Annotated in this window: 56 protein-coding genes (1 of these 56 only partly in view); 24 read left to right on the forward strand and 32 right to left on the reverse strand. The window is 72.3% G+C overall.

The annotated features are described in order from the left end of the window. The coding region (locus tag ACIPPM_RS21410) for a hypothetical protein (protein WP_401450169.1) at nucleotides 1-192 on the forward strand (192 nt) is incomplete at its 5' end. Between the two features lie 292 nt (nucleotides 193-484). On the opposite strand, the gene proC is transcribed toward ACIPPM_RS21410, so the two are convergent. The 7 genes from proC to ACIPPM_RS21445 all read right to left on the reverse strand — a co-directional run bounded on the left by proC (nucleotide 485) and on the right by ACIPPM_RS21445 (nucleotide 5112). Then, nucleotides 485-1297 carry a pyrroline-5-carboxylate reductase gene (proC, locus tag ACIPPM_RS21415; protein ID WP_401450172.1) on the reverse strand — a complete coding sequence of 271 codons (813 nt, stop codon included), beginning with the start codon at nucleotides 1295-1297 and terminating at the stop codon, nucleotides 485-487. Nucleotides 1298-1359: 62 nt separating this feature from the next. Then, entirely contained in the window at nucleotides 1360-2133 is a 774-nt protein-coding gene (locus ACIPPM_RS21420; protein WP_401450175.1) for an ABC transporter permease, read from the reverse strand. After that, nucleotides 2130-2918, reverse strand: a complete 789-nt coding sequence (locus ACIPPM_RS21425; RefSeq protein WP_401450178.1) for an ABC transporter ATP-binding protein — start codon at nucleotides 2916-2918, stop codon at nucleotides 2130-2132. The genes ACIPPM_RS21420 and ACIPPM_RS21425 overlap by 4 nt, the downstream gene beginning before the upstream one ends. Nucleotides 2919-3033: 115 nt before the next feature. After that, nucleotides 3034-3840: a class I SAM-dependent methyltransferase gene (locus tag ACIPPM_RS21430; protein WP_401450180.1), complete on the reverse strand. Its 807-nt coding sequence runs from the start codon at nucleotides 3838-3840 to the stop codon at nucleotides 3034-3036. Nucleotides 3841-3921: 81 nt separating this feature from the next. Further along, entirely contained in the window at nucleotides 3922-4434 is a 513-nt protein-coding gene (locus ACIPPM_RS21435) for an EamA/RhaT family transporter (protein WP_401450183.1), read from the reverse strand. Between the two features lie 45 nt (nucleotides 4435-4479). Further along, nucleotides 4480-4782, reverse strand: a complete 303-nt coding sequence (locus tag ACIPPM_RS21440; protein WP_401450185.1) for a peptidase — start codon at nucleotides 4780-4782, stop codon at nucleotides 4480-4482. 84 nt (nucleotides 4783-4866) lie between these two features. Further along, a complete protein-coding gene (locus tag ACIPPM_RS21445; protein ID WP_401450188.1) occupies nucleotides 4867-5112 on the reverse strand; it encodes a peptidase in 246 nt (81 codons plus the stop codon). Between the two features lie 183 nt (nucleotides 5113-5295). On the opposite strand from ACIPPM_RS21445, the gene ACIPPM_RS21450 reads away from it, so the two are divergent. Further along, the gene (locus ACIPPM_RS21450; protein WP_401450190.1) at nucleotides 5296-7395 is read left to right on the forward strand and encodes a serine/threonine-protein kinase; all 2100 of its coding nucleotides are present in this window, start codon (nucleotides 5296-5298) and stop codon (nucleotides 7393-7395) included. Between the two features lie 46 nt (nucleotides 7396-7441). On the opposite strand, the gene ilvD is transcribed toward ACIPPM_RS21450, so the two are convergent. The 4 genes from ilvD to ACIPPM_RS21470 form a co-directional block, all read right to left on the reverse strand. Further along, nucleotides 7442-9295 (reverse strand): dihydroxy-acid dehydratase, encoded by a 1854-nt coding sequence (gene ilvD / locus ACIPPM_RS21455; RefSeq protein WP_401450192.1) that lies wholly within the window; start codon nucleotides 9293-9295, stop codon nucleotides 7442-7444. Between the two features lie 138 nt (nucleotides 9296-9433). Continuing rightward, entirely contained in the window at nucleotides 9434-10039 is a 606-nt protein-coding gene (locus tag ACIPPM_RS21460) for a TetR family transcriptional regulator (protein WP_401450194.1), read from the reverse strand. Next, on the reverse strand, nucleotides 10036-10848 hold the full coding sequence (locus ACIPPM_RS21465; RefSeq protein WP_401450196.1) for a sugar phosphate isomerase/epimerase family protein: 813 nt from the start codon (nucleotides 10846-10848) through the stop codon (nucleotides 10036-10038). The genes ACIPPM_RS21460 and ACIPPM_RS21465 overlap by 4 nt, the downstream gene beginning before the upstream one ends. An 81-nt stretch (nucleotides 10849-10929) precedes the next feature. Then, a complete protein-coding gene (locus ACIPPM_RS21470; protein WP_401450198.1) occupies nucleotides 10930-11862 on the reverse strand; it encodes a Ppx/GppA family phosphatase in 933 nt (310 codons plus the stop codon). Between the two features lie 71 nt (nucleotides 11863-11933). Between ACIPPM_RS21470 and ACIPPM_RS21475 the strand changes: the two genes are divergently transcribed. Beyond that, complete coding sequence (locus ACIPPM_RS21475; RefSeq protein WP_401450201.1) at nucleotides 11934-12764, forward strand: hypothetical protein; 831 nt, start codon at nucleotides 11934-11936, stop codon at nucleotides 12762-12764. Here ACIPPM_RS21475 and ACIPPM_RS21480 read toward each other — a convergent pair. Next, complete coding sequence (locus tag ACIPPM_RS21480; RefSeq protein ID WP_401450204.1) at nucleotides 12761-14461, reverse strand: hypothetical protein; 1701 nt, start codon at nucleotides 14459-14461, stop codon at nucleotides 12761-12763. The genes ACIPPM_RS21475 and ACIPPM_RS21480 overlap by 4 nt on opposite strands. 241 nt (nucleotides 14462-14702) lie before the next feature. Here ACIPPM_RS21480 and radA point away from each other — a divergent pair, with 241 nt between their 5' ends. Both radA and disA read left to right on the forward strand, forming a co-directional pair. Next, a complete protein-coding gene (radA, locus tag ACIPPM_RS21485; protein WP_401450207.1) occupies nucleotides 14703-16112 on the forward strand; it encodes a DNA repair protein RadA in 1410 nt (469 codons plus the stop codon). Between the two features lie 80 nt (nucleotides 16113-16192). After that, on the forward strand, nucleotides 16193-17317 hold the full coding sequence (disA, locus tag ACIPPM_RS21490; RefSeq protein ID WP_393593788.1) for a DNA integrity scanning diadenylate cyclase DisA: 1125 nt from the start codon (nucleotides 16193-16195) through the stop codon (nucleotides 17315-17317). A 91-nt stretch (nucleotides 17318-17408) separates the two neighbouring features. Here the strand turns inward: disA and ACIPPM_RS21495 are convergent, their stop codons facing one another. Further along, the gene (locus ACIPPM_RS21495; protein WP_401450210.1) at nucleotides 17409-18257 is read right to left on the reverse strand and encodes a hypothetical protein; all 849 of its coding nucleotides are present in this window, start codon (nucleotides 18255-18257) and stop codon (nucleotides 17409-17411) included. A 181-nt stretch (nucleotides 18258-18438) separates the two neighbouring features. Between ACIPPM_RS21495 and ACIPPM_RS21500 the strand changes: the two genes are divergently transcribed. From ACIPPM_RS21500 to cseC, 5 genes are all read left to right on the forward strand, one after another. After that, nucleotides 18439-19314 (forward strand): A/G-specific adenine glycosylase, encoded by an 876-nt coding sequence (locus ACIPPM_RS21500; protein ID WP_389004408.1) that lies wholly within the window; start codon nucleotides 18439-18441, stop codon nucleotides 19312-19314. Between the two features lie 270 nt (nucleotides 19315-19584). After that, complete coding sequence (locus ACIPPM_RS21505) at nucleotides 19585-20124, forward strand: SigE family RNA polymerase sigma factor (protein ID WP_393593793.1); 540 nt, start codon at nucleotides 19585-19587, stop codon at nucleotides 20122-20124. Beyond that, complete coding sequence (locus ACIPPM_RS21510) at nucleotides 20112-20765, forward strand: hypothetical protein (RefSeq protein WP_401450213.1); 654 nt, start codon at nucleotides 20112-20114, stop codon at nucleotides 20763-20765. The genes ACIPPM_RS21505 and ACIPPM_RS21510 overlap by 13 nt, the downstream gene beginning before the upstream one ends. A 54-nt stretch (nucleotides 20766-20819) precedes the next feature. Then, nucleotides 20820-21524: a two-component system response regulator CseB gene (cseB, locus tag ACIPPM_RS21515; protein WP_401450216.1), complete on the forward strand. Its 705-nt coding sequence runs from the start codon at nucleotides 20820-20822 to the stop codon at nucleotides 21522-21524. A 3-nt stretch (nucleotides 21525-21527) separates the two neighbouring features. Beyond that, nucleotides 21528-22859, forward strand: coding sequence for a two-component system sensor histidine kinase CseC (cseC, locus tag ACIPPM_RS21520; RefSeq protein ID WP_401450219.1), 1332 nt, complete (start codon nucleotides 21528-21530; stop codon nucleotides 22857-22859). A 257-nt stretch (nucleotides 22860-23116) separates the two neighbouring features. Here the strand turns inward: cseC and ACIPPM_RS21525 are convergent, their stop codons facing one another. Beyond that, nucleotides 23117-24709: an MDR family MFS transporter gene (locus ACIPPM_RS21525; protein WP_401450222.1), complete on the reverse strand. Its 1593-nt coding sequence runs from the start codon at nucleotides 24707-24709 to the stop codon at nucleotides 23117-23119. 122 nt (nucleotides 24710-24831) lie between these two features. Between ACIPPM_RS21525 and ACIPPM_RS21530 the strand changes: the two genes are divergently transcribed. Next, nucleotides 24832-25431, forward strand: a complete 600-nt coding sequence (locus ACIPPM_RS21530; protein WP_401450224.1) for a TetR/AcrR family transcriptional regulator — start codon at nucleotides 24832-24834, stop codon at nucleotides 25429-25431. A gap of 66 nt (nucleotides 25432-25497) precedes the next feature. On the opposite strand, the gene ACIPPM_RS21535 is transcribed toward ACIPPM_RS21530, so the two are convergent. Further along, nucleotides 25498-26043, reverse strand: a complete 546-nt coding sequence (locus ACIPPM_RS21535; RefSeq protein WP_401450226.1) for a M23 family metallopeptidase — start codon at nucleotides 26041-26043, stop codon at nucleotides 25498-25500. A 441-nt stretch (nucleotides 26044-26484) separates the two neighbouring features. Here ACIPPM_RS21535 and ACIPPM_RS21540 point away from each other — a divergent pair, with 441 nt between their 5' ends. Genes ACIPPM_RS21540 through ACIPPM_RS21550 form a run of 3 tightly spaced genes read left to right on the forward strand, consistent with a single transcriptional unit; the run spans nucleotide 26485 to nucleotide 28645 of the window. Next, entirely contained in the window at nucleotides 26485-27078 is a 594-nt protein-coding gene (locus ACIPPM_RS21540; RefSeq protein WP_401450227.1) for an HAD family acid phosphatase, read from the forward strand. Nucleotides 27079-27110: 32 nt separating this feature from the next. After that, nucleotides 27111-28103, forward strand: coding sequence for an NACHT domain-containing protein (locus tag ACIPPM_RS21545; protein WP_401450229.1), 993 nt, complete (start codon nucleotides 27111-27113; stop codon nucleotides 28101-28103). Nucleotides 28104-28114: 11 nt separating this feature from the next. Beyond that, nucleotides 28115-28645: a hypothetical protein gene (locus ACIPPM_RS21550; RefSeq protein ID WP_401450231.1), complete on the forward strand. Its 531-nt coding sequence runs from the start codon at nucleotides 28115-28117 to the stop codon at nucleotides 28643-28645. Between the two features lie 73 nt (nucleotides 28646-28718). Here ACIPPM_RS21550 and ACIPPM_RS21555 read toward each other — a convergent pair whose 3' ends face one another. Continuing rightward, on the reverse strand, nucleotides 28719-31244 hold the full coding sequence (locus ACIPPM_RS21555; protein ID WP_401450232.1) for an ATP-dependent Clp protease ATP-binding subunit: 2526 nt from the start codon (nucleotides 31242-31244) through the stop codon (nucleotides 28719-28721). Between the two features lie 430 nt (nucleotides 31245-31674). Between ACIPPM_RS21555 and ACIPPM_RS21560 the strand changes: the two genes are divergently transcribed. Continuing rightward, nucleotides 31675-32352, forward strand: a complete 678-nt coding sequence (locus ACIPPM_RS21560; RefSeq protein ID WP_401450234.1) for an SCO3374 family protein — start codon at nucleotides 31675-31677, stop codon at nucleotides 32350-32352. Here ACIPPM_RS21560 and ACIPPM_RS21565 read toward each other — a convergent pair. The 10 genes from ACIPPM_RS21565 to ACIPPM_RS21610 form a co-directional block, all read right to left on the reverse strand. Continuing rightward, nucleotides 32331-32666 carry an Lsr2 family protein gene (locus ACIPPM_RS21565; protein WP_401450237.1) on the reverse strand — a complete coding sequence of 112 codons (336 nt, stop codon included), beginning with the start codon at nucleotides 32664-32666 and terminating at the stop codon, nucleotides 32331-32333. The two genes, ACIPPM_RS21560 and ACIPPM_RS21565, sit on opposite strands and share 22 nt — an antisense overlap. Nucleotides 32667-32869: 203 nt before the next feature. Next, the gene (locus ACIPPM_RS21570; protein WP_401450239.1) at nucleotides 32870-33403 is read right to left on the reverse strand and encodes an amino-acid N-acetyltransferase; all 534 of its coding nucleotides are present in this window, start codon (nucleotides 33401-33403) and stop codon (nucleotides 32870-32872) included. Nucleotides 33404-33412: 9 nt separating this feature from the next. Further along, nucleotides 33413-33808 (reverse strand): BlaI/MecI/CopY family transcriptional regulator, encoded by a 396-nt coding sequence (locus ACIPPM_RS21575; protein ID WP_401450242.1) that lies wholly within the window; start codon nucleotides 33806-33808, stop codon nucleotides 33413-33415. 65 nt (nucleotides 33809-33873) lie between these two features. Further along, entirely contained in the window at nucleotides 33874-34050 is a 177-nt protein-coding gene (locus tag ACIPPM_RS21580; protein WP_401450244.1) for a hypothetical protein, read from the reverse strand. 78 nt (nucleotides 34051-34128) lie between these two features. Next, nucleotides 34129-34791, reverse strand: a complete 663-nt coding sequence (locus ACIPPM_RS21585) for a hypothetical protein (RefSeq protein ID WP_401451447.1) — start codon at nucleotides 34789-34791, stop codon at nucleotides 34129-34131. A 139-nt stretch (nucleotides 34792-34930) separates the two neighbouring features. Continuing rightward, the gene (locus tag ACIPPM_RS21590; protein ID WP_030811239.1) at nucleotides 34931-35728 is read right to left on the reverse strand and encodes a type III pantothenate kinase; all 798 of its coding nucleotides are present in this window, start codon (nucleotides 35726-35728) and stop codon (nucleotides 34931-34933) included. 5 nt (nucleotides 35729-35733) lie between these two features. Beyond that, entirely contained in the window at nucleotides 35734-36714 is a 981-nt protein-coding gene (nadC, locus tag ACIPPM_RS21595; protein ID WP_393593817.1) for a carboxylating nicotinate-nucleotide diphosphorylase, read from the reverse strand. Between the two features lie 48 nt (nucleotides 36715-36762). Continuing rightward, on the reverse strand, nucleotides 36763-38496 hold the full coding sequence (locus tag ACIPPM_RS21600) for an L-aspartate oxidase (RefSeq protein WP_401450248.1): 1734 nt from the start codon (nucleotides 38494-38496) through the stop codon (nucleotides 36763-36765). Continuing rightward, the gene (panC, locus tag ACIPPM_RS21605) at nucleotides 38493-39494 is read right to left on the reverse strand and encodes a pantoate--beta-alanine ligase (protein WP_401450251.1); all 1002 of its coding nucleotides are present in this window, start codon (nucleotides 39492-39494) and stop codon (nucleotides 38493-38495) included. Before panC ends, ACIPPM_RS21600 begins: the two co-directional genes overlap by 4 nt. Continuing rightward, nucleotides 39491-40495 carry a Rossmann-like and DUF2520 domain-containing protein gene (locus ACIPPM_RS21610; protein WP_401450254.1) on the reverse strand — a complete coding sequence of 335 codons (1005 nt, stop codon included), beginning with the start codon at nucleotides 40493-40495 and terminating at the stop codon, nucleotides 39491-39493. Before ACIPPM_RS21610 ends, panC begins: the two co-directional genes overlap by 4 nt. Nucleotides 40496-40665: 170 nt before the next feature. Here ACIPPM_RS21610 and ACIPPM_RS21615 point away from each other — a divergent pair, with 170 nt between their 5' ends. Beyond that, nucleotides 40666-41817: a threonine aldolase family protein gene (locus tag ACIPPM_RS21615; protein ID WP_401450257.1), complete on the forward strand. Its 1152-nt coding sequence runs from the start codon at nucleotides 40666-40668 to the stop codon at nucleotides 41815-41817. A 19-nt stretch (nucleotides 41818-41836) separates the two neighbouring features. Here the strand turns inward: ACIPPM_RS21615 and ACIPPM_RS21620 are convergent, their stop codons facing one another. Next, a complete protein-coding gene (locus tag ACIPPM_RS21620; RefSeq protein WP_401450260.1) occupies nucleotides 41837-42019 on the reverse strand; it encodes a hypothetical protein in 183 nt (60 codons plus the stop codon). Between the two features lie 164 nt (nucleotides 42020-42183). Here ACIPPM_RS21620 and ACIPPM_RS21625 point away from each other — a divergent pair, with 164 nt between their 5' ends. Then, complete coding sequence (locus ACIPPM_RS21625; protein ID WP_401450262.1) at nucleotides 42184-43287, forward strand: DUF5937 family protein; 1104 nt, start codon at nucleotides 42184-42186, stop codon at nucleotides 43285-43287. A 3-nt stretch (nucleotides 43288-43290) separates the two neighbouring features. Here ACIPPM_RS21625 and ACIPPM_RS21630 read toward each other — a convergent pair whose 3' ends face one another. After that, complete coding sequence (locus tag ACIPPM_RS21630; protein WP_401450264.1) at nucleotides 43291-43962, reverse strand: response regulator; 672 nt, start codon at nucleotides 43960-43962, stop codon at nucleotides 43291-43293. Nucleotides 43963-44032: 70 nt separating this feature from the next. Continuing rightward, complete coding sequence (locus ACIPPM_RS21635; protein ID WP_401450266.1) at nucleotides 44033-45238, reverse strand: sensor histidine kinase; 1206 nt, start codon at nucleotides 45236-45238, stop codon at nucleotides 44033-44035. Nucleotides 45239-45364: 126 nt separating this feature from the next. On the opposite strand from ACIPPM_RS21635, the gene ACIPPM_RS21640 reads away from it, so the two are divergent. Continuing rightward, a complete protein-coding gene (locus ACIPPM_RS21640; RefSeq protein WP_401451449.1) occupies nucleotides 45365-46351 on the forward strand; it encodes an SAM-dependent methyltransferase in 987 nt (328 codons plus the stop codon). Nucleotides 46352-46362: 11 nt separating this feature from the next. On the opposite strand, the gene ACIPPM_RS21645 is transcribed toward ACIPPM_RS21640, so the two are convergent. The 3 genes from ACIPPM_RS21645 to ACIPPM_RS21655 all read right to left on the reverse strand — a co-directional run bounded on the left by ACIPPM_RS21645 (nucleotide 46363) and on the right by ACIPPM_RS21655 (nucleotide 50155). After that, nucleotides 46363-47511: an NADH-quinone oxidoreductase subunit D gene (locus tag ACIPPM_RS21645; protein WP_393593834.1), complete on the reverse strand. Its 1149-nt coding sequence runs from the start codon at nucleotides 47509-47511 to the stop codon at nucleotides 46363-46365. 52 nt (nucleotides 47512-47563) lie between these two features. Beyond that, complete coding sequence (locus ACIPPM_RS21650) at nucleotides 47564-48919, reverse strand: hypothetical protein (RefSeq protein WP_401450268.1); 1356 nt, start codon at nucleotides 48917-48919, stop codon at nucleotides 47564-47566. Nucleotides 48920-49024: 105 nt separating this feature from the next. Further along, nucleotides 49025-50155: an alpha/beta hydrolase gene (locus ACIPPM_RS21655; protein ID WP_401450271.1), complete on the reverse strand. Its 1131-nt coding sequence runs from the start codon at nucleotides 50153-50155 to the stop codon at nucleotides 49025-49027. Nucleotides 50156-50377: 222 nt separating this feature from the next. Here ACIPPM_RS21655 and ACIPPM_RS21660 point away from each other — a divergent pair, with 222 nt between their 5' ends. From ACIPPM_RS21660 to ACIPPM_RS21685, 6 genes are all read left to right on the forward strand, one after another. After that, nucleotides 50378-52192 (forward strand): phosphatidylglycerol lysyltransferase domain-containing protein, encoded by a 1815-nt coding sequence (locus tag ACIPPM_RS21660; protein WP_401450273.1) that lies wholly within the window; start codon nucleotides 50378-50380, stop codon nucleotides 52190-52192. A 138-nt stretch (nucleotides 52193-52330) separates the two neighbouring features. Further along, entirely contained in the window at nucleotides 52331-53227 is an 897-nt protein-coding gene (folP, locus tag ACIPPM_RS21665; protein ID WP_401450276.1) for a dihydropteroate synthase, read from the forward strand. Continuing rightward, nucleotides 53224-53763 (forward strand): nuclear transport factor 2 family protein, encoded by a 540-nt coding sequence (locus tag ACIPPM_RS21670; RefSeq protein WP_389004346.1) that lies wholly within the window; start codon nucleotides 53224-53226, stop codon nucleotides 53761-53763. The genes folP and ACIPPM_RS21670 overlap by 4 nt, the downstream gene beginning before the upstream one ends. 259 nt (nucleotides 53764-54022) lie before the next feature. Next, complete coding sequence (gene folB / locus ACIPPM_RS21675) at nucleotides 54023-54382, forward strand: dihydroneopterin aldolase (protein ID WP_401450279.1); 360 nt, start codon at nucleotides 54023-54025, stop codon at nucleotides 54380-54382. Beyond that, nucleotides 54379-54990, forward strand: coding sequence for a 2-amino-4-hydroxy-6-hydroxymethyldihydropteridine diphosphokinase (gene folK, locus ACIPPM_RS21680; RefSeq protein WP_401450282.1), 612 nt, complete (start codon nucleotides 54379-54381; stop codon nucleotides 54988-54990). Before folB ends, folK begins: the two co-directional genes overlap by 4 nt. Before the next feature lie 58 nt (nucleotides 54991-55048). Beyond that, nucleotides 55049-55494 carry the 5' portion of a DUF3180 domain-containing protein gene (locus tag ACIPPM_RS21685; RefSeq protein ID WP_401450285.1) on the forward strand. 43 nt of this gene lie beyond the right edge of the window, so only the first 446 of its 489 coding nucleotides appear in the window; the start codon lies at nucleotides 55049-55051; its stop codon lies off the right edge, out of view.

A 55494-nucleotide genomic window follows, 5' to 3' on the forward strand; every position in this document is an offset into this window, starting at 1 on the left:
ACGCTGTTGAGTTCTCAAGGAACGGTCGCTTCCTTTGTACTCACCCTCTCGGGCTTTCCTCCGGGCTTCCCTTCGGTGTTTCCGACTCTATCAGATCGTTTCCGTTCCGATTTCCTCGGTGCTTTCCAGTTCTTCGCTTTCGCGTTTCCCTTTCCGGCGGTTCCGACTCTATCAGATCTTTTCGGCGTCTGATTCCCAGTCAGAGGGGGTTGTCTTCCCGGCCCGCTGGGCCGTTCCGACGAGTGAGACTTTAGCGGATTCCCGGCCCCCGAGCTAATCGGGGGCCGCGTCCTTTCGAACGCGGATTCCTCATTTCGCAAATGCGCACCAGAGCATGCGACAGTTAAGTGTCGATGAGTAGATGGCCTTGCGAGATGGCTGTCCGGGGACCGACCGGAGTCGGCGCTCACGTCGGACAACTCGGAGAACACTACGCATCTGCCGAGGGGGTGTCAACCCCCTCCAGCAAAGATCTTGAGCAGGGTCAGTCCTTCTTGCCGGAGGCCAGCTCACGGCTGCGGTCGCGGGCCGCTTCCAGTGCCGCGATGAGGGCGGCCCGTACCCCGTGGTTCTCCAGCTCGCGGATGGCGTTGATGGTCGTACCGGCGGGCGAGGTGACGTTCTCGCGGAGCTTCACCGGGTGCTCGCCGCTGTCGCGGAGCATCGTGGCGGCGCCGATCGCGGACTGCACGATCAGCTCGTGGGCCTTGTCGCGGGGCAGGCCGAGCAGGATGCCCGCGTCCGTCATGGCCTCGACCAGGTAGAAGAAGTACGCCGGGCCCGATCCGGAGAGCGCGGTGCAGGCGTCCTGCTGACCCTCGGGGACGCGGAGGGTCTGCCCCACCGCGCCGAAGATCTCCTCGGCGGTGGCGACGTGCTCCTCCGTCGCGTGGCTGCCCGGCGAGATGACGGACATGGCCTCGTCGACCAGGGCCGGGGTGTTCGTCATGACGCGGACGACCGGGGTGCCCTCGGCGAGGCGCTCCTCGAAGAACGCGGTGGGGATGCCCGCGGCGCCGCTGATGATCAGGCGGTCGGCGGGGACGTGCGGGGCGAGTTCGTCGAGCAGGGCGCCCATGTCCTGCGGCTTGACCGTGAGGATCAGGGTGTCGGCGCTCTTGGCGGCCTCGGTGTTGCTGACCGGGGTGACTCCGTGCCGGGCGCGGAGCTCCTCGGCCCGTTCCGGACGGCGGGCGGTGACCAGGAGGTCGGCGGGCGCCCAGCCGCCCCGGATCATCCCGCTGAGCAGGGCTTCGCCGATCTTGCCGGTGCCGAGGACTGCGACTTTCTGGCTCATGCGGTTCATCCTCGCACCGGCGATACGGCGGGCGGGGGGATTGTCCGGTGGGCGGACGGCCTTCAGTCGGTGCGGCGGCGCAGGGTGGCCGCGCCGAGGGCGAGGACCAGGAGCGCGCATCCGGCGACGATCAGGACGTCCCGGACGAAGGCCGAGGTCAGGTCGGTGTGGTGGAGGACCTCGTTCATGCCGTCGACGGCGTAGGACATGGGCAGTACGTCGGAGACGGCCTCCAATAGAGGGTGCATGTCCGCGCGGGGCGTGAAGAGGCCGCACAGGAGGAGCTGAGGGAAGATCACCGCCGGCATGAACTGGACCGCCTGGAACTCCGAGGCGGCGAATGCCGAGACGAAGAGACCGAGGGCGGTGCCGAGCAGGGCGTCCAGGAGGGCGACCAGCAGGAGCAGCCAGGGTGAGCCGGTGACGTCCAGGCCGAGGAGCCAGACGGCGAGACCGGTGGCGAGCGCGGACTGGACGACGGCCACGGTGCCGAAGGCGAGGGCGTATCCGGCGATGAGGTCGGCCTTGCCCAGGGGCATGGCGAGGAGGCGTTCGAGGGTGCCGGAGGTGCGTTCGCGCAGGGTGGCGATGGAGGTCACCAGGAACATCGTGATCAGCGGGAAGATGCCGAGCAGTGAGGCGCCGATGTCGTCGAAGGTGCGCGGGCTGGCGTCGAAGACGTAGCGCAGCAGGACGAGCATCAGGCAGGGGACGAGGAGCATCAGCGCGATGGTCCTCGGGTCGTGGCGGAGCTGGCGCAGGACGCGGGCCGCGGTGGCGGTGGTGCGGGCGGTGTTGAACGCGGCGATGGGGGCGGCCGGGGTCGTCGTGCTCATCGGGTCGGCTCCTTGGTGCGGTCGTCCGCTTCGTCGACGAGGCGCAGGAAGGCGGCCTCCACGGTGTCGGTGGAGGTGCGGGTGCGCAGGTTCTCGGGAGTGTCGTCGGCGAGGACGCGTCCTTCGCGCATGAGGAGAAGGCGGTGGCAGCGCTCGGCCTCGTCCATGACGTGGGAGGAGACGAGGAGGGTGGTGCCGCGGTCGGCGAGGTCGTGGAAGAGGTTCCACAGGTCGCGGCGGAGGACGGGGTCGAGGCCGACGGTCGGTTCGTCCAGGACGAGCAGGTCGGGGGTGCCGAGGAGGGCGACGGCCAGGGAGACGCGGCTGCGCTGGCCGCCGGAGAGGGTGCCCGCGAGGGCGTCGGCGTGGGTGGTGAGGTCGACGTCGGCGATGGCGCGGGTGACGTGTGCGCGACGGCGGTCGGCGGCGGCGCGGCCCGGGTCGAGGATCGCGGCGAAGTAGTCGAGGTTCTGCTCGACGGTGAGGTCGTCGTAGACCGAGGGGGCCTGGGTGACGTAGCCGATGCGGCTGCGCAGGGTGGGGTGGCCGGCGGGGCTGCCGAGGACGTCGAGGGTGCCGGTGACCTTGGCCTGGGTGCCGGTGATGGAGCGGATCAGGGTGGACTTGCCGCAGCCGGAGGGGCCGAGCAGACCGGTGATCCGGCCGCGGGGGACGGTGAAGCGGAGGTCGCTCAGGACGGTGCGGGTGCCGCGTACGACGGTGAGGCCGGCGGCGCGGACGGCGTCGGGTGCCGTCGGCTGAGGTGGCTCGGGCACATTATTCATCACGTGATGAATAATGTGCCCGAGCCGGAGCGCCGTCAAGGGGTGCCGTCAACGGGCCGTGTCAGGGTCGGGCCGGTTCGGCTCAGGGGCGGGTCAGGGTCGGCTCCGGGGCTGGTCAGGGGCGGGTCGGGGGTTCCGGGGTGGTGGCGACGAGCAGAACCACTTCGTACGTCTCCTCGACCAGGCCGTCGGGGAAGACCTTGATCAGGTGGGCTCGCTCGGCGTCGAAGAACTCGGCCCGGGCGGCCTCGGGGGCGAGGAGGAAAGCGGAATGACTGCCGATGTTGGCCAGGTGGGTATCGAGCGGTACGCGGCGGCTCCAGTGGACCGAGCGGCGGGTGAAGCGGAGTCGGCCGCTGGGATCGGCGGTGGAGACGCGGTCGGCGGCCTTGTGCTGTTCGGTGTGCACGGGCAGGCCGAAGAAGCGGGCGGTGCGCGCGGCGGCCGCGGCGATCCAGTCGACGTCGGTGGCCTCGGTGTTCCACCACAGCGCGAGCGCGCCACCGGGCCGCAGCACGCGCAGCGCCTCCGGCACCGAGCGGGCCGGATCGGTCCAGTGCCATGCCTGGGCGTAGGTGACGAGGTCGGCGTGGGCGTCGGCCACGGGAAGGGCGTCGCCGCTGCCCCGGACCAGGGGGAGGTGCGGGTTCCGGCGGCGGAACTCGGCGGCCATGCCCGCGCCCGGCTCGACGGCGAGCACCTCGGCGCCCCGCTCGTGCAGCAGCGCGCTGGCGATACCGGTGCCCGCACCCACGTCCACGGCCCGGGTACCGGCGAGGGGGCGCCCGGCGAGTTCCTCGATGGTGTCGAAGAGTGCGGGCGGATAGGAGGGCCGGTTCTCGGCGTACTGGGCCGCGGCCGCGTTGAAGGAGTGGGCGCGAGCGCTGGTGGTCGGCTCGGTGGGGGCCTCGGGTGCGGTCATGCCGACCATGGTGCGCGGCGTGGGGTGGGTGGGGACAGGGGTGTCGTGCCGGAGCCCTCGGTACCGCCGTCGCGGTCGGTCTCAGCGCTTCTTGCGGGCCGCCTTCGCGGGGTTGCCCGTGCGCCGGGAGTGGGTGCGCTCGTACTCCGCGCGGGCGGTGTCGTACTCGGCGCGGTGCAGCTTCTCGCCGGGCGCCTCCGTCAGGGAGCGGGCGGACCAGGCGAGGAGGGTGCCGACGAAGCCGATGGCGAGCAGGCCGCGCAGGCGTGCCTGGCGCTCGGGATCGGTGCGGCGGCCGAAGTTGTCCCAGGTGTTGCGGAAGGCGAGCGCGCTGCACACCGCGAACATGGCGATGACCAGCAAGGTCACGTAGGAACCGGTGCCGGCGATCTGGAGGCCCTGGTAGGCGAGGCGCAGGATCAGGCAGGAGACCGCGGCCGCGACGAGGGCGCCGACGGCGACGGCCGCGCGGCGGGCCGCGTAGCCGCCGGTGTGGTCCACCCAGGACGTGCCGAAGAAGCGGAGGGGTTCGGGGCGGGGGCCGCCGCCCGTGGAGCCCGCCGGGATCGCGTTGGTGCCGGTCTCGTCGCTCACGCGTCGATTATGGCTCCGGCGGCCGACGGGCTCCGGGCCGGGGCGTCAGGCGCAGCGGACGGCCACGTAGCCGTCACTGCCGGTGTGTACATAGGCGTCCGAGACGAACTCGCCGGAGCCGATGTTGTCCCAGATGTTCGAGGTGCCGTAATAGCCGCTCACCGTGGTGCCCGTCGTCTGACAGGAGATCGTCACGGATGAGCCAGCGGGCAGCACGCGGACGACGCCGTAGCCGGTGCCGGGGCCGCTGCGGACGTCCAGGCTGACGCCCGGGGCCACCGGATATCTGCCCGCCGAGGCCGTCGCCGGAGCGGACGGCGCCGCATCCGCCTGGGCCGGAACACCCATCACGAGGAGGAGAGCTCCCGCGGCACCTGCGAACAGGGCGGATCTGCGGCGTGGGGAAGTCATGTCGTTGCCTTTCCGATGGGTTCAGCCGCAGCGGCCGGCCACGTAGCCGTCGCTGCCGGTGTGCACGTAGGCGTCCGAGACGAACTCGCCGGGTGCGATGTTGTCCCAGATGTTCGAGGTGCCGTAGTAGCCGGTGACGGTGGTGCCCGGGGCCTGGCAGTTGATGCTGACCTGGGCGCCCTCGGGGAGGGCGCGGACGAGTGCGTAACCGGTGCCAGGGCCGCTGCGGACGTTCAGCCGGACGCCCGGGGCGACGGAGTAGGACAAGGTCTACCTCCCCCATGGCGCCCTCGGCAGGTGCGGGGCGCCGGTGATTCTTTCAGTAACGACGCTTCTCCGCACAGGAGTTCGGAGAGCATGCGCGGAGGGTAGCAAGCGTCCTGCGGTGTCGTACGGGCGATCGACTAGGCTCCGAGCGACGCGCGCGGACGAACAGCACGGGGGTGGTCCATGGCGCCACGGAGCAGCTCCGGACCCGGTGCGGAACCGGAACTTCCGGAGTACGCCGGTCACTACCGTCTGGAGTCATGGCTCGGGTCGGGCGGCATGGGTGTGGTGCACCTGGCTCGCAGTGGTTCCGGGATGCGGCTGGCAGTGAAGGTGGTGCACGCCGAGTTCGCGCGGGACGACGAGTTCAGGGGGCGGTTCCAGCAGGAGGTGGCGGCGGCCCGGCGGGTCAGCGGTGCTTTCACGGCGCCGGTGGTGGACGCCGATCCGGAGGCCGATCGGCCCTGGATGGCGACGCTGTTCATCCCGGGCCCCACCCTCGCCGAAGAGGTGAAGCGGAACGGCCCGATGGCGCCCGGCGACGTACGACGGCTGATGGCCGGGCTTGCGGAGGCGCTGCGGGACATCCACCGGGTCGGGGTGGTGCACCGTGATCTCAAACCGGGGAACGTGCTGCTCGCCGAGGACGGCCCGAAGGTCATCGACTTCGGTATTTCGCGTCCCAAGGACAGTGAACTGCGGACCGAGACGGGCAAGTTGATCGGGACGCCGCCGTTCATGGCGCCCGAGCAGTTCCGTCGGCCGCGTGAGGTGGGCCCGGCGGCCGACGTGTTCGCCCTCGGTTCGGTGATCGTGCACGCGGCAGCCGGGCGCGGTCCGTTCGACTCCGACAGTCCCTATGTCGTCGCTTATCAAGTGGTGCACGACGAGCCGGACCTGACCGGGGTCCCGGCCGGCCTCGTTCCGCTGGTGCGGCGTTGCCTGGCGAAGGAGCCCGAGGACCGGCCCACACCCGACGAGATCATGAGCGCGCTGCGGTCGGTGGCGGCGTCGTACGACACTCAGGCCTTCATACCGGCTCAGCGGGACGTGTCCCCGGCCGAGGAGGCCGAGGTGCCCGGCGACGGGGCGGCGGGGCGTCCGCGGCGGTGGACGCGCGGCCGGGTCGCGCTCGCGACGGGCGCGCTTGTGCTGACCGGGGGCGCGGGGATCGCCGCGGCGCACTGGCCCGGTGGTGAGCAGGCGGCACCCCGGGTGCGTCCGGTGGCCACCGGGGACCGAGTGACCGAGTGGCGGTCGACGACGCTCACCAGGGGCACCGGCACGCCCCGATGCGTCCACGGCGAGGGCGAGTTGCTGTGCGCCGCGCCGGGGACGGCGGTCGGACTCGATCCGCGTGACGGCACGGTGAGGTGGCGGCGCTCTTTCGCGGGGGCCGTGTGGAGCGATCCGCCGGTCCTGTCGGCCGGGCTGCTTCAACTGCGCGACCAGGAAGGGCGGGTGACGGCACTCGACCCGTCCTCGGGCGAAGTCCGGCTGCACCGGCGGCTGCCGCGGGACACCGGGGCTCTGTACGCGGACGGCACCCAGCTGGTGAGCGACACGGAAGGGCGGATCACCGGGGTGGACAGCGCCTCGGGGCGGACGGTGTGGCAGCACACCCTGCGGGAGAAGGGCTCGCCGCGCCTCGATGCCTTCGGCACGGCCACCGGGGGTGTCACCGCGTATGCGACGGCTGTCTCCGCCGACGGGAGCGGTACGCGGGTCACCGCGCTCGATCCGGCGACAGGGACGGAGCGTTGGAGCGCGCGGATGTCCGGTGCCCTCCAACCGGTGGGCATGGACGGCCGGTTCGTCTATTTCCTTGCCGCCGATCCGGTCGACGGTGACACCGAGGCGGTGGTCCGCTACACGGTGAAGTCCGGTGCGGTACGCCGCGTGCCGCTCCCGGCCGTCTCCCACGGCGCGCAGGCCGTCGTCCGGGACGGGGTGGTGTACCTGCTCGCCACCGGCGGTGGGCTCGACGCCGTGGACACGCTTGCCGGTGAGCGGCTCTGGCACCTGGAGACCTCGGTGAGCTGGGGTTCGCGGCCGGTCACCGACGGCAGACATCTGTACTTCTCCGCCGCCGACGGCCGACTGCTCGCCGTGGATGCCCGCCGTGGCAGCCTCACCGGGCAGACACCGCCGCGCTTCGGGACCCGTACGGACCAGGTGTCGGTGGGGCCTCCGGCGCCGGTGCTCGCGCGGGGCTCGGTGTACGCGGCTGCTCCCGACGGCACGGTGTTCGCCCGGGACACGCGCGATCCGTCCAGCTGGTGAAACACGAAGGGGCCGGGATGTCCCGGCCCCTTCCGCCGCTTGCGGGTCAGCCCAGGAGGGTCACGTCGCGGACGGCGCCCTTGTCGGCGCTGGTGGCCATGGCCGCGTAGGCGCGCAGGGCGGTGGAGACCTTGCGGGTGCGGTCGACGGGGGCGTAGACGCCGTTCAGTTCGCTGTCGCGGCGGGCGAGTTCGGCGTCGTCCACCAGGAGTGCGATGGTGCGGTTCGGGATGTCGATGCGGATGCGGTCGCCGTCCCGGACGAGGGCGATGGTGCCGCCGGAGGCCGCTTCGGGGGAGGCGTGGCCGATGGAGAGGCCGGAGGTGCCGCCGGAGAAGCGGCCGTCGGTGATCAGGGCGCAGGTCTTCCCGAGGCCGCGGCCCTTGAGGTACGAGGTCGGGTAGAGCATCTCCTGCATGCCGGGGCCGCCCTTGGGGCCCTCGTAGCGGATGACGACCACGTCGCCGTCCTTGACCTCCTGGGTCAGGATGCGCTGGACGGCCTCCTCCTGGGACTCGCAGACCACGGCCGGGCCCTCGAAGGTCCACACCGACTCGTCGACGCCCGCGGTCTTCACCACGCAGCCATCGACGGCGAGGTTGCCCTTGAGGACGGCGAGGCCGCCGTCCTTGGAGTAGGCGTGCTCGGCGGAGCGGATGCAGCCGCCCTCGGCGTCGTCGTCGAGGGAGGCCCAGCGCTCGGACTGGGAGAAGGCCTCGGCGGAGCGGACGCAGCCGGGGGCGGCGTGCCACAGTTCGACGGCCTCGGCGGACGGGGAGCCGCCGCGCACGTCCCAGGTCTTGAGCCAGTCGGCGAGGGACGGGCTGTGGACGGAGGTGACGTCCTCGTTGAGCAGGCCCGCGCGGTGCAGTTCGCCGAGGAGGGCGGGGATGCCGCCGGCGCGGTGCACGTCCTCCATGTAGTAGGTGCGGTCCTTCGCCACGTTGGGCGCGACCTTGGCCAGGCACGGGACGCGCCGGGAGACGGCGTCGATCTCGGGCAGGCCGAAGGGGACGCCCGCCTCCTGGGCGGCGGCCAGCAGGTGCAGGATCGTGTTGGTGGAGCCGCCCATGGCGATGTCCAGCGCCATCGCGTTCTCGAAGGCCGCGAAGGAGGCGACGGAGCGGGGCAGGACGGTGTCGTCGTCCTGCTCGTAGTAGCGGCGCGTGATGTCCATGACCGTGCGGGCCGCGTTCTCGTACAGGGCGCGGCGGGCGGTGTGGGTGGCGAGGACGGAGCCGTTGCCGGGGAGGGAGAGGCCCATGGCCTCGGTGAGGCAGTTCATCGAGTTGGCGGTGAACATGCCGGAACAGCTGCCGCAGGTGGGGCAGGCGTTCTCCTCGATGCGGAGGATGTCCTCGTCGGAGATCTTGTCGTTGACGGCGTCGGAGATCGCGTCGACCAGGTCCAGGGTGCGCACGGTGCCGTCGACCAGGGTGGCGCGGCCGGACTCCATGGGCCCGCCGGAGACGAAGACGGTCGGGATGTTCAGGCGCAGCGCGGCCATCAGCATGCCCGGCGTGATCTTGTCGCAGTTGGAGATGCAGACCAGGGCGTCGGCGCAGTGGGCCTCGACCATGTACTCCACGGAGTCCGCGATCAGGTCGCGGGAGGGCAGGGAGTAGAGCATGCCGCCGTGGCCCATGGCGATGCCGTCGTCCACGGCGATGGTGTTGAACTCGCGCGGGATGCCGCCCGCCTCCCGGATCGCCTCGCTGACGATGCGGCCGACCGGCTGCAGGTGGGTGTGGCCGGGGACGAACTCGGTGAAGGAGTTGGCAACCGCGATGACGGGCTTGCGGCCGATGTCCGCGCCGGGTACACCCGAGGCGCGCATAAGGGCGCGGGCGCCCGCCATGTTGCGGCCGTGGGTGACTGTGCGGGACCTCAGCTCGGGCATCGTCGCTCGCTCCTTCTGAGAAGACGGGGTCAGACAGGCTTCTGACTGTTGCCGAGCGTACGCCGGTCATCCACGGGGCGGGACGAACTGTCCGGAATGCGGGACGGACGTCTTACCGAGCCCCCGTCTCCCCCGCTCTCACTCCCCCGTGAGGTGTCCCTGCACCACCGGTGCCAGCCGGGCCACGATCCGCTCCAGGTCGGCCGAGGCCAGCGGCTCCACCTTGATCACGTACCGCAGCATGGCCGTGCCGACCAGCTGCGCGGCGGCCAGCTCGACGCGCAGCTCGGCGTCCGGCACGTCGAGGCGCCCGGCGATGCGGCGCAGCAGCTGGGCGGCGATCAGGCGGCGGAAGACGGCTGCGGCGGTGTCGTTGTTGACGGCGGAGCGGACGATGGCCAGCAGCGGGGTGCGGGTGGCGGGGTTCTCCCAGACGCCCAGCACGAACCGGGTCAGCCGCTCCCCCACGGTCTCCAGCGGCTCCTCGGCGATCGCGTCCGGCGCGGCGAGGGCGGGGGCGAAGGCGACCGAGACGGCGGCTTCGAAGACCTGTTCCTTGGTGCCGAAGTAGTGGTGGACGAGGGCGGAGTCGACGCCCGCGGCCTTGGCGATGCCGCGTACGGAGGTCTTGTCGTAGCCGCGTTCGGAGAACTCCTCGCGGGCGGCGCCGAGGATGCGGTCGCGGGTGTCGCCGGACTCGGCGCGCGGGGGCCGTCCCCGGCGCCGGGGGGTGGGTTCGGTCACGGCCGGGGTACCCCGGCGCCCGCCGCGAGGTGGTGGCGGGTGAAGGCGAGTGCCTCGGCGAGGTCGGCCTCGCGTTCGGCGCTGGACATGGCCCGCCGGGTGTTGACCTCGATGACGACATGGCCGTCGAAGCCGGTGCGGGTGAGGCGGTCCAGCAGTTCGGCGCAGGGCTGCGTGCCGCGGCCGGGGACGAGGTGCTCGTCCTTGGCGGAGCCGCGCCCGTCGGCGAGGTGGACGTGGCCGAGCCGGTCGCCCATGCGGTCGATCATGCCGAGGGCGTCGGTGCGGGCGGTCGCGGTGTGGCTGAGGTCGATCGTGAAGTGCCGGTAGTCGTCCTTGGTGACGTCCCACTCGGGGGCGTAGGCGAGCATCTCGCGGTCGCGGTAGCGCCAGGGGTACATGTTCTCGACGGCGAACCGGACGTCGGTCTCGTCGGCCATGCGCCAGATGCCGTCGACGAACTCGCGGGCGTACTGCCGCTGCCAGCGGAAGGGCGGGTGGACGACGACGGTGGAGGCGCCCAGCTTCTCGGCGGCCGACCGGGCGCGGCGCAGCTTGGTCCAGGGGTCGGTGGACCAGACCCGCTGGGTGATCAGCAGGCAGGGCGCGTGCACGGCGAGGATGGGCACGCCGTGGTGGTCGGAGAGGCGGCGCAGGGCCTCGATGTCCTGGCTGACGGGGTCGGTCCACACCATGACCTCGACGCCGTCGTAGCCGAGGCGCGCGGCGATCTCGAAGGCGGTCGACGTCGACTCCGGGTAGACCGAGGCCGTCGACAGGGCGACCTTCACGTCCCTTGGTTCAGCCACGGAGACACCTTACGGGGTGGGGTACGGGGGACGAGGGGTGTCTCCGGGCCGGTGTGAGCTTCGCCATCGAGGGCCGCGCCCTCACGCCGATCCCATGTGGTCCAGGCGTCGCAGGATGACGCCCTCGCGCAGCGCCCACGGGCAGATCTCCAGGCTCTCCACGCCGAACAGGTCCATCGCGCCCTCGGCGACCAGCGCCCCGGCGAGGATCTGCCCGGCCCGGCCCTCGGAGACGCCGGGGAGTTCGGCGCGCTGCGCCGCGGTCATCGCGGCGAGCCGGGGCACCCATGCCTCCAGCGATTCACGTTTCAGCTCGCGTTGCACGTAGAGACCGTCGGCGTCCCGCGCGGCGCCCGCGATCCGGGCGAGCTGCTTGAAGGTCTTGGAGGTGGCGACGACATGGTCGGGCGCGCCGAAGCGGCTGAACTCGCCGACGGTACGGGCGATCTCCGCGCGCGCGTGGCGGCGCAGCGCGCGTACCTCCTCGGCGGCAGGCGGGTCCTGGCGAAGCCAGCCCGCGGTGAGGCGGCCCGCGCCGAGCGGCAGGGAGGCGGCCGCGTCCGGTTCCTCGTCGATGCCGTAGGCGATCTCCAGCGAGCCGCCGCCGATGTCCAGGACGAGCAGCTTGCCCGCGGACCAGCCGAACCAGCGGCGGACGGCGAGGAAGGTGAGCCGCGCCTCCTCGGCGCCGCTGAGCACCTGGAGGCGGACGCCGGTCTCCTCGGCCACGCGCGCGAGGACGTCGTCGGCGTTGCGGGCCTCGCGCACGGCGGAGGTGGCGAACGGCAGCAGGTCCTCGACGCCCTTGTCCTCGGCGGCCTGGAGCGCGTCCCGTACGACGGCGACGAGGCTTTCGATGCCCTCGTCGCCGATCGCGCCGCTGTCGTCGAGGAGTTGGGCGAGCCGTAGGTCGGCCTTGTGGGAGTGGGCGGGCAGCGGGCGGGCGCCGGGGTGGGCGTCCACCACCAGCAGATGCACCGTGTTCGAGCCCACGTCCAGGACACCGAGTCTCATGGACGAAACGCTACTGCCAGAACCCCGGTGCGCGGTGCCCGGACGACCCGGACGCGACTTACCCTGGACGGGTGCCAAAGACGAAAAAGGCTAAGGCCACCAAGCCTGACAAGCCGACCAAGTCGCGCAAAGCCGACAAGGCCCTCAAGGACGACGAGAAGGGCCTCGACTTCGCGCGCGCGTGGGTGGAGTTCCCCGACCCCGCCGACGACGAGCAGATCTTCCGCTGCGACCTGACCTGGCTGACCTCCCGCTGGACCTGCATCTTCGGCCAGGGCTGCCAGGGCATCCAGGCGGGCCGCGCGGCCGACGGCTGCTGCACGCTGGGCGCGCACTTCTCCGACGAGGACGACGAGAAGCGGGTCGCGGAGCACGTGGCCCGGCTCACCCCGGACATCTGGCAGCACCACGACGAGGGTCTGGAAGGCGGCTGGGTCTCGGAGGACGAGGAGGGCTCACGGCAGACGCGCCCCTTCGAGGGCTCGTGCATCTTCCAGAACCGGCCCGGCTTCGAGGGCGGTGCGGGCTGCTCGCTGCACATCCTGGCGCTCAAGGAGGGCCGGGAGCCGCTGGAGACCAAGCCGGACGTGTGCTGGCAGCTGCCGATCCGGCGCACCTACGACTGGATCGACCGCCCGGACGACACGCGCGTGCTCCAGGTGTCCATCGGCGAGTACGACCGCCGCGGCTGGGGTCCGGGCGGGCACGACCTGCACTGGTGGTGCACCTCGGCCACCTCGGCGCACGGCGCGGGCGACCCGGTCTACGTCTCCTACCGGGCCGAGCTGACCGAGCTGATGGGCAAGGCGGGCTACGACCGGCTGGTCGAGCTGTGCGAGCAGCGGCTGGCGTCCCAGCTGCCGCTGGTGGCCCCGCACCCGGCCGACCCGAGCCGGGATTAGCTGTCGGTAGGACTCGGGGTGTCCTCGTCGCTGGGCGGCGGGGACGACTCCGGCGGGTCGGACGGGGACGGGTCGGTCGGATCGGGGTCGGGGTCCGGGCTCGGGGAGGCACTGGACGGCGGCGGTGACGGGCTGGGCGGCGGGGTCGAGGGCGGCGGTGTCGGCGTCGTCGGGCCGTGGCTCGGGGGTGCGGGCGGCGGGGTCGAGGGGACCGGGCCGTAGCCGTCAATGGTGACGACGGCGCCCGCCGGGGCGATGGCCACGCGGGCCCGCCAGCGGCCGGAGGGCTCGCGCAGATGGTCGACGTACACCTTGACCGTCACCGTGTCGCCGGGGTCGAGGGTGCCGGTGGACCGGCTGAGGTAGAGCCAGGGCGCGGCGGTGGTCGCGGACCAGCGCACCGGGGCGTCGCCGGAGGCCCTGAGGGTGATCAGCGTGGTGTCGCCGTGGTGGGCGGCGGTGACCGCGAGCTGTCCGGCGCCCTTCTCCCCGGCGCCGTTGACGCTGACGACCTCCACGGAGACGTCCGGCTTGCCGTCCTCGGAGTGGCGGATGCCGGGGCGCACGTCGGCGTTGCCCGCGTTCTGGTACCCGCCCGCCGGGTCGCCGCCGAGCGCGCCGGGGCCGTCCGCCTCGCGGGCGGTGGCGGGGCTGTCGTCCCCGCCGATCGCGGGCGCGCCCCGGTAGGCGGCCCACAGGGCGAGCACCGGGGCGGCGACGACGGTGGCGACGACGGTCGTGGTGACGGCACGCGCGCGGAGCTTGTCGCGGCGGGCCGCGCGGTCCTTGGGGTCCATCGGGAAGCCACGCCGGTTGAACCGCGGCACGGCGGCGGACCGGGCGCGCGGCGGGTGCGCGAGCGCGGTGTGCAGGGCGGTGCGGGGCGCCGGGAGGACGGGCAGTTCGGCGGGGGTGACCGCGGCGCCGGGCCAGCGGCCGGGGACCGCGCGCTCGGCGGTGCGGCGGCAGCGCGGGCAGTCGTCGACATGCCGGACCAGCTCGCGGCGCAGGGCCGCGCTGAGCATGAGCTGGCTGTCGCCGGTGAGGTGGGCCACGCTCGGGCAGCCCCCGGTCTCCACCACGGCGAGCGCGGCGCGGGTGCGTTCGACCTCGCAGGCGGCGGAGGCCAGCAGTTCGCGGGCGGCGGCGGGCTCCAGGCCGAGCACCGCGGCGACCTCGGGGGCGGCCAGCTTGTGCCGGACGGCCAGCTCCAGCGCCTCGCGCTGCTCGGGCGTGGTCCCGGCCGCCTCCGGCCAGGCCAGCAGGGCGAGTTCGCGGCGGCGCAGCTCCCGCACCTCGGCGGGCGGCGCGGCTTCGGGCGCCGGGGTGCCGGGGCCGGAGCGGCCCGCGGCGTGGGTGGCCTGGCGGGTGCGGCGGGCCTCGGCGAGGCCGCGCAGACAGGCCCAGCGGGCCAGGGCGTACAGCCAGGCGCGGCGGTCGCCGGGGGTCTGCGGGTCGCGGCGGCCGCGCCGTTCGGCGATGACAAGGACCTCGCCCAGGGCGGCGGTGGCCGCGTCGTGGTCGCAGAGCACCGACAGACAGTAGGTGAACAGGCCGTCCAGATACGCCTCGTGGCGCGTCGACGCCCGCTGGGCGATGTTCCGCGCCGCGGATCGGTCGCGCGCCTCCCGGTGCGCCCGTTGCGCCCGGTGTGCGCCGGTGGTGCGGGTCGTGGTGTCCGGAGTGCTGCTCATCACCCGTGCGACCGTAGGCGTCGACGGAGTGCCCCTTCTTGCACCTTGAGCACTTTTAATCCGTACGGGTGAAACGATCCCTCATAAGGGGACACCGGCCTCCGGGGAGCGGGCGCGAACCCGGTGGGCGGCATCCGGAACCATCCGCTCCGCGTGCGCCCCGATGCCCCGGCGTGCGCCCGGCTCGCACGCCCTCCACGGGTGGGCGGCGGGCGTTGTCAGTGGCGGGGGCTACGGTTTCCGCATGGCCACCCGTACCAAGTCCGCCAAGGAGCGTCCGTCCTACCGCTGCACCGAGTGCGGCTGGCAGGCGGCCAAGTGGCTCGGCCGCTGCCCCGAGTGCCAGGCGTGGGGCACGGTCGAGGAGTACGGCACGCCCGCGGTGCGTACGACCGCGCCGGGCCGCGTCACCAGCTCCGCCCTGCCCATCGGCCAGGTCGACGTCCGCCGGGCCACCGCCCGCGGCACCGGCGTCCCGGAGCTGGACCGGGTGCTCGGCGGCGGACTCGTACCCGGCGCCGTGGTGCTGCTCGCGGGCGAGCCGGGCGTCGGCAAGTCCACGCTGCTCCTGGACGTGGCGGCGAAGTCGGCGAGCGAGGAGCACCCCACGCTCTATGTGACCGGTGAGGAGTCGGCGAGCCAGGTCCGGCTGCGCGCCGACCGCATCGGCGCCCTGCACGAGCACCTCTATCTCGCCGCCGAGACCGATCTGGCCGCCGTCCTCGGCCACTTGGACGCGGTGAAGCCCTCCCTGCTGATCCTGGACTCGGTGCAGACGGTCGCCTCCCCCGAGATCGACGGCGCCCCCGGCGGCATGGCCCAGGTCCGCGAGGTGGCCGGTGCCCTGATCCGCGCCTCCAAGGAGCGCGGCATGGCCACCCTGCTGGTCGGCCACGTCACCAAGGACGGCGCCATCGCGGGCCCCCGCCTGCTGGAGCACCTGGTCGACGTCGTCCTGCACTTCGAGGGCGACCGGCACGCCCGGCTGCGCCTGGTCCGCGGCATGAAGAACCGGTACGGGGCGACGGACGAGGTCGGCTGCTTCGAGCTGCACGACGAGGGCATCACCGGCCTCGCCGACCCCAGCGGCCTCTTCCTCACCCGGCGCGCCGAGCCGGTGCCCGGCACCTGTCTGACCGTGACGTTGGAGGGGCGCCGCCCGCTGGTGGCCGAGGTCCAGGCGCTGACCGTGGACTCCCAGATCCCCTCGCCCCGCCGCACCACCTCCGGCCTGGAGACCTCCCGGGTCTCGATGATGCTGGCGGTGCTGGAGCAGCGCGGCCGGATCAGCGCGCTCGGCAAGCGGGACATCTACTCCGCGACCGTGGGCGGGGTGAAGCTGTCGGAGCCCGCGGCCGACCTGGCCATCGCGCTGGCGCTCGCCTCGGCGGCCAGCGACACCCCGCTGCCGAACAACCTGGTCGCCATCGGTGAGGTGGGTCTCGCGGGTGAGGTCAGACGCGTCACAGGGGTGCAGCGCAGGCTCGCGGAGGCGGCCCGGCTGGGCTTCACGCACGCGCTCGTACCGGCCGATCCGGGCAAGGTCCCGGCCGGGATGAAGGTCGTGGAGGTCGCCGACATGGGCGACGCGCTGCGGGTGCTGCCCCGCTCCCGTCGCCGAGAGGCCCCGCGGGAGACGGAGGACCGCCGGTAGACTTTGCGCAGGTCTCGCCCGTCCGTGCGAAACGCGTGCCGTGACGGAAGCGCGTCAGAACCTGCGACCGGAGGAGTGCAGTGGCAGCCAACGACCGGGCAGCAGCTCCCGGAAAGTCCGGTGGGAGTGCCGGTACCGATGGCCTGATGCGCGCCTCGCTGAGCGCCGTGGCTCCGGGCACACCCCTGCGAGACGGTCTGGAGCGGGTCCTGCGCGGCAACACCGGCGGCCTGATCCTGCTCGGCTGGGACAAGACGGTCGAGGCGATGTGCACCGGCGGTTTCGTGCTGGACGTGGAGTTCACCGCGACCCGGCTGCGCGAGCTGTGCAAGCTCGACGGCGGCATCGTGCTCTCCTCGGACCTGTCGAAGATCCTGCGCGCGGGCGTCCAGCTGGTCCCGGACCCCACGATCCCCACCGAGGAGACCGGCACCCGGCACCGCACCGCCGACCGCGTCTCCAAGCAGGTCGGCTTCCCCGTGGTCTCGGTGTCCCAGTCGATGCGGCTGATCGCGCTGTACGTCGGCGGTCAGCGCCGGGTCCTGGAGGACTCGGCGGCGATCCTGTCCCGCGCGAACCAGGCACTGGCCACGCTGGAGCGGTACAAGCTCCGCCTGGACGAGGTCGCGGGCACGCTGTCGGCGCTGGAGATCGAGGACCTGGTGACGGTCCGGGACGTCTCCGCGGTCGCGCAGCGCCTGGAGATGGTCCGACGCATCGCCACCGAGATCGCGGAGTACGTGGTCGAGCTGGGCACGGACGGGCGGCTGCTGGCTCTCCAGTTGGAGGAGCTGATCGCGGGAGTCGAGCCCGACCGTGAGCTGGTCGTCCGGGACTACGTGCCCGAGCCGACGGCGAAGCGGTCGCGCACGGTGGAGGAGGCGCTGTTCGAGCTGGACGCGCTGAGCCATGCGGAGCTGCTCGAACTGGGCACCGTGGCGCGGGGGATGGGGTACACCGCGTCTCCCGAGTCGCTGGACTCCGCGGTGTCGCCGCGTGGGTTCCGGTTGCTGGCGAAGGTTCCCCGGCTGCCGGGGGCGATCATCGATCGGCTGGTGGAGCACTTCGGCGGGTTGCAGAAGCTGCTCGCCGCCAGCGTGGATGACCTGCAGGCTGTGGACGGGGTCGGAGAGGCTCGGGCCCGCAGTGTGCGGGAGGGGCTCTCGCGGCTGGCCGAGTCCTCCATTTTGGAGCGGTACGTCTAGTTTTCGGGTGCGGGTGCGTTGTGGCTGGTCGCGCAGTTCCCCGCGCCCCTAAAAGCACGACCCCTCGCGCCCGCTGAAGTGCCCGTTGCCTCTAGTCCGCCGACAGGACGAAGGACGTCTGGGTCTTCGTGAAGCCCGGGGCCTTCGCCTCCAGGAGGTAGGTGCCCGGCTTGGCCTTGCCCGCGGGTGGGGTGGCGCACTCGGGGGCGCTCGGGTGGCGGTCCCACTTCACCGTGTAGGTGATGCTCTCGTCGGCCGGGACCCGGAAGACCAGGCTCTTGGTGCCCTTGGGGCAGTCGTCCGACGCCCAGTACGGGTCGTCGCCGTCGGCCGGGGTGATCGCCAGAACCGCGTGCTCGGGGCCGAGGTCGACCTTGCAGTCACCGGACGAGCCGTTGCGCACGACGAGTTCGAAGGTGGGGGTCTCGTCGGGCGAGTAGGAGTTCTGCTTGCTGCGCAGGCTCACCGTGACCTTGCCGGGGGCGCAAGCGGGGAGCGGGGAGGACGCGGCCAGCGCGTCGCCCGCGCCGACACTGCCGCCGCCCGTACCCGACGCCGAGCCCGAACCGCCCGTACCCGAACCGGAGTCACCGCCGGAACCGCCGTCGCCGGAGCCGTCCGAGCCGGAGCCGTCACCGGACCCGTCGCCCGAACCACCGTCTCCCGCACCGCCGTCACCGGAGCCGCCACTGCCCGACTCGTCGCGCCCGCCCGGGTGTTGGCTGATCGCGGGGCCGGACGCGGAGGGGCCCGGTGTGATCGTGGACGCGGGATTCTTGCCGTCGGGACCGTTGGCGCCGTTCTTGCCGCCCCCGCCTCCCGACACGACGATCCAGGTGACCACGAGCGCCAACAGGGCGATCACGGACACGATGACGACCCTCCGTCGCCAGTAGATGGAGGAGGGAAGCGGCCCGACCGGATTGCGCAGAGATCCCACGCGGGAACTCTACGAGAGATCATGCCCACGACTCGCGTCCCCCGCCGCCCTCGCACCAACTTTTCCGGATCATCATCCCGGTAACTTCCCTCGCACACCGGCACCTTGCGCCCAGCGCGACGCTCCGTGTGCGGGCGGTGACCCCTCCGGTCCGTGCCAGGCGTGGCAGGATCGGAAGGCCATGACTGAGAAGCTTCACGCCCCAGTGATCGACTGGTTCGACGCCCACGCCCGCGACCTCCCCTGGCGCCGCCCGGAGGCGGGGCCGTGGGGCGTGATGGTCAGTGAGTTCATGCTCCAGCAGACTCCGGTCAGCCGGGTGCTGCCCGTCTACGAACAGTGGCTCGCCCGCTGGCCCCGCCCGGCCGACCTGGCGAAGGAGCCGCCGGGCGAGGCGGTGCGCGCCTGGGGCCGGCTGGGCTACCCGCGCCGCGCGCTCCGGCTGCACGGCGCGGCCGTCGCCATAACGGAGCGGCACGGCGGTGACGTACCCACCGACCACGCCCAATTGCTGGCGCTGCCCGGCATCGGGGAGTACACCGCCGCCGCCGTGGCCTCCTTCGCCTACGGGCAGCGGCATCCGGTGCTGGACACCAATGTGCGCCGGGTCTTCGCGCGGGCGGTGACGGGGGTGCGCTACCCGCCGAACGCCACCACGGCCGCCGAGCGCAGGCTGGCCCGTGAGCTGCTGCCCGCCGAGGACGGCACGGCCGCTCGCTGGGCGGCCGCCTCCATGGAGCTGGGCGCGCTGGTGTGCACGGCGAAGAACGAGGAGTGCCACCGCTGTCCGATCGCCGCGCAGTGCGCCTGGCGGCTCGCGGGCAAGCCGGAGCACGAGGGTCCGCCCCGGCGCGGTCAGACGTACGCGGGCACCGACCGCCAGGTGCGCGGGAAGCTGCTCGCGGTGCTGCGGGACGCGCATGTGCCGGTGCCGCAGCAGGCGCTGGACCGGGTGTGGCACGAGCCGGTGCAGCGGGCCCGCGCGCTGGACGGGCTCGTCACGGACGGTCTGGTGGAGCCACTGCCGGGCGGCCTGTACCGGCTGCCGCTGAGCTGACCCACAGCGACGTCACAGCGCACGGGCCGACCGTCACGACCCGGCTCGCCCAACAAAACATCCCTTAAGGGGACATGGCGGGCGCGCTCCCGTTCCCCGACCCACCGCTGTTACACAACCGACGGACAGCCGAGGGCCGGCCGCTGGCTGCTTCGGACAGCTCCGTGACAACCGCTCCGTAACTTCGTCCCGTGCCCGGCGGACCACCGGGCCGTGGAAGAGGGCCCCCGGCGTGAGCCGGGGCTACGGGGAGACGGAAGGCGGTCGGTCATGGCGCAGGGCGAGGTGCTCGAGTTCGAGGAGTACGTACGGACCCGGCAGGACGCGCTGCTGCGCAGTGCCCGTCGGCTGGTGCCGGACCCGGTGGACGCGCAGGACCTGCTCCAGACCGCGCTGGCCCGGACGTACGGGCGCTGGGAGGGCATCGCCGACAAGCGGCTCGCCGACGCCTATCTGCGCCGCGTCATGATCAACACCCGGACGGAGTGGTGGCGGGCGCGCAAGCTGGAGGAAGTACCGACCGAGCAGCTCCCGGAGGGCCCGGTGTCGGACTCCACCGAGCAGTACGCCGACCGGGCCCTGCTGATGGACATCCTCAAGGTGCTCGCTCCCAAGCAGCGAAGTGTCGTGGTGCTGCGACACTGGGAGCAGATGTCCACGGAAGAGACGGCCGCGGCCCTCGGCATGTCCGCGGGCACGGTCAAGAGCACGCTGCACCGGGCGCTCGCCCGGCTCCGCGAGGAGCTGGAGTCCCGCGATCTGGAGGCACGCGCGCTGGAGCGTGAGGAGCGGGAGCGTTGCGCGGCCTGAACGGGGGGCCCAGACGTGTCCGAGGCGTACGCGCGGTGAGCCTGGCGGTGGCCGGGATCGCCGCCGTCGGCCTTTCCGCGACCGCCTGCGGCGCCGGTGGCACCGGTGCGCGGGACGAGGGTCCGGCGCACGCCTCCGCCGTGGCCGGTGCCGCGCCCGCCTCCCCCGCCCCGAGCCCGGCGGCGGGCTATCACCGCGTCGACGCGGTGAGCCTGCTGAAGCGGGACCCGGCGGTCTCGGCCGCCGTCAAGCACGAGCTGAAGCCGTGCGGCAGCGGCGACGACTACCCGGTGGACGTCTCCTACGGCGATCTGACCGACGCGGACCGTTCGGACGTCGTGGTCAACGTGCTGACCTGCGCCGACGCGGTGGGGATCGGCGCATACGTCTACCGGGAGACGGACGGCTCGTACCGGAACGTGTTCAAGGCCGAGGAGTCGCCGGTCTACGCGGAGATCGACCAGGGCGTGCTGACCCTGACCAAGCAGGTGTACAGCAAGGGAGACCCCATCTCCAGCCCGTCCGGCGAGGACGTGATCCCGTACAAGTGGAAGACGGGCCGGTTCACGCCCGGCAAGCCCGTGCACACGGACTACAGCGGAGCGGTGGGCCACGAGCCGTCCCCCGTGCCGGGCGACTGACGCGGCGCCGCGGCCGCGAGGACCACGAGGACCACGAGGACTGAGAGCACCCGGATGCCAGAGCACACGCACGTCCTGTTCGTCGAGGACGACGACGTCATCCGCGAGGCCACCCAGCTCGCCCTGGAGCGGGACGGCTTCGCGGTCACCGCCATGCCAGACGGGCTGTCGGGGCTCGCGGCGTTCCGCGCCGACCGCCCGGACATCGCGCTGCTGGACGTGATGGTGCCGGGGCTCGACGGGGTCAGCCTGTGCCGCCGCATCCGGGACGAGTCGACGGTGCCGGTGATCATGCTGTCGGCGCGGGCGGACTCCATCGACGTGGTGCTGGGGCTGGAGGCGGGCGCCGACGACTATGTGACCAAGCCGTTCGACGGGGCGGTGCTGGTGGCCCGTATCCGGGCGGTGCTGCGCCGCTTCGGGCACGCCGGGCACCCGGCGGGGGCCCGGACGGACGCCTCGGCGGCCACCGACGGGGTGCTGACCTTCGGCGAGCTGGAGGTGGACACCGACGGCATGGAGGTACGGCGGGCCGGAGAGCCGGTGGCGCTCACCCCGACCGAGATGCGGCTGCTACTGGAGTTCTCCGGCGCGCCGGGCACCGTGCTCTCCCGCGACAAGCTGCTGGAGCGGGTCTGGGACTACGGCTGGGGCGGGGACACCCGCGTGGTCGACGTGCATGTGCAGCGGCTGCGGCAGAAGATCGGCCAGGACCGGATCGAGACGGTCCGCGGCTTCGGCTACAAGCTGCGGGGCTGAGTCGTGCGCAGCGTTTTCCGACGTCCGGTGCGGCGGGTCGCGGGCGTGGGCCTGCGCACCGGTCTGCGGTGGAAGCTGAGCGCGGCCATCGCGCTGGTCGCGGGGCTGGTGGCGATCGCGCTGAGCCTGGTCGTGCACAACGCGGCCCGGGTCTCGATGCTGGACAACGCCCGTGACCTGGCCAACCAACGGGTCCAGCTCGCCCAGCGCAACTACGAGCTGGCCGGGCGGCCCAACTTCCCCAGCATCAAGATCGACGACCCCACGATGCCGGCCGAGCTGCGGCACAAGGTGGAGGAGGGGCGCCGGGCCAGTTACGTCAGCGACACGGGCAGCGGCGAGCCGGACATCTGGGCCGCGGTACCGGTCAAGAACGGCCATGTGCTCTCCCTCCACGGCGCCTTCCCGGACAAGTCCGCGGATGTGCTGGCCGACCTCGACCGGGCGCTGCTCATCGGCTCCATCGCGGTGGTGCTCGGCGGCAGCGCGCTCGGTGTGGTGATCGGCGGCCAGCTCTCCCGGCGGCTGCGCAAGGCCGCGGTGGCCGCGAACCAGCTCGCGACCGGCGAGACCGACGTACGGGTACGGGAGGCCATCGGCGGAGTCGTACGGGACGAGGCCGACGACCTCGCCCGCGCGGTGGACGCGATGGCGGACGCGCTGCGCCAGCGGCTGGAGGCGGAACGGCGGGTCACCGCGGACATCGCGCACGAGCTGCGCACCCCGGTGACGGGCCTGCTCACGGCGGCCGAGCTGCTGCCGCCCGGCCGTCCCACCGAGCTGGTCCTCGACCGGGCCAAGGCGATGCGCAAGCTGGTGGAGGACGTGCTGGAGGTGGCCCGGCTGGACGGCGCCTCCGAGCGGGCCGAGCTGCAGGACCTCATGCTGGGCGAGTTCGTGGCCCGGCGGGTGGCGGCGAAGGACCCGGACATCACCGTACGGGTGGTGCACGAGTCGGTGGTCACCACCGACCCGCGCAGGCTGGAGCGGGTGCTGCTCAACCTGCTGACCAACGCCGCGCGGCACGGCGAGCCGCCCATCGAGGTGACCGTCGAGGGCCGGGTGATCCGGATACGCGACCACGGCCCCGGCTTCCCCGAGGAACTCCTCGCGGAGGGCCCGCTGCGCTTCCGTACCGGCAGCGAGGACCGCGCCGGTCAGGGCCACGGCCTCGGCCTCACCATCGCCGCCGGACAGGCCCGCGTGCTCGGCGCCCGCCTCACCTTCCGCAACATCCGCCCCCTCGGCGAGGGCGCGGTGGCCGTCCTCTGGCTCCCCGAACACGCCCCCACGGCCACCGGCAGCTACACGGTCCCGCCGACCTTGCGGAGCTGAGGCGCCCCGGCTTTGGTGCGCCACGGAGACACGTGGAGGTCGGCGGTGTCGCGTCCTGGGCAGACCGGGATTCCACCGGCGACGGAGACACGCGAGCGGCCGGAGCCCGCAGATCGGCGGAAGACAGGACGGACTGGGTCCCGAGCAGGCGCCGGATGGCGCCTGTGCCGACCACCGGTCGGGGGCCGCCGACGCCCGCCGGATCGCCGAAGGCCCCCCGACCGGTGGTCGGGGGGCCTTCTGCGGAGCCGGGGTGGTCAGACCGCCTCGATCACCGGCGCCGGGATCGCGTCCGTGGGCTCGGTGGACGGCTTCGCGGGGCCGCCGCGCAGCGGGACCTCCTTGACGAAGACGGCCGCGACGAGGACCACGACGGCGATGGCGGAGCCGAGGAGGAACGCGGAGTGCGTGCCCGCGGACACCGCGTGCTGGTACGCCTCCCGCGCCGCGGCGGGCAGCTTGGCGAGGCTGGCCGCGTCGAGCTGGGCGGACCTCTCGGTGACGCCCTTGCCCAGCGCACCGGCGCGCTCGCTCATGACGTCCTGCACCCGGTTGTTGAACAGGGCGCCCATGACGGCCACACCGAAGGACGAGCCGAGGGTGCGGAACAGGGTGGCGGAGGAGGACGCGACGCCCATGTCCTTCATCTCCACGCTGTTCTGCGCGACCAGCATGGTCACCTGCATCAGGCAGCCCATGCCCGCGCCGACCACGGCCATGTAGATCCCGGAGGTCAGCCGGGTGGTGTCGGTGTCCATCGTGGACATCAGGTACAGCCCGATGATCATCAGCACGCCACCGGCCACGGGGAAGACCTTGTAGCGGCCGCTGTTCGTGGTGACCCGGCCCGCGACCATCGAGGTCACCAGCATCGCGCCGAGCATCGGCAGGAGCAGCAGCCCGGAGTTGGTGGCGGAGGCGCCCTGCACGGCCTGCTGGTACAGCGGCAAGAAGAGCGTCGCGCCGAACATCACGAAGCCGGTGACGAAGCCGATGACGGACATCAGGGTGAAGTTCAGGCTCTGGAAGATGTGCAGCGGCAGCACCGGCTCGGCGGCCTTGGTCTGCCAGAACACGAACCCGACCAGCGAGACCACGCCGAGGGCGGTCAGCTCCATGATCCGCGCGGACGACCAGGCGTACTCGGTGCCGCCCCAGGTGGTGACCAGCACGATCGCGGTGATGCCGACGGTCAGCAGGACCACGCCGAGGTAGTCGATGCCCGCCTTGGCCCGCTTCTTCGGCAGGTGCAGCACGGCCGAGACCAGCGCCAGCGCGACCGCGCCGAGCGGCAGGTTGATGTAGAAGGTCCAGCGCCAGCCCCAGTTGTCGGTGATGGTGCCACCGACCAGCGGGCCGCCGATCATCGCCAGCGCCATGACGCCGGCCATCATGCCCTGGTACTTGCCGCGCTCACGCGGCGGGATCAGGTCGCCGATGATCGCCATGACGCCGACCATCAGACCACCGGCGCCCAGGCCCTGAACGGCCCGGAACGCGATCAGCTCGCCCATGCCCTGGGCCATGCCGCTCAGCGCGGAGCCGATCAGGAAGATCACGATCGAGCCGAGGAAGGCGCCCTTGCGCCCGTACATGTCACCGATCTTGCCCCAGACCGGGGTCGAGGCCGCGGTGGCGAGGGTGTACCCCGTCACGACCCAGGACAGGTGCTCGAGCCCGCCCAGATCGCCCACGATGGTGGGCATCGCGGTGCCCACGATCATGTTGTCGAGCATCGCCAGCATCATGGCGATCATGAGCGCGAGCAGAACCACTCGTACGCTCTTCGGCTGCTTCTCCGGCTGCTCGGGCTCCGCCTGGCCCGCTGCGGCCTTCTGCGTGTCCGCCATCTCTCCCACTCCCCCTGGCGACCGCTACTTACTTGTCGCCCGGCTAGTTCACTACACTGGAAGGTAGCCTGCCACTAGCCGGGCGTCAAGTAAGTTTCCGCGGGAGCAGGGGGAGTACGAGGATGGGCGACACCATGGACGGCACCAAGCAGCAGCGCCGCGGGAACACCCGCCAGCGCATCCAGGACGTCGCGCTCGAACTCTTCGCGGAACAGGGCTACGAGAAGACCTCGCTGCGCGAGATCGCCGAGCACCTCGACGTCACCAAGGCGGCTCTCTACTACCACTTCAAGACGAAGGAGGAGATCATCGTCAGCCTCTTCGAGGATCTGACGCAGCCGATCGAGGAGCTGATCGAGTGGGGCCGCAGCCAGCCGCACACCCTGGAGACCAAGCAGGAGATCGTACGGCGCTACAGCGCGGCGCTGGCCGGGGCGCAGCCGCTCTTCCGGTTCATGCAGGAGAACCAGGCGACGGTGCGGGAACTGCGCATCGGGGACACGTTCAAGGAACGGATGAAGGGTCTCCGGGAGATCATCATCGACCCGGACGCCGAGATGGTGGACCAGGTCCGTTCCATCAGCGCGCTCTTCACCCTGCACGCCGGGATGTTTCTGCTGGTGGACCTGGAAGGCGACCCCGAGAAGAAGCGCGAAGCGGTTCTCGAAGTCGCCGTGGATCTGGTGACGCAGGCGCACGAGGGCGCCCGCGGCAGGAAGTAGTCCGGACATCCGTGGTCCGGACTACCGTCGGTGGCCACTGAGGGCCGGGGGCCGGGGGCCCAGGGCTCAGACGTGGACGCCGTGGGCCTTCAGGAAGTTCACCGGGTTGACGGCCGAGCCGTAGTTCGGCGTCTTGCGGATCTCGAAGTGCAGGTGCGGGCCGGTGGAGTTACCGGTGCTGCCCGACTTGGCTATGTGCTGGCCGGTCTTGACGACCTGGCCGATCTTGACGTCGACGCGCGACAGGTGGGCGTACTGCGAGTACAGACCGTTGCCGTGCTTGATGACGATGGCGTTGCCGTACGCGGGACCGTCACCGGCGCCGTTCGGGCCGGCCTTGACGACGGTGCCGCCGTGGGCCGCGAGGACCTCGGTGCCGGTGGGCACCGCGAAGTCCTGACCGCTGTGCTTGTGGGCCCAGTGGCTGCCGCCCTGGTCGAAGCTGGCGGAGAGGGTGTACTTCTTCACCGGGTCGACCCAGGAGGTCGCGGAGGCGGAGGCGGCGCTGGCAACCCCGCCACCCAGCACGGCCGCGCCACCGACAGCGGCGGCCAGGACGGCCACGCGAGTGCGGAGCGCGGACGTACGGACAGACGTGGAACGCTTGAACATCGATACCTCGTGAACTCGGAGACAGAGAGCCACCCGGCGTACGGATGTTTCACCGTGTGCCGGGCGGGACTCCACATTGGTAACCCACCGCCCCATCCGGGTTCAAAGGGCCCATCTACGGCACGAGGTAGTAGAAGTATCTGAAATCGGTCATCTCTTGACAGGCCGGGCACCCCGACGGGACCAGGCGGTACGGCCTGCCGGTATCACTCTGGGTTTCGACGTGTACGTCTAGGTTTGCCCCGGTTTGGAATACCACTATCCCGGCTAGTACCGGACATTTCGCCTGTGCGGCATGTCACCGGCGGGGGAGATCGCGGGCCCCATAAATGTGACGCCCGCCTCTAGCAACCTACCGTCCGGTAACCCTACGGTTCCCCTCGCGCCACCCGCTCCGCAGAGCATGCACTGCACCGTACGGACGCGAGAGGACCCTCCTTCATGACCAGACGCCCCTGGGCGCGCCGGACCGCCGCCGTCGCCGTCTCCACCGCCGCGCTCACCGCGCTCGCCGCCCCCGCCGAGGCCGCGCCCACGGCCGCCGCCGTCGACTACGCCACCTGGCAGCGGGACTGCGGGCGGGTGATGGACGAGGCGCTCCCCTACATCCAGAGCCGCGCGGCCTCCAGTGCCACCGAGAAGCAGGCCATCGTCCTGGACGTGGACAACACCACCCTGGAGACCGACTTCGGCTTCCACTACCCCCAGCCCGCCAACCGCCCCGTCCTGAAGGTCGCCCAGTACGCCCAGGACCACGGCGTCGCCCTCTTCTTCGTCACGGCCCGGCCCGGCATCCTGCACTGGCCCACGTCCTACAACCTGGAACACGACGGCTACCGCGTCACCGACCTGCGCGTACGCGGCCTCACGGACCTCTTCAAGGACGTCGCCGCCTACAAGACCGCCCAGCGCGCCGACATCGAACGCCAGGGGTACGAAATCATCGCCAACATCGGCAACAGCCCCTCCGACCTGACCGGCGGCCACGCGGAGCGAACCTTCAAACTCCCGGACTACGAGGGCCAGTTGTCCTGACCTGACCGAAATCTCCGGCTAGCCTGAAGAAGGTGTTCCCGACGGACCAGCCCGATGCCGGGCTGGTCCAGCGGCTCGCGGTGTCGGCGGCGACCGGGCGCGTGGCCCATCCGGCGGGCGACATTCCGCTGCGCACCCTCACCCGCCACGGCAAGCAACTCCCCTCTCCCGCCCGCTTCCTGACGGCCGTCGGCTGCCCGCTCGACGGGGCTCAGCCGGAGGGCTGGGAGTACCGGGTGCTGACCTCCGGGCGGGCCTTGGTGCTGATCGACGGCCTGAACGAGGTGCCGGAACGCGAACGGGACATGGCCGTCCCGGAGTTGAGCGAGGAACCCCAACTCCAGCTGTTGCAACGCCTGGCGCACTGGCTGATCCGCAACGGCCGCACCGAACTCGACCGGGACCGCGCGGAATCCATCATCACGGAGGGCCTCCCGGCCGTCCCGGCCGCGTCGGCCCTGGGAGACGCGGCAGCCGTACTACGCCACTTCCTGGTCCGCACCGGCCTCCTGATCGCCCCCTCCCCCGACGCCCCCCACTTCGTCCACCGCACCTTCCAGGACTACCTCGGCGCCCGAGCAGCCGTGGAGGCAGGCGTCTTGGCAATGGCTTGCCTGGAACACGCGACGGAACTGGACCCAGCGATGCGCACGCGGGTGCAGAACCTGGCCCGGAGGCTGCTGCCGCCCCGGACAGTGGAGGAAGCGAGGGAACTGGCCCTCGCAGGGCCACGGGTGTGGGAGCTGCTGCCGGGCCCAGAGGGCCTGTCGGACGAGCAGGCGGAGGCAGTGACCGCCACAGCGGCTCTGGTGGGCACGGACGCCGCGGTGCCGCTGCCGGCAAAGTACGCCTCCCATCCCGCGCAGCGCGTGCGGGGCACTTTGATGCGAGCTTGGGAGTATTTCGATTCGTCCGGATACGCCGATGAAGTGCTGGCGCGTGTGGACTCCGACGACTTCTACGTCCCCGCTTCCTCTCGGGACGCCTTGGACGCCTGCCTCGACTCGGACCACGGTCACAGCTGACCTTCATCGGAATGCACCGCCTGCCGGACATCCTGCGGGTGCTGCCGCAGGGCGTGCGAAAGATCGGCCTGGCGGAGAATTCCTCACTTCGCGATCTGCGACCCCTTGCTTCCCTCCACTCACTGGATCGCGTCGGCTTCCGGCAATGCCCCCAGGTGGACGACCTGTCCCCGCTCATGGACTTGAGCCTCACCAAGTTGTACGTGCACGTCGTAGGCGCGGCCTCAGGTCTCGAACGTCTCACCACATTGCGAGAGCTGACCGTCAGGACCGTTCTCCCCGCAGGACTGCGTAATCTGCCCCACAATGCCTCCCTGCGCACGCTGCGAGTGGACGGTCTCAGGGGACTGAGCGACTGGCCGATGCTGGAGCAATTGGATCCCTTCGGGAATGACGAACTACTGCACCGGCTCTGTCCGAACCTGAGAACTGCCCACCTCGGCACGTCTCATTACGGCATGGTCCTGGACGTGAGCACGTACGCAGAAGACTTCCCGGGCGTCGAGGTAAAGGCCCCACGCACCCGCCCCTATGCCCTCTGAAAACACCAAAAAAGGGGGCCGGTGCCCATTGGCACCGGCCCCCTTTTTCGGACCTACGCGAACCCCCGGAGGGCTACGCGTCCTTGCTCAGGTTCGGACCCGCGCCGCCCGCGGCCTGCTCGATCGGCGGGGCGTCCGGGAGGGCGGCCTTCTCTTCGCCTCGGAAGGTGAAGGTCTGGTTGTCGCCCTCGCCCTCGGTGTCCACGACCACGATGTGGCCGGGGCGCAGCTCGCCGAAGAGGATCTTCTCCGAGAGGGTGTCCTCGACCTCGCGCTGGATCGTGCGACGCAGCGGACGCGCGCCCAGCACCGGGTCGTAGCCCTTCTTGGAGAGCAGCTCCTTGGCGGACTGGGAGAGCTCGATGCCCATGTCCCGGTCCTTCAGGCGCTCGTCCACCTTGCCGATCATCAGGTCGACGATCCGGAGGATGTCGGCCTGGGTCAGCTGCGGGAAGACGACCACGTCGTCGACGCGGTTGAGGAACTCGGGGCGGAAGTGCTGCTTCAGCTCGTCCGACACCTTGTTCTTCATGCGCTCGTAGTTGGTCTTCGTGTCGCCGGAGGCGGCGAAGCCCAGGTTGAAGCCCTTGGAGATGTCCCGCGTGCCGAGGTTGGTCGTCATGATGATGACCGTGTTCTTGAAGTCCACGACCCGGCCCTGGGAGTCGGTCAGGCGACCGTCCTCCAGGATCTGCAGCAGCGAGTTGAAGATGTCCGGGTGGGCCTTCTCGACCTCGTCGAAGAGGACGACGGAGAACGGCTTGCGGCGCACCTTCTCGGTGAGCTGGCCGCCCTCCTCGTAGCCGACGTAGCCGGGGGGCGAACCGAAGAGCCGCGAGACCGTGTGCTTCTCGCTGAACTCCGACATGTCGAGGGAGATCAGCGCGTCCTCGTCGCCGAAGAGGAACTCGGCGAGCGCCTTGGACAGCTCGGTCTTACCGACACCGGACGGACCGGCGAAGATGAACGAGCCACCGGGACGCTTCGGGTCCTTCAGACCGGCGCGGGTACGGCGGATCGCCTTGGAAAGCGCCTTGACGGCGTCGACCTGGCCGATGACCCGCTTGTGCAGCTCCTCCTCCATGCGGAGCAGGCGGCTGGACTCCTCCTCGGTCAGCTTGAAGACCGGGATGCCCGTGGCGGTGGCGAGGACCTCGGCGATCAGCTCGCCGTCGACCTCGGCGACGACGTCCATGTCGCCGGCCTTCCACTCCTTCTCCCGCTTGGCCTTGGCGGCCAGGAGCTGCTTCTCCTTGTCCCGCAGGGAGGCGGCCTTCTCGAAGTCCTGCGAGTCGATCGCGGACTCCTTGTCCCGGCGGACACCGGCGATCTTCTCGTCGAACTCGCGGAGGTCCGGCGGCGCGGTCATCCGGCGGATGCGCATCCGGGAACCGGCCTCGTCGATCAGGTCGATCGCCTTGTCGGGGAGGAAGCGGTCCGAGATGTACCGGTCGGCCAGGGTGGCGGCCTGGACCAGCGCCTCGTCGGTGATGGAGACGCGGTGGTGCGCCTCGTACCGGTCGCGCAGGCCCTTGAGGATCTCGATCGTGTGCGGCAGCGACGGCTCCGCGACCTGGATGGGCTGGAAGCGGCGCTCGAGGGCCGCGTCCTTCTCCAGGTGCTTGCGGTACTCGTCCAGCGTGGTGGCACCGATGGTCTGGAGCTCACCGCGGGCCAGCATCGGCTTGAGGATGGAGGCGGCGTCGATCGCGCCCTCGGCGGCGCCCGCACCGACCAGCGTGTGCAGCTCGTCGATGAACAGGATGATGTCGCCGCGGGTGCGGATCTCCTTGAGGACCTTCTTCAGGCGCTCCTCGAAGTCACCGCGGTAGCGGGAGCCCGCGACCAGGGCACCGAGGTCCAGGGTGTAGAGGTGCTTGTCCTTGAGGGTCTCGGGCACCTCGCCCTTGACGATGGCCTGGGCGAGGCCCTCGACGACGGCGGTCTTGCCGACGCCGGGCTCACCGATCAGCACCGGGTTGTTCTTCGTACGGCGGGACAGCACCTGCATGACCCGCTCGATCTCCTTCTCGCGCCCGATGACCGGGTCGAGCTTGGTTTCACGAGCGGCCTGGGTGAGGTTCCGGCCGAACTGGTCCAGGACGAGGGAGGTCGAGGGGGTGCCCTCGGCCGGGCCGCCGGCGGTGGCGGTCTCCTTGCCCTGGTAGCCGGAGAGCAGCTGGATGACCTGCTGCCGCACCCGGTTGAGATCCGCTCCCAGCTTGACCAGGACCTGGGCGGCGACGCCCTCGCCCTCACGGATCAGGCCGAGCAGGATGTGCTCGGTGCCGATGTAGTTGTGGCCGAGCTGAAGGGCCTCGCGGAGCGAGAGCTCCAGGACCTTCTTGGCACGGGGGGTGAAGGGGATGTGACCGGACGGGGCCTGCTGGCCCTGACCGATGATCTCCTCCACCTGCTGACGGACCGCCTCAAGCGAAATGCCGAGGCTCTCCAGGGCCTTAGCGGCGACACCTTCACCCTCGTGGATGAGACCCAGGAGGATGTGCTCGGTGCCGATGTAGTTGTGGTTGAGCATCCGGGCTTCTTCCTGAGCCAGGACGACAACCCGCCGCGCGCGGTCGGTGAACCTCTCGAACATCGTTAATCGCTCCTCAGAGCGGTCAGGCAGTGGGGGGAACTTCCCCTCCCTGTCCTTCCGCAGCTTAGTCCCGCAAGCGGGGACCGCTCATTCCAACTGCCGACACCGTCGATGGCCTCCTGACCCCGAACGCCGACATCTGCTCCAACTCGATGGTGCGAGACGATGTTCCCGCAGGCCAGGCAGTTACCCCACTCACCGTTCCGCCGATGGCGAACGTGAGACGGCCTTTCCTGCGTGTCGCCCCCTCCCACTAGGGATGTCTTACCCGCGGTGACCGGCGGTCCATGCCGCGCGCACCGGTTCCCTCCGCTATGGGCGAACAACCTCGCGACTCCCCGTGCGCCCATGTGCTCCCCCTCGCCGCACGCAGCGCGACGGTCCGGACGCTCTGCGTAACTCCGGGAGGGCTTCGGCGGTTGCACCTGGCATGGCTGGCTCAATTCCCCCGGCGGCATCATCCACGGCGTCCCTCCCGGCGTCATCGGCGCTCCCCTTCCCGCGTCCGAGGCGTCCGTCCGGTCCGGCACCCGAAGCGGCGGCCCGGCACTGGTACGAACGCGTGCTGGGCTGGGAGACGGCGCCCGGGGCGCCGCTGCGGCTGGTGACGGGGGTGCGTTTCGACGTGCTGGACGTCCCGGCCGAGGCGGGGGCGGCGGCGCTGCGGCATCTGGCGCCGGATTCCCCGGTGGCCCTCATGGGCGGGCGGATGCGGCTGCTGGTGGCCGCGGGCAGCGCGGAGGAGCTGCCGGGGCTGCTCGACTGGCTGGAGTGGGGCGCGCTGGCGCTGGACCTGCGGGCGCTGGGCGCCGGGGGTCTGCTGGAGGCTCCGGCGCCGCCCGTGCGGGCCGGGGCGGGGCCGCGTCCCGGCGCCGGGCCGGTGGCCGGGGCCTTGCAGGGGGCCGCCGTATGGCTGCGGCCCCCCGAGCCGGGGCGCGATGTGGAGGCCGCGCTGCCCGCGCTGCCGTCCTACGAGGGCGTGGTCGGCGCCCCCGATCTCGTGCGGCTGGTGGACACCGTGGCAGCGCGGTGCCATCGGGTCCGGCTGCGGCGGGTGGGCGCCGAGCCGCCCGTGCGGGGGCGTGATCAGCCGTTGGCCTTCTCGTAGGCCTCGCGAATGGCCGCGGGAACACGGCCGCGGTCGTTCACGTCGTGGCCGTTCTCCTTGGCCCAGGCGCGGATGGCCGCGGTGTCCTGGTTGCCACCGGAAGCGGCGCGGGCCTTGCCCCGGCCACCAGAGGAACGGCCTCCGGTACGACGGCCGCCCTTCACATACGCGTCCAGAAGGCCGCGCAGCTTGTCCGCATTGGCGGTCGTGAGGTCGATCTCGTACGTCTTGCCGTCCAACGCGAACGTCACGGTCTCGTCAGCCTCGCCGCCGTCGAGGTCGTCGACAAGAAGGACCTGAACCTTCTGTGCCACCGGATTTCCTTTCATCGAAAACGTGAGGACGGGGAGGTCCGCGGCGTACGCCGTTTAGCCGCCCCTGTTATATGCAGTGCAGCAGTACGCCGGAAAGCAAACCGCTTTTGCCGGAAAAACACAAACCCTCGGGGAGAGACCACGTACCCTCTCCCGTCCGGAAACGTGCGCGTTTCGGACATAGGGAACCGGGGCATTGGCGATCACAGATGCAGAAGCATCCGACTGTTGCCCAAGGTGTTGGGTTTCACTCGTTCGAGACCGAGGAACTCCGCGACACCCTCGTCATAGGAGCGCAAGAGCTCCGCGTACACATCGGTGTCGACCGGTGTCTCACCGATCTCCACGAAGCCGTGCTTGGTGAAGAAGTCGACTTCGAAGGTCAGACAGAAAACGCGGCTAACGCCGAGCAGGCGCGCGGTCTCCAGCAACTTCCCCAGCAGTCGGTGCCCCACCCCGGCGCCCTTGAGGGCCGGGTTCACCGCGAGGGTGCGGACTTCCGCGAGGTCTTCCCACATGACGTGCAAGGCGCCGCAGCCGACGACCTCGGCGTTGTCGGAGCGTTCCGCGACCCAGAACTCCTGGATGTCCTCGTAAAGGGTGACCGTGGCTTTGTCGAGCAGGATGCGGTCACGCGAGTAGGCGTCGAGGAGTCGACGGACAGCGGGAACATCGCTGGTCCGGGCACGCCGGACGGTGATGGCATTCGCGGAGACTTCGGGGCTCTTCGCTGACATGAGCGGACGCTATCGCCCGTCGGAGTCCTCCACCGAGCCGGGGTTCTCGCGCGTTTGCGGCCCTTGGACGATACGGATGGCGTCGCTGAGGGCCTGGCGCTGTTCCTCGCTCATCATCCCGAAGAAGGCGACGAGAGCGGCGGCCGGGTTGTCGCTCTGGGACCAGGCGTCGTTCATGAGCGCGGCCGCGTAGGCGGCTCTGGTGGAGACGGCCTCATATCGATAGGCGCGGCCTTCCGCCTCACGGCGGACCCAGCCCTTCTGATGAAGATTGTCCAAAACCGTCATGACGGTGGTGTACGCGATCGAGCGTTCCTGCTGGATGTCTTCCAGGACTTCCCGGACGGTCACCGGGCGGTTCCACTTCCACACCCGTGACATGACGGCGTCTTCGAGATCTCCCAAGGGACGAGGCACAAAACAAATAATAGGGGGAGATCCGGTCAAATCGGCGCCGACGTGCGGGCCGCTCAGGCGTCGCCGGGGGCGGTCCGGTGGGCGCTCTCCGCACGGGCGAGGGCGGCGTCGACGGCCGCGTCCTCCTTGCCCTTGGCCGCCCCGCCCTGGGTCTTCACGATCACCCTGACGACACCGATGAAGAAGGCGGCCATGACGAAGGGGGGCACCAGCGCGGAGACGTAGTCCATGGCTCCAGAGTAGCCACGCGGGACGGCCGGGACGGGACGGGGTGGGCGGTTCGGCCCATCCCGTCCCATCGGGCCAGGTCAGCCCGCGGCGAGCTGGTGGGCGTGTTCCTGCCCGGCGGGCGGTGACTGCGGTTTGCGGCGCGGGAAGACCTCGCCGGGGGTGGGGACGGGGCGCTTGGGGGCGGCCGGTTCGGCGGGGCGCTCGCCGGGACGCGGGGCCGGGGGCCGGGCGGGCTCCTCGGCGGGCTTCTGAGCGGCTTCGCCGGACTCGTCGGCCCCGGTGGGCCGGGGCACCTCCGCGCCGCCCGGGAGGGCCAGCAGGCGGGCGCGGGAGGGCGGCGCGGCGGGGGCGGGGACGGTGGGCGTGGTGCCCGCCGCGAAGCGACCGCGGACCCGCTGCTCGACGAGGTCCTGGCAGTGGGCCAGCAGCGCGGCCGCCAGCGGGTTGCCGCGCAGCGCGCGCAGGGCCGCGAGGTCGTCCGGGACGGGCCGGTGCCCGGCGCCGAGCGCCTCCCGGAGCAGGGCGAGGTAGCCGGCCGCGGTGCCGGGCAGAGCGGCGCGGTAGCGGTCCAGGTCGGCCAGGAGGAAGGCGCGCAGGCGAGCCGCTTCGTCCAGTGCCTCGTCGACCGAGTCGGCGAGGCGGAAGCAGTCCTGCACGTCCTCGGCCGAGGCCGTGCCGGGGTGGAGGGCGAGGGCGAGGGCGCGGCGGAGCACACGCAGCTCCTCCGCGCCGAACGCCATGCCGCCGCGAGTTCCGTATGGCGTGGGCATGCGGCGACGCTACCGCTAATCGGACAAAAGTTACGGAATGGGGCGCTCTGTCACGCGTGTCGGACCCAGGGTTCCCCCGCCCGGCCCTGGGCCCCACCCGTGCGCCCGGCTACCTGCGCGGCACGTTGCGCTCGTAGACCAGGCGCAGGCCGATCAGGGTCAGCCAGGGCTGGTGCTCGTCGATCACCGAGGACTCCCCCAGCACCATCGGCGCCAGACCGCCGGTGGCGATCACGGTGACGTCGTCGGGGTCGTCGGCCAGCTCACGCGCCATGCGGCCGACCACCCCGTCGACCTGTCCGGCGAAGCCGTAGACGATGCCGGACTGCATGGCCTCTACGGTGCTCTTGCCGATCACGTTGCGCGGACGGGCCACCTCGATCTTGCGGAGCTGCGCGGCCTTGACGCCGAGCGCCTCCACCGAGATCTCGATGCCGGGCGCGATGACCCCGCCGACGTACTCGCCGCGCGCGGAGATCGCGTCGAAGGTGGTCGCGGTGCCGAAGTCGACCACGATCGCCGGGCCGCCGTACAGCTCGTTGGCGGCGACCGTGTTGATGATGCGGTCGGCGCCGACCTCCTTGGGGTTGTCGAACTGCACCGGCACCCCGGTCTTGACGCCGGGCTCGACCAGCACCGCGGGCACGTCGCCGTAGTAGCGGCGGGTGACCTCGCGCAGCTCGTGCAGCACCGAGGGCACCGTGGCGCAGATGGCGATGCCGTGGATGCCGTCGCCCAGTTCCTCGCCGAGCAGCGGGTGCGTGCCCATCAGGCCCTGGAGCAGCACCGCCAGCTCGTCGGCCGTGCGGCGCGGGTCGGTGGACACGCGCCAGTGCTCGACGATGTCCTCGCCGTCGAAGAGGCCGAGGACGGTGTGGGTGTTGCCGACGTCGATCGTGAGCAGCATCCGTGTCACTCCGCCGGGCGCAGGTCCAGGCCGATGTCGAGCACCGGCGAGGAGTGGGTGAGGGCGCCGACGGCCAGGAAGTCCACGCCGGTGTCGGCGTAGGCGCGGGCGTTCTCCAGGGTGAGCCGCCCGGACGCCTCCAGCTCGGCGCGGCCGGCGACGACGGCGACGGCCTCGGCGCACTCGCCGGGGGTGAAGTTGTCCAGCAGGATCAGGTCGGCGCCCGCGTCCACGGCCTCGCGCAGCTGGTGCAGGGTGTCGACCTCCACCTCAACCGGCAGGTCCGGGAAGGTCTCCCGTACGGCCTTGAACGCCTGGGCCACGCCACCGGCGGCGAGCACGTGGTTGTCCTTGACCAGGGCGGCGTCGGACAGCGACATGCGGTGGTTGACGCCGCCGCCGCAGCGCACCGCGTACTTCTCCAGGGAGCGCAGGCCGGGGGTGGTCTTGCGGGTGTCGCGCACGCGGGTGCGGCTGCCCTCCAGGACGTCGGCCCACGCGCGCGTGGCGGACGCGATGCCGGACATGCGGCCCAGGATGTTCAGCGCGCTGCGCTCGGCGGTGAGCAGGTCGCGGGTGCGGGTGGTGACCGACAGCAGGCGCTGTCCGGCCTCGATCAGATCGCCGTCGTCGACGTGCCGCTCGACCTCGAACTCGTCCTCGCAGACCACGGAGAGCACGGCCTCGGCGATCCGGAGGCCCGCCACCACGCCTGCCTCGCGGGCGACGAAGTCGGCGGTGGCCACCGCGTCCTCGGGGATGGTCGCCACGGTGGTCACGTCGACGCCGCCGGCCAGGTCCTCCTGGACGGTGACGTTGGCGATGTCCTCGACCTCGACGGGGTCGAGCCCGGCCTCGGCCAGCAGCGCGGCCAGCGCGGGGTCGAGCCCGCACTCCAGCTGCTCTTCGCCCTCCTCGTCCGCGCCACAGGCGCAGCCGTCGCCGCAGCCGCCGGTCGGGGCGAGGGGAAGGTCGTCGGTGCTCACGTTCGTCACTGCTCCTGGGGACGCGGGTTCACCCGGTGGACAGAGGTGTCACCGGGTAGGGGGGAAGTCTGCGCTCTCGGTGGTGCGTACGGCCAGCGAACGGTCCGCGCGGAGGGTCACCACCAGGTGGCGGCGCCAGTGGGCGTCGTCACGGTCGGCGTGGTCCTCGCGCCAATGGCAGCCGCGGGTCTCCTCGCGCAGCGTGGCGGCCGCGACGAGGACGCGGGCCACGTCCAGGAGGTTGGTGGCCTCCCAGGTGTCGACGCCCGGCTCGGCGGTCTTGCCCTCGCCGTCCAGGGCGTCGCTGGCCCGGTCGTGCAGCTCCGCGAGGCGCCGGGCGGCCCGCTCCAGGGAGGCGGCCGAGCGCAGGACGCCCGCGCCCTCGGTCATGATCCGCTGCACGGCGAGCCGGTCCTCGGGGGCCAGCAGGGGGTGCGCGGGCGTGCCGGGGGTCTCGGGGTGCCGCACGGGCGCGGGTACGCGCGGGTGCGGGCCGTTCGCGGTGTGCGCGCCCTGCCTCGCCTGCTCCGCCTGCTCCGCCGCGATGTCGGCGGCGAGGCGCTCGGCGTAGACGAGCCCTTCGAGCAGGGAGTTGGAGGCGAGCCGGTTGGCGCCGTGCACGCCGGTGCAGGCGACCTCGCCGCACGCGTACAGGCCGGGGACCGTCGTACGGCCGCGGTCGTCGGTGCGGACGCCGCCGGAGGCGTAGTGGGCGGCCGGGGCGACCGGGATCGGCTCGGTGACCGGGTCGATGCCATGGGCGCGGCAGGCGGCCAGGATGGTCGGGAAGCGGTGTTCCCACATGTGGGCGCCGAAGTGCCGGGCGTCGAGATACATGTGCTCGGCGCCCACCTCCTGCATGCGCCGCGTGATGCCCTTGGCGACGATGTCGCGCGGGGCCAGCTCGGCCAGCTCGTGCTGCCCGACCATGAAGCGCGTGCCGTCGGCGTCGACCAGGTGGGCGCCTTCGCCGCGCACCGCCTCCGAGACCAGCGGCTGCTGGCCCTCGGCGTCGGGGCCGAGGAAGAGCACGGTGGGGTGGAACTGCACGAACTCCAGGTCGCTGACCTCGGCGCCCGCTCGCAGCGCCAGCGCCACGCCGTCGCCGGTGGAGACCGAGGGGTTGGTGGTCGCGGAGAACACCTGGCCCATGCCGCCGGTGGCGAGCACCACGGCGGGCGCGTGCACGGCGCCCACGCCGTCGTGCTGGCCCTCGCCCATGACGTGCAGGGTGACTCCGGCGGTGCGGCCCTCGGCGTCGGTGAGCAGGTCCAGGACGAGCGCGTTCTCGATGGTGCGCAGGCCCCGCGCGCGGACTGCGTCGACCAGCGCGCGGGAGATCTCCGCGCCGGTGGCGTCGCCGCCCGCGTGGGCGATGCGCCGCCGGTGGTGGCCGCCCTCGCGGGTGAGCTGGATGGAGCCCGCGTCGTCGGTGTCGAACCGCGCGCCGGTGTCGATCAGCCGTCGTACGGCGTCGGGGCCGTCGGTGACCAGGAGGCGTACGGCGGTCTCGTCGCACAGGCCCGCGCCCGCGACCAGGGTGTCGTCCAGGTGCTGTCCGGGGGTGTCGCCGTCGCCCAGGGCGGCCGCGATGCCGCCCTGCGCCCAGCGGGTGGAGCCGTCGTCGAGGCGGGCCTTGGTGACGACGACCGTCGTCAGCCCGGCCGCCTCGCAGCGCAGCGCGGCGGTCAGGCCGGCCACGCCGGAGCCGACGACCACCACGTCGGCCGGGATGGACCAGCCGGGGGCGGGTGCGTGCAGTCGTATGCCGGTGCTGGTCACAAGGCGGCTCCAGGGCTGCCGAAGGTGAGCGGGATGTTGTCGATCAGCCGGGTCGAGCCGACCCGCGCGGCGATGGCGAGGACCGCCTCGCCGGTGAAGTCGTCGGCGATCTCGGTGAAGTCGGCCGGGTCGACCAGGGCGAGGTAGTCCAGGTCGAGCGGCGGGTCGAAGCGGGCGGCCTCGTCCAGGGCCTGGCGGGCGGCCGCGCGGACGGCCGCCGGGCCGCCGGGCGCGGCCGTGGCCACGGCGTGCGCGTCGGCCGCCGCCCGCGACTCGCCTATGGCGCTCAGTGCCTCGGCGCGCGCGTGAGTCGACGGCACCTCCAGGGCCCGTGCGCGCAGTGCCTCCTGGGCCGCGTGCCGGTCCCGGCCCGCGAACAGGGCGCGGGACAGGGTGAGGGCGGTGGCGCGCTCCGCGGGGGCGAGGTAGCGGTTGCGGCTGGACAGGGCGAGACCGTCCTCCTCGCGGACGGTGGGCACGCCGACGATGTCCACGCCGAAGTTGAGGTCCCGCACCATGCGCCGGATCAGCGCGAGCTGCTGGGCGTCCTTCTGCCCGAACAGGGCCACGTCGGGCCGGGTGAGGTGGAGCAGCTTGGCGACGACGGTGAGCATGCCGTCGAAGTGGCCGGGGCGGGTGGCGCCCTCCAGGCGGCCGCCCATGGGGCCCGCGGTGATCCGCACCTGGGGCTCGCCGCCGGGGTAGACCTCGTCCACGGCCGGGGCGAACACCGCGTCGGCGCCCGCGTGTCCGGCGAGCGCGAGGTCGGCGTCCAGGGTGCGCGGGTAGCGGTCGAGGTCCTCGCCCGCGCCGAACTGGAGCGGGTTGACGAAGACGGTGACGACGACCTCGCCGTCCGGCCCGGCCATCTCGCGGGCGGCGCGGATCAGCGTGGCGTGGCCCTCGTGCAGGGCGCCCATGGTCATCACGACGGCACGGCGGCCGTGGCGCACGCGCGCGTGCAGCTCGTCGGCGGTGCTCAGCAGGGCGGTGGTCATCGGTCGTTCCCCTCGGGGCCGTTCTCTTCGTCGTCCCCGGGTCCGTCGGCGTCGGTGCCGGAGGCGGTGCCGGTGGCGGTCTCCTGGTCGGCGAGCACGCCGAGCAGGTCCTCGGCCAGCTCGGCCTTGAGCAGGCCGTGGGCGAGGGCGCGGTCGGCGGTCGCGCGGGCCATCGCCACGTAACCGGCGACGGTCTGCGGGGAGTGCGCGCGCAGCTCGGCGATGTGCGCGGCGACGGTGCCCGCGTCCCCGCGCGAGACGGGGCCGGTGAGGGCGGCGTCGCCGGAGCGCAGGGCGTTGTCCAGGGCGGCGCCGAGCAGCGGGCCGAGCATCCGGTCGGGGGCGCCGACCCCGGCCGTGCGCAGCAGCTCCATGGACTGGGCGACCAGGGTGATCAGGTGGTTGGAGCCGAGGGCGAGGGCCGCGTGGTAGAGCGGGCGGTTCTCCTCGCTGATCCACTCCGGCTCGCCGCCCATCTCGATGACCAGGGCCTCCGCCGCGAGCCGCAGCTCCTCGGGCGCGGTGACGCCGAAGGAGCAGCCCGCGAGGCGCTGGACGTCGACGGGGCTGCCGGTGAAGGTCATCGCCGGGTGCAGCGCGAGCGGCAGCGCGCCCGCGCGCAGGGCGGGTTCGAGCACCGAGACGCCGTACCGGCCGGAGGTGTGCACGAGGAGCTGGCCGGGGCGGACGGCGCCGGTCTCGGCGAGGCCGGTGACCAGGCCCGGCAGGGCGTCGTCGGGGACGGTGAGCAGCACCAGGTCGGCACGCCGGAGCACCTCGGCCGGGGGCACCAGCGGCACACCGGGCAGCGTCTTCTCGGCGCGCCTGCGGGAGGCGTCGGAGACTCCGGAGACGGCCACCGGGCGGTGCCCGGCGAGCTGCAGGGAAGCGGCCAGGGCGGGGCCCACGCGGCCGGCGCCGACGACGCCGACGGTGAGCCGCGCGGGGCGGTCCTGGGTGCCTGTGCTGTCTGTGCTGTCTGTGGGGGGGACTGTACTCACGCGACCGTGACCTTCCCGTTCCAGTCCGCTCTGGGTACCGGACGATTTCTCGTCATGTTAACGCTATCCGGCGCCACCGCCCCGGTTGTCCACAGGCTGTGGGCTTCTCACACCGGGTCCGCGCGGAAACCGGATGCCCGCGCGGAGCCCGGCGCGGCATGATCCCCCGCATGAGCGACACGGACGGACCAGCACAGCGACTTTCGCTACGGGAACGGCGCCGGGCGGCCCTGCGTACCGTGCCACGCGCACTTTCGCGCGGGCACGCGCGCGGCACGCTGCGCGAACGCCTGACGGCGCTGACGGAGGCGGCGCCCGAGGTGTACGACCTGGACGAACCCACCGACTTCTACGGCGACGGGGTGGTGGGCGCCCTGGAGGACCGGGTCGCCGCACTGCTCGGCACCGAGGCCGCCGTGTTCTTCCCGACCGGCACCATGGCCCAGCAGGTCGCCCTGCGCTGCTGGGCCGCCCGGACCGGGAACCCCGCGGTCGCCCTGCACGCCCTGTCCCACCCCCAGGTGCATGAACGGCATGCGTTCAGCCAGGTCAGCGGGTTGCGCCCGGTCGTCGTCAGCCGGGAGCCGCGCCCGGTGACGGCCGCCGACGTACACGGCCTGGACGAGCCCGTCGGCGCGCTCCTGCTGGAACTCCCGCTGCGCGACGCCGGGTTCCTGCTGCCGTCCTGGGAGGAGCTGACCGGGACCGTCGAGGCCGCGCGGGACCGTGAGGCGGTCGTGCACTTCGACGGCGCCCGCCTCTGGGAGGCCACCGAGCACTTCGGCCGCCCCCTGGACGAGATAGCGGCCCTCGCCGACAGCGTCTACGTGTCGTTCTACAAGTCCCTCGGCGGCCTCGGCGGCGCCGCGCTCGCCTGCCCCGCGAGCCTCGCCGAGGAGGCGCGCGCCTGGCGGCACCGGTACGGGGGCCTGGTCTTCCAGCAGTTCCCGACCGCGCTGTCGGCCCTCGTCGGCCTGGAGCGGGAGCTGCCGAGGCTGCCCGAGTACGCGCGGCACGCGCGCGTGGTCGCCGCCGCGCTGCGCGAGGGGTTCGCCGCGGCGGGGCTGCCGTGGGCGCGGGTGCACCCGGAGGTGCCGCACACCCACGACTTCCAGGTCTGGCTGCCGTTCGAGCCCGAGGTGGTGGCGGAGGCGGCCGTACGCCAGGCCGAGGAGACCGGCACGCTGCTGTTCGCGGGCGCCTGGGAGTCGCGCGGACCCGGCCTCGCCGTCACGGAGATCGGCGTGGGCGCGGCGGGCCTCGCGTGGACGGCGCGGGATGTGCGGGACGCGGCCGTGGACTTCGCCGGGCGGCTGGGCTGAGCCCGCTCCTCGACGGTTCCTACGGTGTGCGGCGGTCCGGGGCGCCTCCGAGGCGGCGCCCCGCGAGGACGGCGCGGAAGCGGCGCCGTTCGCGCAGGGCGCGCAGCAGGCCCAGGGTGCCCGCGCCGGGCTCGGGCGGCTCCGGCTCGCCGTGCCGGCGGGCGCGGTAGGCGTCGAACAGGTACTGCTGGGTGAGGCTCATGACGGTCCGCCTTCTCGGGACGTGAACTGATGATCGCTGCTCGATCGGGCTCCGCGGCGGCCCGGCGGCCTCCACCCTGATCCCCGTCCGCCCGCACGTCGCGCGGATTGACGGCAGCCGTCAATCCAGGGGGCGTTGTCGGTGGCAGGGGGCACCATGGGCACATGAGCGTGACCATCGACATCAAGGGGCTCCCGGCGGAGCGCATCTCCGTGGTGCCCTCACCGCTGGCCGAGCTGGGGATGGCCCTGCACGCGCTCAGCGAGCCCGGCCACCACCCGGAGCTCCAGGGCTGGGTGACCGCCGTGTCCAGCCGCCTGGACCCGTGCCTGGCCGACCGGCTCTGCGAGGCGGACTTCCTGTGGCGTACGACGTTCTCGGACGTGTTCGCCCCGTTCGCCGGGCTCCCCGGCCGGCGCGGACTGCCGGGCGGGACGCTCGCCGAGGAACTCGACCTGCTCGACAAGCTGACGGACGAGCAGTTCGTCGACGTGGCGATGGAGTTCACCTGTCACGACCAGTACCACCGGCAGACCGTCGGCCCACTGGGTGACCCGGAGCTGCGCCGCCGGGCCCTGGATCTGGCCGCCGCGCGCGGTGCTGTCCAGGAGCGGTTCGCCCGGCGCCTCCTGGCGGACCCGCCGACGGTCCGGGCCTGGTTCCGCCAGCTCGTGCTGGACTGCGACGAGGCGTTCTTCGCCGACACCTGGGCCCGGCTCCAGCCCCAACTCGCCGCCGACGCCCGGCACAAGACCGAGCTGCTGCGCCGCAAGGGCCCCGCCGAGGCGCTCGCCTCGCTCTCCGGCGCGGTGTCGCTGGACGAGGAGGCAGAGCTCGTCACGATCGACAAACTCCGGGCGGGCCGGGGCATCACCGGCGACGGCGGCCTGGTCCTGGTGCCGACCAGCCTCGGCCGGCCGCATCTGATGGTGCTGCACCGGTACGGCTGGCAGCCCGTGATCACCTACCCCGCCCAGGCCACCCGCCCCAAGACCCCCACCGTCGAGCAGCTCACCCGCCGCCTGGAGGCTCTCGCCCACCCCGCGCGCCTGCGCATGTGCCGCAACCTCGCCCGCAGCCCGCACAGCACCAGCGAACTCGCCGACGCGCACGGCATGTCGGCGCCGGAGATATCCCGGCACCTGGCCGTGCTGAAGAAGGCGGGCCTGATCACCAGTTCCCGGCACGGCCGGTACGTCCAGCACCAGTTGGACCTGGCCGCCGTGTCCCGGCTGGGCAGCGACTTCATCGAGGGCGTACTGCGCTGAGCCTCAGGGCTGGCCGCCCGCGCGGACCAGCCCGGTCTCGTAGGCGAGGACGACCACCTGGACGCGGTCGCGCAGGCCCAGCTTGGTGAGGATGCGGCCCACATGGGTCTTCACCGTGGCCTCGGAGAGGACCAGCCGGGCGGCGATCTCGCCGTTGGACAGCCCCTGGGCGACCAGGATCATGACCTCGCGCTCGCGCTCCGTGAGCCGGGTCAGCTCCGCGTGCCGGGGCTCCTCGACGGCCGAGGGCAGCATCGGGGCGAACCGGTCGAGCAGGCGGCGCGTGGTGGAGGGGGCCACGACCGCGTCCCCGCTGTGCACCGCGCGGATCGCGGTAAGCAGTTCGCCGGGCGGCACGTCCTTGAGCATGAAGCCGGAGGCGCCCGCCTTCAGCCCGGAGAACGCGTACTCGTCCAGGTCGAACGTGGTCAGGATGAGCACCTTCGGCGGCTCGGGCTCGGAGCAGATGCGCCGGGTCGTCTCCACCCCGTCCAGCTTGGGCATGCGCACGTCCATCAGGACCACGTCGACCGGGGTGGTGCGCAGTACCTGGAGGGCCTCCACCCCGTCGCCCGCCTCCGCGACGACCTCCATGTCCGGCTGGGCGGCGAGCACCATCCGGAAACCGGTGCGCAGCAGCACCTGATCGTCGACGAGCATCACGCGGATCGCCATCGGGGTCCTCTTCCGTGTCCTTCTGTGGGTGTACGGGCCGTGAGTGTGCGGGGCGCGTTCGTGACCGGTGTCAGTGCGCCGGTTTCAGCGGGAGCAGCGCGCTGATGCGGAAGCCTCCGCCGGGACGCGGTCCGGCGTCCAGGGTGCCGCCGACCATGCCGATCCGCTCCCGCATGCCGATCAGGCCGTGTCCCTGGCCGTCCGCGCCGCCCTCCTCGTACAGCTCGTGCGGGGCGCCCTTGCCGTCGTCCTCGACCAGCAGGCCGAGCCCGTCGTCGAAGTACACCAGCCGCACGCTCGCGCCCGCCTCGGGCCCGCCGTGCTTGCGGGTGTTGGTGAGCGCCTCCTGCACGATCCGGTACGCGGTCAGCTCCACCCCGCTGGGCAGCGGGCGTGGGGTGCCCTCGACCTTGAAGTCCACCGGCAGCCCGGCGTCGCGGCACTGCTCGATCAGGTCGTCGATCTGCTCCACGTCGGGCTGCGGGACGTACTCCCCGCTCTCCTGGTGCTCGCCGGTGCGCAGCACGCCCAGCAGGCGGCGCATCTCGGCGAGCGCCTGGCGGCCGGTGGAGGAGATCGTCTCCAGGGCCTGGCGCGCCTGGTCGGGGGCGGCGTCCAGGACGTAGGCGGCGCCGTCGGCCTGCACCACCATCACCGAGACGTTGTGCGCGACCACGTCGTGCAGTTCGCGGGCGATCCGTGCGCGTTCGGCGGCGACGGCGACCTTGGCCTGCGCCTCGCGCTCCTTCTCCAGCCGGGCGGCGCGCTCCTCGAGCTGGGCGAAGTAGGCGCGGCGGGTGCGCATCGAGTCGCCGAGCACCCAGGCCAGCGCGAACGGCACCGTCTGGAACACCGCGAGCGCGAGCTGCCCGAGCCCGCTGACCTGCTCGTTCGGCCAGCGCAGCTGCGCCAGCGAGGCCGCGACCAGGCTGGTGGCGAGCGCCAGCCGGGAGGCCCACAGGGCGCCGTTCGCGGCGACCGTGTAGACGATCACCAGCATGGTGAAGTCGGCGACGAGCGGCTGGACGTCCAGGATGAGCTGCGCCAGCCCGGTGACCAGCACCGCGACCAGCATCAGCTCCGGCAGGCGGCGCCGCAGGGCCAGGATCACGCACAGCACGGTGGAGATCGTCCAGGCCGCGGCGAAGGAGCCGTGGTGGTGCGGGGCGCCGTCCATGTTCACCACGCTCACGCCGGAGAGCCCGAGCAGGACGACGGCCCAGAAGCAGTCGACCCACGTCGGGTGGCGGCGGAGGAAGTCATAGAGGCGCTGCACGTCTTCAGCGTAGGGAAACCCGGTGCGCGCGGGGGTCAGCCGAGGGGGCGATCCGTGCCCGGCACACGTACGCCGCAAGGTGGATGCCCCGGTCCTCTGTACGCCTAGGCTGACCCGGTGCGGGAGATGACGGAGCAGGGCTGGCGGGAGGCCACTGAGCGGGCGCTGTACGGGCCCGAGGGCTTCTACCTGCGTCCCGAGGGCCCCGCCGGGCACTTCCGTACCTCCGTGCACGCCTCGCCGCTGTTCGCCGCCGCCGTGGCCCGGCTGCTGTGCCGGGTGGACGTGGCACTGGGGCGGCCCGAGGTGCTGGACTTCGTCGATCTGGGCGCGGGGCGCGGGGAGTTGGTCCGGGGGGTGCTGGCCGCGCTGCCCGCCGGAGTGGAGGCGCGCACGCGGGCGTACGCCGTGGAGCTCGCGGACCGGCCCGAGGGACTGGACGGGCGGATCGCGTGGCGGACCGGGGTGCCCGCGGAGGTCACCGGGCTGCTGTTCGCCAACGAGTGGCTGGACAACGTGCCCGTGGACGTCGCCGAGACGGACCGCGCGGGCGTGCCCCGGCTGGTGCTGGTCGCGCCGGACGGCACCGAGCGGCTCGGGGAACCGGTCATGGGCGCGGAGGCGGACTGGCTGGCCCGGTGGTGGCCGGCCGCCGCCGAGGAGGGGCTGCGGGCGGAGATCGGGCTGCCGCGCGACCGGGCCTGGGCGGACGCCGTCGGCCGGGTGCAGCGGGGTCTCGCGGTGGCCGTCGACTACGCCCACACCCTCGGCATCCGCCCGCCCTTCGGGACGCTCACCGGGTTCCGGGCGGGCCGGGAGACGGCACCCGTGCCCGACGGGACGTGCGACATCACCGCGCATGTCGCGCTGGACGCCTGCGCGGCGGCCGTCAGCGGCCACGGCACCCCGCGCCTGCTCACCCAGCGCGAGGCCCTGCGCGCGCTGGACGTCACCGGCGCACGCCCCCCGCTCACGCTCGCCACCACGGACCCCGCCGCCTACGTACGCGCCCTCGCGGACGCCGGAGCCGCCGCCGAACTCACCGCACCGGGCGGCCTCGGCGACTTCGGCTGGCTCCTCCAGCCGGTGGGCCTGCCCGAGTCACCCCTCTGACCTGCCCAGCTCTACTTGTCGATGTCCCCGACCACGAAGAACAGCGACCCCAGGATCGCCACCATGTCGGACACCAGCGTCCCCGGCAGCAGCTCGTTCAGCACCTGGATGTTGTTGTAGGACGCGGACCGCAGCTTCAGCCGGTACGGGGTCTTCTCGCCCTTGCTGACCAGGTAGTAGCCGTTGATGCCGAGCGGGTTCTCGGTCCAGGCGTAGGTGTGTCCCTCGGGCGCCTTCAGCACCTTCGGCAGCCGCTGGTTCACCGGGCCCGGCGGCAGCTCCGCGAGCCGGTCCAGACAGGCGTCCGCGAGGTCGAGCGCGTTGTGGGTCTGCTCCAGCAGCACCTCGAAGCGGGCCAGGCAGTCGCCCTCGGTCCGGGTGACGACCTTCAGGGTGTCCTGGAGGTCCCCGTAGGCGAGGTACGGCTCGTCGCGGCGCAGGTCGAAGTCGACGCCCGAGGCGCGCGCGATGGGCCCGCTCACGCCGTACGCGTGCACGGCCTCCGGAGTGAGCGCCCCCACGCCCCGCGTGCGCCCCCGGAAGATCTCGTTGCCGAGGACCAGGTCGTCGAAGACGTCCATGCGGGAGCGGACGGCGGCGACGGCGTCCCGCGCGCGCCCGGTCCAGCCGTCGGTGAGGTCCTCCTTGAGGCCGCCGACCCGGTTGAACATGTAGTGCATACGCCCGCCGGAGACCTCCTCCATCACGTTCTGGAGCACCTCGCGCTCCCGGAACGCGTAGAAGACCGGGGTGATCCCGCCCAGCTCCAGCGGGTAGGAGCCGAGGAACATCAGATGGTTGAGCACCCGGTTCAGCTCGGCGAGCAGGGTGCGGGTCCACACCGCGCGCTCGGGGACCTCCATGCCGAGCATCCGCTCGACGGCGATGACCACGCCCAGCTCGTTGGAGAACGCCGACAGCCAGTCGTGGCGGTTGGCCAGCATGATGATCTGCCGGTAGTCACGGGCCTCGAACAGCTTCTCCGCGCCCCGGTGCATGTAGCCGATCACCGGCTCGGCGCGCTGGATGCGCTCGCCGTCCAGCACCAGCCGCAGCCGGAGCACGCCGTGGGTGGACGGGTGCTGGGGTCCGATGTTGAGCACCATGTCGGTGCTCTCGGCCGCGCCGCCGATCCCGACCGTGGTCTCCGTCGCAGTCATGCGTCCCAGTCTCCCCTACGCCCGTGGCGGCGGGGGAAACCAGCGGCGCGGGTCAGTAGGCCGCGCTGCGCAGCCGCTCGACGTCGATGTGCTCGGTCTCGTCGTGCGCGGTGAGGTCGATGACCTGATCCACGTCGTACACGCCCGCGGGCTTGTAGCCGGACTCGGCGTCCGCCTTGTGCAGCGCGATGGCCTCCTGCCCGACCACGTCGGCCAGGTCCTCGTTGCGCACGTCCATCGCCTCCGACGGGTCCTTCTGCGTCCCGAAGAAGTCGAACCCGCCCTCGACCAGCGGGCGCCGGGCGGGCGCGGCCGGTACGACGGCGACGGCGGTCGGCACCGTGAAGTGCCCGGCGGGGCGCTGCCCGGCGGCCTGGGCGGGCACGACGGCCGTCCCGGTGGTCTCCGGGTCCGGAGTGTGCGCCTGCGCCTCCTGCGGGGCCGACTCGTCCGGCGTGGTGTGCGCCTCGGTCACTTCCCCTTCGGCGTCCACGGGTCCCAGGCCCTCGGCGTCCGCCTCGGGTCGCTCAGCGGGCTCAGTGGACCCGGCGGGCGCGACGGAGCCGGTGGAGCCAGTGGGGTCGACGGAGCCAGTGGGGTCGACGGAGTCGGCGGGCCCGGTGAAGTCGGCGGAGTCGGCGGCCTCGATGCCCTCGCTGTCCGGGGCTCCTTTGGCAACGGCGTCCACCTCGGTCTCCGCCGCATCGGTCTCCGCCGCATCGAGCTCAGCCGCGTCGAGCCCGGCCGCCTCGGCCGTCACGCTCGCGCCGTTCTCCGGCTCGTCGGCCTCCGGTTCCCCGGCCGTCCACTCCAGGCGGGCCAGCGCGGTCGCGGCCTTCAGGAACAGCTCCGCGCGCCCGGCCGGGACGGCCGCCGCGGGCTCCGCCACCGGAGTCGTGACGGCCTCGTCCGCGCTCGGCGCGGGCGGCAGCGCGGGGACGCCGGGCTCCGGAGCCGCCTCGATCTCCAGCAGCCGCCGCCCCTCCAGGGCGGTGGCGCGCTCGGTCTCCGCGGTGGCGTACCGGCGCAGCAGGGCGGCGTGTTCGTTGCGCAGCCCGGCCAGTTCGGCGCGCTTGGCCCGCAGCCGCCCCTCCAGCTTGGCGCGCAGCTCGCGCGACTCCTCCAGGTCGGTCTCCAGTTCGGCGACCCGTTCGTCGTACCGCCACTCGTCACTGGCCCGCGCGCGCGTCAGCTCGGCGACCTGCTTGCCCGCCTGCGTGTCCCACTGGCGCATCACGGCCGCGCCGCCGACCGCCGTGAGCGCGGCGAGGGCGGCGAGCGCGCGCAGCACACCGAGGTCGGAGAACACCCAGGAGGTCAGCGCGCAGACGACGGCGACACCGGCGATCGCGGAGGGAGGCAACAGCCGGTGCAGAGGCGGGGAATGGCGGTGGCGTCCACGTGGCATGGCCAGAAACTTACCGCGCGTAGGCGCCTCATGGGCCCCCGCAGCGCAAAAACCCGGCCACACCAAGGGCCTCACGGGGTTTCAGCACCCCGCGCCCACCCGCGCTCAACGGTCGCTGAGCTGCCCGCTGAGCCACTGGAGGGCGGGCGGGATCTCGCGCCGCCAGGTGTTGAAGTTGTGACCGCCGCTTTCGAGGATGATGGAGGAGATCCTGGTCCGGCCGGTGGCGCGCACCTCCTTCACGAACCTGAGGGTGTCCCGGTAGTTCTGCTCGCCGACCTTGCTGCTGGTGACGAGCAGGGAGGTGTCGGGCGCCGGCTCGTGCGCGAGCAGCCAGTGCAGATCGGCGTGATCACGCAGGTTGCGGTCACCGTGGAAGAGGTCGCCCGTGGTGGGGTCGATGGGCGCGTTGTAGTACGCCGACAGCCCGGCGCCCGCCGCGTAGACGCCGGGGTGGCGCATGGCGAGCTTCAGGGCGCAGTAGCCGCCGGTGGAGTCGCCGATGATGCCCCAGCTTCCGGGGCGGGCTCCGGCCCGGTAGTGCGCGAGGACCGCCTCGGGGAGGTCCTTGGCGAAGAAGGTCTCCGTCTGCGGGCCCCGGGGGATGTCCACGCACTCGGTGTCGCGCGGGGGCGCCACGGTGGGCCGCATCATCACCAGGATCATCGGCTGCGCCCGCCCGTCCTTGGCCAGGCCCCGGGCGACGGCCGGGTACTTGAGCTTGGTGACGAGGGCCTGCGCGGTGCCGGGATAGCCGGTCAGCACCACCGAGACCGGGAACGTACGGGTGCGGAACCGGGGCTGGAAGTACTCCGGCGGCAGATAGACGTAGGCCGGGGTGGCGATGCGGGAGACCCGGCCGACGATGTCGACCTTCTGGACCTGGCCCACCATCGACGACCGCGCACCACCGTCGCCCGGCGGAGACTTGATGTCGACCACCCGGAGCGGGCCGCCCGCCCCGGTGGTGACGGCCGACTGGTCGACGAGGACGCCCTGTTCGGTCTCCCGGCCGAGCAGGTCGTCCCAGCCCGCGTAGAAACCGAAGGTCTGGTTGGCGGCCACCCCCAGGGAGCAGATGAGCGCCAGCTGGGTGGCGAGCAGCAGGCCCACCCGGCCGCCCAGCGCGCGCCAGCCGCGCCGGGCCAGCCGCGGCCACAGCCACAGCGTGAGGCCGAACAGCACCACGGCGGCCGCCACCGCCACCGCCAGAAGTGAGTTGCTCGTGAGACCCATGACTGTCCCTGCCTGCGCTTTCCGCCCCGGGCCCCCGTGTCGCGGCACGGATTTGCCCCAGGCTTTCCTTGACCTTTGACCCGACTTTCCGGAGCGGGAGGAACCTGTCTCCCCAAGACACCGTCCTAGAGGGCGCAATGTCACCGGATGCCCGATCGGCACCGGGTATCAAGGTCTCTCGCAGAACTACGGGATGCGATGTCTGTCAGGATAGATGGGGAATTGTCAGGCGGGGTTCCGCGGGGTTCGAACCGGGCGCGGCGCATACTGCGCGGCCCGCGTCCCGAAGCCGTTCCCACCCTGATCGGCCGGGCCTGCGCCCTCGTCGGCCTGCTCGACATCGCCGCGGGGGTGTTCCCGCGTTTCCGTCACAGCCGTATGCACGCTCTCGCCGAGGCCCTTCCCGGCTCCTTCGGGCCGTTCGCGGCGGCCCTCTCGCTCAGCGCGGGCGTGCTGCTGCTCCTGCTCGCGCACGGGCTCAAACGCCGCAAGCGCCGCGCCTGGCGGGCCGCCGTCGCCCTGCTGCCCGCCGGTGCGGTCGCCGAGTTCGTGTACCGGCACTCGCTGCTCGGGGTGCTCATCTCGGTCGCGCTCCTGGTGCCGCTGCTGCGCCACCGCGCCGAGTTCGGCGCGCTGCCCGACCCGCGCAGCCGCTGGCGGGCCCTGGCCAACTTCGTCCTCATGAGCGCCGGTTCCCTCGTCCTCGGACTGGTCATCGTCAGCGTCCACCCCGAGCGGACCGTCGGCGACCCGAGCCTGGCCGATCGGCTGACCCATGTCGTCTACGGCCTGTTCGGCTTCGAGGGGCCCGTCGACTACCAGGGCAGCACCTCCTGGACGGTCGCCTTCTCCCTCGGCGCCCTCGGCTGGATCACCGCCGTCACCACCAGCTACCTCGCCTTCCGCCCCGAACACCCCGCCGCCCGCCTCACCGAGGAGGACGAGGCACGGCTGAGGGACCTGCTGGACCGGCACGGCCGCCGCGACTCCCTCGGCCACTTCGCGCTGCGCCGGGACAAGGCCGTCGTCTTCTCCCCCAGCGGCAAGGCCGCCGTCACCTACCGCGTCGTCTCCGGCGTGATGCTCGCCAGCGGCGACCCCATCGGTGACGTGGAGGCATGGCCCGGCGCGATCGAGCGCTTCATGGACGAGGCCAAGGCCCACTCCTGGACCCCCGCCGTCATGGGCTGCTCGGAGACCGGCGGCGAGGTGTGGACCCGCGAGACCGGCCTGGACGCCCTGGAGCTGGGCGACGAGGCGGTGGTCGACGTGGCGGATTTCTCCCTCGCCGGACGCGCGATGCGCAATGTGCGCCAGATGGTCAAGCGCATCGAGCGGGCCGGCTACGAGACCCGCGTCCGGCGCGTCCGTGACCTCTCCGGCACCGAGCTGGAGCGCGTCCAGCGGGCCGCCGAGGACTGGCGCGGCACCGACAACGAACGCGGCTTCTCCATGGCGCTCGGCCGCATCGGCGACCCCGCCGACGGCGACTGCCTGATCGCCACCGCCCACAAGCAGGACGACACCCCCGGCCCCTACGGCGACCTCAAGGCGATCCTGCACTTCGTGCCCTGGGGCAAGGACGGCGCCTCGCTCGACCTGATGCGCCGCGACCGGCTGGCCGACCCCGGCATGAACGAACTCCTCATCGTCGCCGCCCTCCAGGCCGCCCCCAAGTTCGGCGTCACCCGGGTCTCGCTCAACTTCGCCATGTTCCGCTCCGCCCTCGCGCGCGGCGAGAAGATCGGCGCCGGGCCGGTGCTGCGGGCCTGGCGGGGGCTGCTGGTGTTCCTCTCCCGCTGGTTCCAGATCGAGTCGCTGTACAAGTTCAACGCCAAGTTCCAGCCCCGCTGGGAACCCCGCTTCGTGGTCTACCGGAACTCGTCCGACCTGCCCCGCATCGGCTTCGCCGCCATGCAGGCGGAGGGCTTCGTCGACCTCGCGCTGCCCCTGCCGCGCTTCCTGCGGCGCCGCCGGAACGCCGCCGCCCGGCCCTGCGCGCACGGCTCCCACGAGCACGGCGTACGGGCCGTCTGACCCGGCCGGACCAATCCCGCGCACCTCGCGCGGACCGGCCTTCAGGCCCCGGACCGCCTTGCCGAGGCGGTCCGGAAGGGGCCCTTCCGTCCGGACCCGGGCACATTCGGCGTGCCGCTCGGGGCCTACGCTGAACGTATGAAGAACCTCAGCGGGCGCGGCGAAGTGGCGGGTCTTCCGACGTGGGACCGCTGTGCGGTCATGGGAGTCGTCAACGTCACCCCCGACTCCTTCTCCGACGGCGGCCGCTGGTTCGACACCACGTCGGCCGTCAAGCACGGGCTCGACCTCGCGGCCGAGGGCGCCGATCTGGTCGACGTCGGCGGCGAGTCCACCCGGCCCGGCGCCTCCCGCGTCGACGAGGCCGAGGAACTGCGCCGCGTGGTCCCCGTCGTACGCGGACTCGCGGCCGAGGGCGTCACCGTCTCCGTGGACACCATGCGCGCCCGCGTCGCCGAGGAGGCCCTCGCGGCGGGCGCCGTCCTCGTCAACGACGTCAGCGGCGGCCTCGCCGACCCCGGCATGCTCCCCGTGGTCGCCGCCACCGGCGCCCCCTTCGTGGTGATGCACTGGCGCGGCCTCCTGGAGGGCGGCAACGTCCGGGGCGTCTACGCGGACGTCGTCACCGAGGTCTGCGACGAGCTGCACGCGCGCGTGGAGGCCGTTCTCGCGGCGGGCGTCGCCCCGGACCGCGTCGTCATCGACCCCGGCCTCGGCTTCTCCAAGGAGGCGGAGCACGACCTCGCCCTCCTCGCCCACCTCGACCGGCTGCGCGCGCTCGGCCACCCGCTCCTGGTCGCCGCCTCCCGCAAACGCTTCCTCGGCCACGTCCTGGCCGGCCCCGAGGGCGCCGCCCCGCCCGCCCGCGAACGCGACGCCGCCACCGCCGCCGTCTCCGCCCTGGCCGCCGGGGCGGGCGCCTGGGCCGTCCGCGTCCACGAGGTCCGCGCCACGGCGGACGCCGTACGCGTGGCCCGCGCGATAGAGGGCGCCCGCACCGGCACCCCGCAGGGCGTCGCCGGAGACGCCCGGTGAGCGCCGCGGACGTCGATGTCGAAGAGGTGTCGGCCGCGAACACCTCCTACTACGAGGCGATGGAGCGCGGCGACTTCGAGGAGGTGGCCGGGCTCTGGCTCGCCCCCGCCGACCTGGGCGTCGACGAGGAGTACCACGACCCCGCCGACACCGGGGTCGTCTCCTGCGTCCACCCCGGCTGGCCGGTGCTCACCGGGCGCGGCGAGGTGCTCAGGTCGTACGCGCTGATCATGGCGAACACCGACTACATCCAGTTCTTCCTCACCGACGTGCACGTCTCCGTCACCGGGAACACCGCGCTGGTGAGCTGCACCGAGAACATCCTCAGCGGCGGGCCCGCGCCCGAGGAGGGCGAGGAGCTGGGGCCGCTGGTCGGGCAGCTCGTCGTCGCCACCAATGTGTTCCGGCGCACCTCCGAGGGCTGGAAGCTGTGGTCCCACCACGCCTCCCCGGTCCTCGCCACGGCCGACGAGGACGAGGAGGACGAGGAGGGCGGTGACCAGGGCGTCGGCCCCGACGACGGCACGCTCGCCTGACCGGAACCCCGGTGACGTGGGCTCCCGCACCCCCGGGACGTGGTTGGAATCACCTTCGCCGGGGTAAGTGCGGCTACCAGTCGACGGCACGACCGGTTCCCCCTGGGCAAACACCCGGTGAACCCTCCCGGTACCGGTGCCGGGCCACTCCCCCGTGGCCCGGCCGTGTCCGTGCGCGCAGGTAGATTCGTCCAGGGCCGGTGGGCCGCCCGAGTGCGGCAGCGACCGGCCGTTCCCGACGATTGCAGGAGTGATTCGCGTGGATCGTGTCGCGCTGCGGGGCCTGAAGGCCCGCGGGCACCACGGGGTGTTCCCCAAGGAACGCGAGGAGGGCCAGACCTTCATCGTGGATCTCGTGCTGGGCCTGGACACCCGCCCCGCCGCCGCGGACGACGACCTCACGAAGACCGTGCACTACGGCATCGTGGCCGAGGAGGCCGTGGCCGTGGTCGAGGGCGAGCCGGTCAACCTCATCGAGACCCTCGCCGAGCGGATCGCCCAGACCTGCCTGAAGCACGAGGGGGTCCAGGAGATCGAGGTATGTGTCCACAAGCCGGACGCCCCGATCACCGTCCCCTTCGACGACGTGACCGTCACGATCCTCCGGAGCCGATCATGACCCGCCCCTTCACCAAGGGTCACAGCGACCCGACCGTCCAGCCGGTGCCCGCGTCCGTCGTCCAGCAGGTCGACGACGCCGACTCCACCCTGCACAACCCCCAGCGGGCCGTACTCTCCCTCGGCTCCAACCTCGGCAACCGCCTGGAGACCCTCCAGGGCGCCGTGGACGCGCTGGAGGACACACCGGGCGTCCGCATCAAGGCCGTCTCCCCGGTGTACGAGACCGCGCCGTGGGGCGTCGACCCCGGCAGCCAGCCCTCCTACCTCAACGCGGTCGTGGTCCTGAAGACCACCCTGCCCCCGTCCTCACTGCTGGAGCGGGCGCAGGCCGTCGAGGAGGCGTTCCACCGGGTCCGCGACGAGCAGTGGGGGCCGCGCACCCTGGACGTCGACATCGTCTCCTACGCCGACCTCACCTCCGAGGACCCCCGGCTCACCCTCCCGCACCCGCGCGCCCACCAGCGGGCCTTCGTCCTCGCCCCCTGGCACGACGTGGACCCCGCCGCCGAGCTGCCCGGCCAGGGCGCGGTGGCCCGGCTGCTGTCGGACGTCACCCGCGAGGGAGTCGCGCCCCGCGCGGATCTGGAACTCCGACTGCCCGAGTAGTCGTTAAGGTCGACAACGACCACGGCCCGCACGGGTCCGGGGGAGCTGAAGGGACACCGTGAAACAGCTGCGCATCAGGGTGCTGGCGGGCGTGTTCGTCGTCGCCGCAGTCCTGTCCTGGGCGGGCGCCCGCCTGTGGAACTCGTTCGGGACCCTGCCGGGCGTACCGGTGGCCGCGCCCATCGTGCTCGCCCTGATCGCCGTGGTCCTGTTCGCCACGGCGCTCTCCCTGCGCGCCCGCTTCAAGGCCCAGCGCGAGCGACGCTCCGACGCCAAGGGCGTCGACCCGATGATGGCCGCCCGCGCGGTCGTCTTCGGCCACGCCAGCGCCCTGGTCGCCGCCCTGGTCAGCGGCGTCTACGGCGGCACGGGCGTCCTCCTGCTGGAGCTCCTCGACATCCCCGCCCGCCGCGACCAGGCCATCTACGCCGGTTTCGCGGTCCTGGCCGGCTTCGCCGTCATAGCGGCCGGCATCCTCCTCGAACGCGTCTGCCGCCTCCCCGA

Origin of the sequence: Streptomyces sp. NPDC090119 (assembly GCF_044747085.1) — a bacterium.
Classification (GTDB): Bacteria; Actinomycetota; Actinomycetes; order Streptomycetales; family Streptomycetaceae; genus Streptomyces.

What these genes read in the sequence shown, in the direction of transcription:
- ACIPPM_RS21585 (WP_401451447.1), bottom strand. Translation starts at nt 34,791, where the DNA reads ATGGCGTTCGGCGCGGAGGAGCTGCGTGTGCTCCGCCGCGCCCTCGCC.
- ACIPPM_RS21525 (WP_401450222.1), bottom strand. Translation starts at nt 24,709, where the DNA reads ATGGCGGACACGCAGAAGGCCGCAGCGGGCCAGGCGGAGCCCGAGCAG.
- ACIPPM_RS21620 (WP_401450260.1), bottom strand. Translation starts at nt 42,019, where the DNA reads ATGAGCCTCACCCAGCAGTACCTGTTCGACGCCTACCGCGCCCGCCGG.
- panC (WP_401450251.1), bottom strand. Translation starts at nt 39,494, where the DNA reads ATGACCACCGCCCTGCTGAGCACCGCCGACGAGCTGCACGCGCGCGTG.
- ACIPPM_RS21470 (WP_401450198.1), bottom strand. Translation starts at nt 11,862, where the DNA reads ATGAGACTCGGTGTCCTGGACGTGGGCTCGAACACGGTGCATCTGCTG.
- proC (WP_401450172.1), bottom strand. Translation starts at nt 1,297, where the DNA reads ATGAGCCAGAAAGTCGCAGTCCTCGGCACCGGCAAGATCGGCGAAGCC.
- ACIPPM_RS21555 (WP_401450232.1), bottom strand. Translation starts at nt 31,244, where the DNA reads ATGTTCGAGAGGTTCACCGACCGCGCGCGGCGGGTTGTCGTCCTGGCT.
- ACIPPM_RS21590 (WP_030811239.1), bottom strand. Translation starts at nt 35,728, where the DNA reads ATGCTGCTCACGATCGACGTCGGCAACACCCACACCGTCCTCGGCCTC.
- ACIPPM_RS21500 (WP_389004408.1), top strand. Translation starts at nt 18,439, where the DNA reads ATGACTGAGAAGCTTCACGCCCCAGTGATCGACTGGTTCGACGCCCAC.
- ACIPPM_RS21430 (WP_401450180.1), bottom strand. Translation starts at nt 3,840, where the DNA reads ATGACCGCACCCGAGGCCCCCACCGAGCCGACCACCAGCGCTCGCGCC.
- ACIPPM_RS21615 (WP_401450257.1), top strand. Translation starts at nt 40,666, where the DNA reads ATGAGCGACACGGACGGACCAGCACAGCGACTTTCGCTACGGGAACGG.
- ACIPPM_RS21540 (WP_401450227.1), top strand. Translation starts at nt 26,485, where the DNA reads ATGACCAGACGCCCCTGGGCGCGCCGGACCGCCGCCGTCGCCGTCTCC.
- ACIPPM_RS21630 (WP_401450264.1), bottom strand. Translation starts at nt 43,962, where the DNA reads ATGGCGATCCGCGTGATGCTCGTCGACGATCAGGTGCTGCTGCGCACC.
- radA (WP_401450207.1), top strand. Translation starts at nt 14,703, where the DNA reads ATGGCCACCCGTACCAAGTCCGCCAAGGAGCGTCCGTCCTACCGCTGC.
- ACIPPM_RS21625 (WP_401450262.1), top strand. Translation starts at nt 42,184, where the DNA reads ATGAGCGTGACCATCGACATCAAGGGGCTCCCGGCGGAGCGCATCTCC.
- ACIPPM_RS21650 (WP_401450268.1), bottom strand. Translation starts at nt 48,919, where the DNA reads ATGCCACGTGGACGCCACCGCCATTCCCCGCCTCTGCACCGGCTGTTG.
- ACIPPM_RS21420 (WP_401450175.1), bottom strand. Translation starts at nt 2,133, where the DNA reads ATGAGCACGACGACCCCGGCCGCCCCCATCGCCGCGTTCAACACCGCC.
- folK (WP_401450282.1), top strand. Translation starts at nt 54,379, where the DNA reads ATGACCCGCCCCTTCACCAAGGGTCACAGCGACCCGACCGTCCAGCCG.
- ACIPPM_RS21655 (WP_401450271.1), bottom strand. Translation starts at nt 50,155, where the DNA reads ATGGGTCTCACGAGCAACTCACTTCTGGCGGTGGCGGTGGCGGCCGCC.
- ACIPPM_RS21440 (WP_401450185.1), bottom strand. Translation starts at nt 4,782, where the DNA reads ATGGGTGTTCCGGCCCAGGCGGATGCGGCGCCGTCCGCTCCGGCGACG.
- ACIPPM_RS21645 (WP_393593834.1), bottom strand. Translation starts at nt 47,511, where the DNA reads ATGACTGCGACGGAGACCACGGTCGGGATCGGCGGCGCGGCCGAGAGC.
- ACIPPM_RS21505 (WP_393593793.1), top strand. Translation starts at nt 19,585, where the DNA reads ATGGCGCAGGGCGAGGTGCTCGAGTTCGAGGAGTACGTACGGACCCGG.
- ACIPPM_RS21580 (WP_401450244.1), bottom strand. Translation starts at nt 34,050, where the DNA reads ATGGACTACGTCTCCGCGCTGGTGCCCCCCTTCGTCATGGCCGCCTTC.
- ACIPPM_RS21535 (WP_401450226.1), bottom strand. Translation starts at nt 26,043, where the DNA reads ATGTTCAAGCGTTCCACGTCTGTCCGTACGTCCGCGCTCCGCACTCGC.
- ACIPPM_RS21560 (WP_401450234.1), top strand. Translation starts at nt 31,675, where the DNA reads ATGGCTGGCTCAATTCCCCCGGCGGCATCATCCACGGCGTCCCTCCCG.
- ACIPPM_RS21450 (WP_401450190.1), top strand. Translation starts at nt 5,296, where the DNA reads ATGGCGCCACGGAGCAGCTCCGGACCCGGTGCGGAACCGGAACTTCCG.
- ACIPPM_RS21425 (WP_401450178.1), bottom strand. Translation starts at nt 2,918, where the DNA reads ATGAATAATGTGCCCGAGCCACCTCAGCCGACGGCACCCGACGCCGTC.
- ACIPPM_RS21640 (WP_401451449.1), top strand. Translation starts at nt 45,365, where the DNA reads ATGACGGAGCAGGGCTGGCGGGAGGCCACTGAGCGGGCGCTGTACGGG.
- ACIPPM_RS21570 (WP_401450239.1), bottom strand. Translation starts at nt 33,403, where the DNA reads ATGTCAGCGAAGAGCCCCGAAGTCTCCGCGAATGCCATCACCGTCCGG.
- ilvD (WP_401450192.1), bottom strand. Translation starts at nt 9,295, where the DNA reads ATGCCCGAGCTGAGGTCCCGCACAGTCACCCACGGCCGCAACATGGCG.
- folP (WP_401450276.1), top strand. Translation starts at nt 52,331, where the DNA reads ATGAAGAACCTCAGCGGGCGCGGCGAAGTGGCGGGTCTTCCGACGTGG.
- ACIPPM_RS21550 (WP_401450231.1), top strand. Translation starts at nt 28,115, where the DNA reads ATGCACCGCCTGCCGGACATCCTGCGGGTGCTGCCGCAGGGCGTGCGA.
- cseB (WP_401450216.1), top strand. Translation starts at nt 20,820, where the DNA reads ATGCCAGAGCACACGCACGTCCTGTTCGTCGAGGACGACGACGTCATC.
- ACIPPM_RS21530 (WP_401450224.1), top strand. Translation starts at nt 24,832, where the DNA reads ATGGGCGACACCATGGACGGCACCAAGCAGCAGCGCCGCGGGAACACC.